At 74.4% G+C, this 47,219-nt stretch carries 41 protein-coding genes, 4 pseudogenes and 1 riboswitch; of the genes and pseudogenes, 25 read left to right on the forward strand and 20 right to left on the reverse strand.

Going from position 1 to position 47,219, the window contains the following annotated elements; all coding sequences use genetic code 11:
* Positions 1-249 (forward strand): annotated as a pseudogene (locus tag EAO71_RS39960) (enoyl-CoA hydratase/isomerase family protein); the annotation flags it as partial.
* Between the two features lie 15 nt (positions 250-264).
* On the opposite strand, the gene EAO71_RS10080 reads toward EAO71_RS39960, so the two are convergent.
* The 3 genes from EAO71_RS10080 to EAO71_RS10090 all read right to left on the reverse strand — a co-directional run bounded on the left by EAO71_RS10080 (position 265) and on the right by EAO71_RS10090 (position 3,433).
* The gene (locus EAO71_RS10080) at positions 265-1,062 is read right to left on the reverse strand and encodes an enoyl-CoA hydratase/isomerase family protein (protein ID WP_147977414.1); all 798 of its coding nucleotides are present in this window, start codon (positions 1,060-1,062) and stop codon (positions 265-267) included.
* 150 nt (positions 1,063-1,212) lie between these two features.
* On the reverse strand, positions 1,213-1,434 hold the full coding sequence (locus EAO71_RS10085; RefSeq protein WP_005477683.1) for a helix-turn-helix domain-containing protein: 222 nt from the start codon (positions 1,432-1,434) through the stop codon (positions 1,213-1,215).
* A 400-nt stretch (positions 1,435-1,834) separates the two neighbouring features.
* Positions 1,835-3,433 carry an ABC-F family ATP-binding cassette domain-containing protein gene (locus tag EAO71_RS10090; RefSeq protein WP_147977415.1) on the reverse strand — a complete coding sequence of 533 codons (1,599 nt, stop codon included), beginning with the start codon at positions 3,431-3,433 and terminating at the stop codon, positions 1,835-1,837.
* Between the two features lie 254 nt (positions 3,434-3,687).
* Here EAO71_RS10090 and ypfJ point away from each other — a divergent pair, with 254 nt between their 5' ends.
* Positions 3,688-4,578 carry a KPN_02809 family neutral zinc metallopeptidase gene (gene ypfJ, locus EAO71_RS10095; protein WP_147977416.1) on the forward strand — a complete coding sequence of 297 codons (891 nt, stop codon included), beginning with the start codon at positions 3,688-3,690 and terminating at the stop codon, positions 4,576-4,578.
* A gap of 66 nt (positions 4,579-4,644) precedes the next feature.
* On the forward strand, positions 4,645-5,046 hold the full coding sequence (locus EAO71_RS10100) for a VOC family protein (protein WP_147977417.1): 402 nt from the start codon (positions 4,645-4,647) through the stop codon (positions 5,044-5,046).
* Between the two features lie 45 nt (positions 5,047-5,091).
* On the opposite strand, the gene EAO71_RS10105 is transcribed toward EAO71_RS10100, so the two are convergent.
* Both EAO71_RS10105 and EAO71_RS10110 read right to left on the reverse strand, forming a co-directional pair.
* Positions 5,092-6,411, reverse strand: a complete 1,320-nt coding sequence (locus EAO71_RS10105; RefSeq protein WP_147977418.1) for a hypothetical protein — start codon at positions 6,409-6,411, stop codon at positions 5,092-5,094.
* Positions 6,412-6,750: 339 nt separating this feature from the next.
* Positions 6,751-7,878, reverse strand: a complete 1,128-nt coding sequence (locus EAO71_RS10110; RefSeq protein WP_147977419.1) for an alpha/beta hydrolase — start codon at positions 7,876-7,878, stop codon at positions 6,751-6,753.
* 405 nt (positions 7,879-8,283) lie between these two features.
* Here EAO71_RS10110 and EAO71_RS10115 point away from each other — a divergent pair, with 405 nt between their 5' ends.
* From EAO71_RS10115 to cobC, 8 genes are all read left to right on the forward strand, one after another.
* Complete coding sequence (locus tag EAO71_RS10115; RefSeq protein ID WP_147977420.1) at positions 8,284-9,549, forward strand: inorganic phosphate transporter; 1,266 nt, start codon at positions 8,284-8,286, stop codon at positions 9,547-9,549.
* Between the two features lie 21 nt (positions 9,550-9,570).
* Positions 9,571-9,792, forward strand: a complete 222-nt coding sequence (locus EAO71_RS10120; protein WP_147977421.1) for a hypothetical protein — start codon at positions 9,571-9,573, stop codon at positions 9,790-9,792.
* 121 nt (positions 9,793-9,913) lie between these two features.
* Positions 9,914-10,047, forward strand: a riboswitch (cobalamin riboswitch).
* Between the two features lie 33 nt (positions 10,048-10,080).
* Positions 10,081-11,043, forward strand: a complete 963-nt coding sequence (locus EAO71_RS10125; protein ID WP_147977422.1) for a cobalamin biosynthesis protein — start codon at positions 10,081-10,083, stop codon at positions 11,041-11,043.
* Positions 11,040-12,545: a cobyric acid synthase gene (locus EAO71_RS10130; protein ID WP_147977423.1), complete on the forward strand. Its 1,506-nt coding sequence runs from the start codon at positions 11,040-11,042 to the stop codon at positions 12,543-12,545. The genes EAO71_RS10125 and EAO71_RS10130 overlap by 4 nt, the downstream gene beginning before the upstream one ends.
* A 142-nt stretch (positions 12,546-12,687) precedes the next feature.
* Complete coding sequence (locus EAO71_RS10135; protein ID WP_147977424.1) at positions 12,688-14,703, forward strand: putative cobaltochelatase; 2,016 nt, start codon at positions 12,688-12,690, stop codon at positions 14,701-14,703.
* Complete coding sequence (gene cobO / locus EAO71_RS10140) at positions 14,703-15,311, forward strand: cob(I)yrinic acid a,c-diamide adenosyltransferase (RefSeq protein WP_147977425.1); 609 nt, start codon at positions 14,703-14,705, stop codon at positions 15,309-15,311. Before EAO71_RS10135 ends, cobO begins: the two co-directional genes overlap by 1 nt.
* Positions 15,305-16,609 carry a cobyrinate a,c-diamide synthase gene (locus EAO71_RS10145; RefSeq protein WP_261992080.1) on the forward strand — a complete coding sequence of 435 codons (1,305 nt, stop codon included), beginning with the start codon at positions 15,305-15,307 and terminating at the stop codon, positions 16,607-16,609. Before cobO ends, EAO71_RS10145 begins: the two co-directional genes overlap by 7 nt.
* Positions 16,606-17,664: an Rv2231c family pyridoxal phosphate-dependent protein CobC gene (cobC, locus tag EAO71_RS10150; RefSeq protein WP_147979206.1), complete on the forward strand. Its 1,059-nt coding sequence runs from the start codon at positions 16,606-16,608 to the stop codon at positions 17,662-17,664. The genes EAO71_RS10145 and cobC overlap by 4 nt, the downstream gene beginning before the upstream one ends.
* Positions 17,665-17,943: 279 nt before the next feature.
* On the opposite strand, the pseudogene EAO71_RS10155 reads toward cobC, so the two are convergent.
* Both EAO71_RS10155 and EAO71_RS10160 read right to left on the reverse strand, forming a co-directional pair.
* Positions 17,944-18,867, reverse strand: a pseudogene (locus tag EAO71_RS10155) (SCO1860 family LAETG-anchored protein); the annotation flags it as partial.
* 325 nt (positions 18,868-19,192) lie between these two features.
* A complete protein-coding gene (locus EAO71_RS10160) occupies positions 19,193-19,912 on the reverse strand; it encodes a siderophore-interacting protein (RefSeq protein WP_147977426.1) in 720 nt (239 codons plus the stop codon).
* A gap of 90 nt (positions 19,913-20,002) precedes the next feature.
* On the opposite strand from EAO71_RS10160, the gene EAO71_RS10165 reads away from it, so the two are divergent.
* Positions 20,003-22,135 (forward strand): penicillin acylase family protein, encoded by a 2,133-nt coding sequence (locus EAO71_RS10165; RefSeq protein ID WP_147977427.1) that lies wholly within the window; start codon positions 20,003-20,005, stop codon positions 22,133-22,135.
* Positions 22,122-22,688 (forward strand): GNAT family N-acetyltransferase, encoded by a 567-nt coding sequence (locus EAO71_RS10170; RefSeq protein WP_147977428.1) that lies wholly within the window; start codon positions 22,122-22,124, stop codon positions 22,686-22,688. Before EAO71_RS10165 ends, EAO71_RS10170 begins: the two co-directional genes overlap by 14 nt.
* Positions 22,689-22,751: 63 nt before the next feature.
* Here the strand turns inward: EAO71_RS10170 and EAO71_RS10175 are convergent, their stop codons facing one another.
* Both EAO71_RS10175 and EAO71_RS10180 read right to left on the reverse strand, forming a co-directional pair.
* Positions 22,752-23,837, reverse strand: a complete 1,086-nt coding sequence (locus EAO71_RS10175; protein WP_147977429.1) for an amidohydrolase family protein — start codon at positions 23,835-23,837, stop codon at positions 22,752-22,754.
* An 85-nt stretch (positions 23,838-23,922) separates the two neighbouring features.
* Positions 23,923-25,434 (reverse strand): FG-GAP-like repeat-containing protein, encoded by a 1,512-nt coding sequence (locus EAO71_RS10180; protein WP_147977430.1) that lies wholly within the window; start codon positions 25,432-25,434, stop codon positions 23,923-23,925.
* Between the two features lie 279 nt (positions 25,435-25,713).
* Here EAO71_RS10180 and EAO71_RS10185 point away from each other — a divergent pair, with 279 nt between their 5' ends.
* Positions 25,714-26,823, forward strand: coding sequence for a pyridoxal-phosphate-dependent aminotransferase family protein (locus tag EAO71_RS10185; RefSeq protein ID WP_147977431.1), 1,110 nt, complete (start codon positions 25,714-25,716; stop codon positions 26,821-26,823).
* Between the two features lie 398 nt (positions 26,824-27,221).
* On the opposite strand, the gene EAO71_RS10190 is transcribed toward EAO71_RS10185, so the two are convergent.
* Positions 27,222-28,289 carry an alkene reductase gene (locus EAO71_RS10190; protein ID WP_147977432.1) on the reverse strand — a complete coding sequence of 356 codons (1,068 nt, stop codon included), beginning with the start codon at positions 28,287-28,289 and terminating at the stop codon, positions 27,222-27,224.
* A gap of 114 nt (positions 28,290-28,403) precedes the next feature.
* Here EAO71_RS10190 and EAO71_RS10195 point away from each other — a divergent pair, with 114 nt between their 5' ends.
* On the forward strand, positions 28,404-28,937 hold the full coding sequence (locus EAO71_RS10195; protein ID WP_147977433.1) for a MarR family winged helix-turn-helix transcriptional regulator: 534 nt from the start codon (positions 28,404-28,406) through the stop codon (positions 28,935-28,937).
* Positions 28,938-29,030: 93 nt separating this feature from the next.
* On the opposite strand, the gene EAO71_RS10200 is transcribed toward EAO71_RS10195, so the two are convergent.
* The 4 genes from EAO71_RS10200 to EAO71_RS10215 form a co-directional block, all read right to left on the reverse strand.
* Positions 29,031-30,077 carry an aminotransferase class V-fold PLP-dependent enzyme gene (locus EAO71_RS10200; protein WP_147979207.1) on the reverse strand — a complete coding sequence of 349 codons (1,047 nt, stop codon included), beginning with the start codon at positions 30,075-30,077 and terminating at the stop codon, positions 29,031-29,033.
* 78 nt (positions 30,078-30,155) lie between these two features.
* Entirely contained in the window at positions 30,156-30,866 is a 711-nt protein-coding gene (locus EAO71_RS10205) for a DsbA family oxidoreductase (protein WP_147977434.1), read from the reverse strand.
* A 64-nt stretch (positions 30,867-30,930) separates the two neighbouring features.
* On the reverse strand, positions 30,931-31,407 hold the full coding sequence (locus EAO71_RS10210; protein ID WP_147977435.1) for a GNAT family N-acetyltransferase: 477 nt from the start codon (positions 31,405-31,407) through the stop codon (positions 30,931-30,933).
* Between the two features lie 265 nt (positions 31,408-31,672).
* A complete protein-coding gene (locus EAO71_RS10215) occupies positions 31,673-33,166 on the reverse strand; it encodes an aldehyde dehydrogenase family protein (RefSeq protein ID WP_147977436.1) in 1,494 nt (497 codons plus the stop codon).
* Positions 33,167-33,284: 118 nt separating this feature from the next.
* On the opposite strand from EAO71_RS10215, the gene EAO71_RS10220 reads away from it, so the two are divergent.
* Positions 33,285-34,055, forward strand: coding sequence for an IclR family transcriptional regulator (locus EAO71_RS10220; RefSeq protein ID WP_147977437.1), 771 nt, complete (start codon positions 33,285-33,287; stop codon positions 34,053-34,055).
* A gap of 96 nt (positions 34,056-34,151) precedes the next feature.
* Here the strand turns inward: EAO71_RS10220 and EAO71_RS10225 are convergent, their stop codons facing one another.
* Positions 34,152-34,658: a cupin domain-containing protein gene (locus EAO71_RS10225; protein ID WP_147977438.1), complete on the reverse strand. Its 507-nt coding sequence runs from the start codon at positions 34,656-34,658 to the stop codon at positions 34,152-34,154.
* 164 nt (positions 34,659-34,822) lie between these two features.
* On the opposite strand from EAO71_RS10225, the gene EAO71_RS10230 reads away from it, so the two are divergent.
* The 4 genes from EAO71_RS10230 to EAO71_RS10245 all read left to right on the forward strand — a co-directional run bounded on the left by EAO71_RS10230 (position 34,823) and on the right by EAO71_RS10245 (position 39,301).
* On the forward strand, positions 34,823-35,809 hold the full coding sequence (locus EAO71_RS10230; protein ID WP_147977439.1) for a hypothetical protein: 987 nt from the start codon (positions 34,823-34,825) through the stop codon (positions 35,807-35,809).
* A complete protein-coding gene (locus tag EAO71_RS10235) occupies positions 35,806-37,080 on the forward strand; it encodes a sensor histidine kinase (protein WP_261992082.1) in 1,275 nt (424 codons plus the stop codon). The genes EAO71_RS10230 and EAO71_RS10235 overlap by 4 nt, the downstream gene beginning before the upstream one ends.
* Positions 37,080-37,727 carry a response regulator transcription factor gene (locus EAO71_RS10240; protein WP_147979208.1) on the forward strand — a complete coding sequence of 216 codons (648 nt, stop codon included), beginning with the start codon at positions 37,080-37,082 and terminating at the stop codon, positions 37,725-37,727. The genes EAO71_RS10235 and EAO71_RS10240 overlap by 1 nt, the downstream gene beginning before the upstream one ends.
* 125 nt (positions 37,728-37,852) lie before the next feature.
* Positions 37,853-39,301: a peptidoglycan D,D-transpeptidase FtsI family protein gene (locus tag EAO71_RS10245; protein ID WP_147977440.1), complete on the forward strand. Its 1,449-nt coding sequence runs from the start codon at positions 37,853-37,855 to the stop codon at positions 39,299-39,301.
* A gap of 148 nt (positions 39,302-39,449) precedes the next feature.
* Here EAO71_RS10245 and EAO71_RS10250 read toward each other — a convergent pair whose 3' ends face one another.
* Positions 39,450-40,058, reverse strand: a complete 609-nt coding sequence (locus EAO71_RS10250; RefSeq protein ID WP_147977441.1) for a GNAT family N-acetyltransferase — start codon at positions 40,056-40,058, stop codon at positions 39,450-39,452.
* A 69-nt stretch (positions 40,059-40,127) separates the two neighbouring features.
* On the opposite strand from EAO71_RS10250, the gene EAO71_RS10255 reads away from it, so the two are divergent.
* Complete coding sequence (locus EAO71_RS10255; protein WP_147979210.1) at positions 40,128-40,520, forward strand: hypothetical protein; 393 nt, start codon at positions 40,128-40,130, stop codon at positions 40,518-40,520.
* A gap of 72 nt (positions 40,521-40,592) precedes the next feature.
* Positions 40,593-41,807, forward strand: a complete 1,215-nt coding sequence (locus tag EAO71_RS10260) for an MFS transporter (RefSeq protein ID WP_147977442.1) — start codon at positions 40,593-40,595, stop codon at positions 41,805-41,807.
* A gap of 15 nt (positions 41,808-41,822) precedes the next feature.
* On the opposite strand, the gene EAO71_RS10265 is transcribed toward EAO71_RS10260, so the two are convergent.
* Entirely contained in the window at positions 41,823-42,956 is a 1,134-nt protein-coding gene (locus EAO71_RS10265) for a hypothetical protein (RefSeq protein ID WP_147977443.1), read from the reverse strand.
* Positions 42,953-43,882 carry a 5-dehydro-4-deoxyglucarate dehydratase gene (locus tag EAO71_RS10270; RefSeq protein WP_147977444.1) on the reverse strand — a complete coding sequence of 310 codons (930 nt, stop codon included), beginning with the start codon at positions 43,880-43,882 and terminating at the stop codon, positions 42,953-42,955. The genes EAO71_RS10265 and EAO71_RS10270 overlap by 4 nt, the downstream gene beginning before the upstream one ends.
* A gap of 203 nt (positions 43,883-44,085) precedes the next feature.
* Here EAO71_RS10270 and EAO71_RS10275 point away from each other — a divergent pair, with 203 nt between their 5' ends.
* A complete protein-coding gene (locus EAO71_RS10275; RefSeq protein ID WP_147977445.1) occupies positions 44,086-44,943 on the forward strand; it encodes an NAD-dependent epimerase/dehydratase family protein in 858 nt (285 codons plus the stop codon).
* A gap of 239 nt (positions 44,944-45,182) precedes the next feature.
* Here EAO71_RS10275 and EAO71_RS10280 read toward each other — a convergent pair whose 3' ends face one another.
* Positions 45,183-46,151: an AraC family transcriptional regulator gene (locus tag EAO71_RS10280; protein ID WP_261992083.1), complete on the reverse strand. Its 969-nt coding sequence runs from the start codon at positions 46,149-46,151 to the stop codon at positions 45,183-45,185.
* Between the two features lie 52 nt (positions 46,152-46,203).
* Here EAO71_RS10280 and EAO71_RS10285 point away from each other — a divergent pair, with 52 nt between their 5' ends.
* Both EAO71_RS10285 and EAO71_RS10290 read left to right on the forward strand, forming a co-directional pair.
* The gene (locus EAO71_RS10285) at positions 46,204-46,434 is read left to right on the forward strand and encodes a hypothetical protein (protein ID WP_147977447.1); all 231 of its coding nucleotides are present in this window, start codon (positions 46,204-46,206) and stop codon (positions 46,432-46,434) included.
* A 45-nt stretch (positions 46,435-46,479) separates the two neighbouring features.
* Positions 46,480-46,959: pseudogene (locus EAO71_RS10290) on the forward strand (TerD family protein); the annotation flags it as partial.
* Between the two features lie 60 nt (positions 46,960-47,019).
* Here EAO71_RS10290 and EAO71_RS38680 read toward each other — a convergent pair.
* Positions 47,020-47,091: pseudogene (locus EAO71_RS38680) on the reverse strand (hypothetical protein); the annotation flags it as partial.
* Positions 47,092-47,219: the final 128 nt, after the last annotated feature.

Here is a 47,219-nt window from a genome sequence, read left to right on the forward strand (position 1 = left end):
GACGTGCAGTTCGCCATGCGCGAGACCAGCCTGGGCCTCGTCCCGGACCTCACCGGGACGCACCCGCTCGTCTCGCTGGTCGGCTACGCCCGCGCGCTCGAGATCTGCGCCACGGGCCGGCTGCGGGTGGAGGTGGCGGTGACCGCCGGCCGCCGCCCGCTGGACGTGGCCAGGGCGGTGCGCGCGACCGTGACCGCGGTGGCCCCGGAGGGGACCGCGGTCACGGTGCTGGTGTCGGATCTGCGCTGACGGCGCGGTCGCGCGTCAGTCGCCGAGGCCCGCAAGGTCGCGGAGACGGCGGGCCTGCGCGGCCCGCTCGGCGACGCGCTGCTCCTCGTAGGAACGGCCGGAGACGCCCTGGAGCAGCGCCTTGGTCTCGATCACGGCGTCCCGCGGGGCGCCCAGCAGGGCGGCGCTCAGGTCCCGTACGGCCGCGTCGAGTTCGGCGGCGGGCACGGCGATGTTGGCGAGGCCGATGCGCTCGGCCTCGTCGGCGTGGACGAAGCGGCCCGTGGCGCAGATCTCGAGCGCGCGGGCGTAGCCGACCAGCGAGACGAGCGGGTGCGTCCCGGTGAGGTCCGGGACGAGGCCCAGGCTGGTCTCGCGCATGGCGAACTGCACGTCCTCGGCGACGACCCGCAGGTCGCAGGCGAGGGCGAGCTGGAACCCGGCGCCGATGGCGTGCCCCTGGACTGCCGCGATCGACACGATGTCGCTGCGGCGCCACCAGGTGAACGCCTCCTGGTACTCGGCGATGACCGCGTCGAGGTCCGCGTCGGACCCGCGCGCCAGGTCGAGGAAGGACGGCTCCCCGTCGAAGCCCTCGGGCGTGAACGCCTGCCGGTCGAGGCCCGCGGAGAAGGACTGGCCCTCACCGCGCAGGACCACCACCCGCACGCTGCCCGGCAACGACCGGCCGGCTTCCACCAACGCCCGCCACAGAGCGGGAGACTGGGCGTTGCGCTTCGCCGGATTGGTCAGGGTCACCGTGGCAACGGCGTCCTCGACGGTGAGCCGTACACCGTCCTTGTCGAACACGAGCACAGAGTCGAGCGAAGTCATGGGGCGCCTCCGGTTCCGGTGCAGCACTGCAGCGATCGCTCAGTGACCTCTTCGGCCACTAAGTGACTGCACAGTAACCACCCGGTCGACCGCTCGGCCGACCGGGTGGCCACCCCAAGAACCGGTGGACCCGACGAACCGCGCCCCGAGTCAGGCCGAGGCCGTCTTCTTGCCTCGTGTCGCTCCGCCGCGTCCACGCAGCGTGACTCCGGATTCACTGAGCATCCGATGGACGAATCCGTAGGAGCGGCCGGTTTCCTCGGCCAGCGCCCGGATGCTCGCACCGGAGTCGTACTTCTTCTTCAGGTCTGCCGCGAGCTTGTCGCGCGCGGCGCCGGTCACCCGGCTGCCCTTCTTCAGAGTCTCGGCCACCCGTGCCTCCTCATGGGAAGTGCGCTCTGGACTTCTCATGATCACCCCTTCCGGACGTCCTGGCCACCCATTCGACAAGGTCCGTGCCGCCGGGTTCGCTCCCGGACAAGGTGCCGCCACGACCGGAATACTCCATTCCGCTGGGTGCCGGACCCGCCGGAGAGCCGCCGCGGAAGGGAAGTACCAGGTCAGCGGCATCCTGCCGGTACGAGGACGGCGCGGCCCTGACGGAAGGATTCCGCAGGGTGCCGCGCCGGGGGGATGAGACGCACTCACTCAGATGAAGGATCACCCATGAGCCGAATGATCCATACGGGGATGATCAGAGGCCGGGCCGGCGGGCTGGTACGGACGCCGTGCCCGCCGTCCGGCCACCCGGCCCGTCCGCCTCGCCCGCTGGTCAGGCCAGGGCCACGAGGTCCTTGTAGTCCGGCCCCCACAGGTCCTCGACGCCGTCCGGCAGCAGGATGATCCGCTCCGGCTCCAGGGCGTCGACGGCGCCCTCGTCGTGGGTGACCAGCACGACCGCGCCCTTGTAGGTGCGCAGCGCGCCGAGGATCTCCTCGCGGCTGGCCGGGTCCAGGTTGTTGGTCGGCTCGTCCAGGAGCAGCACGTTCGCGGACGAGACGACGAGGGTGGCCAGCGCCAGACGGGTCTTCTCGCCGCCGGAGAGCACCCCGGCCGGCTTGTCGACGTCGTCACCGGAGAACAGGAAGGAGCCGAGCGTCTTGCGCACCTCGACGAGGTCGAGGTCGGGCGCGGAGGAGCGCATGTTCTCCAGGACCGTGCGCTCCGGGTCGAGGGTCTCGTGCTCCTGGGCGTAGTAGCCGAGCTTGAGACCGTGGCCCGGGGTGACCTCGCCGGTGTCCGCCGTCTCGGCGCCCGCGAGCAGGCGCAGCAGCGTGGTCTTGCCCGCGCCGTTGAGGCCGAGGATGACGACGCGCGAGCCCTTGTCGATGGCCAGGTTCACATCGGTGAAGATTTCGAGGGAGCCGTAGGACTTGGACAGACCCTCGGCCGTGAGCGGGGTCTTGCCGCACGGGGCGGGCTCCGGGAAGCGCAGCTTGGCGACCTTGTCGGAGACGCGGACCGCCTCCAGACCCGACAGCAGCCGCTCGGCGCGCTTGGCCATGTTCTGCGCGGCGACGGTCTTGGTGGCCTTGGCGCGCATCTTGTCGGCCTGCGAGTTGAGGGCGGCGGCCTTCTTCTCGGCGTTCTGGCGCTCGCGCTTGCGGCGCTTCTCGTCGGCCTCGCGCTGCTGCTGGTAGAGCTTCCAGCCCATGTTGTAGACGTCGATCGTCGAGCGGTTGGCGTCCAGGTAGAAGACCTTGTTCACGACGGTCTCGACCAGGTCGACGTCGTGGGAGATGACGATGAAGCCGCCGCGGTAGGTCTTGAGGTAGTCGCGCAGCCAGACGATGGAGTCGGCGTCGAGGTGGTTCGTGGGCTCGTCGAGGAGCAGGGTGTCGGCGTCCGAGAAGAGGATCCGGGCGAGCTCCACGCGGCGGCGCTGACCACCGGAGAGGGTGTGCAGCGGCTGGCCGAGCACCCGGTCGGGCAGCCCGAGGGCCGCCGCGATGGTGGAGGCCTCGGCCTCGGCGGCGTAGCCGCCCTTGGTGAGGAACTCGGTCTCCTGGCGCTCGTACTGCTTCATCGCCTTGTCACGGGTGGCGCCGGTGCCGTTGGCGATGCGCTCCTCGTTCATGCGCATCTTGCGGATCAGCACGTCCAGGCCGCGGGCGGACAGGATGCGGTCGCGGGCCAGGACGTCGAGGTCGCCGGTGCGCGGGTCCTGCGGGAGGTAGCCGACCTCGCCGGAGCGGGCGATGGTGCCGCCGGCGGGCTGACCCTCGCCCGCGAGGCACTTGGTGAGGGTGGTCTTGCCCGCTCCGTTGCGGCCGACCAGGCCGATGCGGTCGCCCTTGGCGATGCGGAAGGAAGCGGACTCGATGAGGATGCGGGCGCCGGCGCGCAGCTCGATGCCGGAAGCGGTGATCACGGACAGACTCCAGTGCGGGGGTGGACGGCGGAAGGGCTCTGGCGGGTTCGACGCCTCTACGCGTACGCAAGGAGAATGGCCATGCGGCCAGTCTAACGGGCGCTTGCAACTGCTTTTCGGACATGCTGCCGCGGGGTGACATACCTCTCCTTCCGCCTGTTGTCCGGCAAAAGGGGCGACTCATGGCGGAGTGATCGATACTCGGCCGGGAGGCGGCGGCCCCTGCCGCGGCACGACGCGGAGGGCGGTGGCCCATGCAGTTCGACGACGACGCCGACCTGGACACCTCGGAGGTGCGCGACGTCCGCGGCAGCCGCATCCCGGGTGGCAGGGCCACCGTCGGCGGCGGCATCGTCGGCCTCATCGCCCTGGTCCTGGGTGTCCTCTTCGGGGTGGGCCCCGAGCAGCTGGGGCTGTCGTCCGGCGGCGAGGATCCGGCCGCGTCCGCCTCGTCCGCGACCCAGGTGCAGCAGACCTGCCGGACCGGCGCCGACGCGAACGCCCGGCAGGACTGCCGGATCGTGGCGGTGGTCAACAGCCTGCAGGACTTCTGGCGGGCGGAGTACGCCCGGCGGGGCGGCCGGTACGGGGACGCGCGCACGGTGATGTTCACCGACCGGGTCGGGACGGCCTGCGGCTCGGCCACCTCGGCGGTCGGCCCGTTCTACTGCCCCGGCGACCGCCAGGTCTACCTGGACCTGGGCTTCTTCGACGAGCTGCGGACCAGGTTCGGGTCGACCGGGGGCCCCTTCGCGCAGGCCTACGTGGTGGCCCACGAGTACGGCCACCACGTCCAGAACCAGATGGGCACGCTCGCCCGCGCCCAGGACGGGCGCACCGGTGCCGCGTCCAACACCGTGCGGGTCGAGCTCCAGGCGGACTGCTACGCGGGCGTGTGGGCCCGCCACGCGACGTCCACGCCGGACGAGCGGACGGGACGGCCGCTGATCACGCGGCTGACGGAGGCGGACATCCGGGACGGCATGGACGCGGCGGCCGCGGTGGGCGACGACCGGATCCAGGAGAGGTTCCAGGGCCGGGTGACGCCGGAGAACTGGACGCACGGCTCGGCGGCGCAGCGTCGGCAGTGGTTCTCCACGGGCTTCAGGACCGGCGACATGGCCCGGTGCGACACCTTCCGCTGATCGTCGGCGGCGACTGCGAGACTGAGACCCGGGTCACATCCGACCGAGCGAGAAGGAGCGAGCGCGATGGGCGAGTCACCCGACATCTGTCCGACCCTCACCTACGAGGACGCGAAGGCCGCGATCAAGCTGCTCACCGAGGCGTTCGGCTTCACCGGGACGGTCGTGTACGAGGACGAGGACGGCAAGGTCGCGCACGCCGAGCTCTCGCACGGCAACGGCATGGTGATGCTGGGCAGCAAGGGCACCGGCAGCGAGTTCGACAAGCTGATGGCCGGCGGGGGCCCGGTCGGGGTGTACGTCCGCGTGGACGACGTGGACGCGCACCACGCCCGGGCCGTGGAGCACGGCGTCGAGATCCTGATGCCGCCCACCGACCAGGACTACGGCTCGCGGGACTACATGGCCCGCGACGCCGAGGGCAACGTCTGGTCCTTCGGCACGTACGCGCCGGGGGCCGCCCCCTAGGGGCCGTCCCGTCGGGGTGCCCCGGGCGCGTGGCCCGGGGCGGGCTCAGGAGCCCCCGGTGTGGACCTGGAAGGCCGCCCGGCGCACGGCCTTGGCGAGGGCCGGATCGGGGTGCGCGGCGGCGAGTGCGACGAGGACCTGGACCGTGCGCGGGTGCCCGACGGCCCGGACCTCGTCGAGCAGGGCCGGGACGGTCCCCTGGACCGCGGAGTCGAGGTGGCGGACGAGCAGCGTGCTCTCGCCGTGGTCGGCGACGGCCGCGGCGGTGTCGACCCAGAGCCAGGTCGCCTCCTCGCGGGTGAGCACCTCCTGGGCGTCGTCGGGGTCGGCGCCGTCGTACTCGGCGAGCCAGAGCAGCGCGTACGGGCGGAGCGGGGCCTCCTGGGCCGCGGCCCGGACCTCGGCCTCGGCCGGGGCGCCGACGACCCGCAGGGCCTCGAACGCGAGGCCGCGCAGCAGGGCGTCCTCGCCCCGGGCGACCGCCAGCAGTTCGGTGACAGCGCTGGACAGGGTGCGGGCGGCGAGCCAGGCGCGGTACTCGTCGCGGGCCGGGCCGGGGGTGAGCCGGGCGCAGCCGCGGAGCATGTCCTCGGCGGACTGCTCGATGTTCCCCGCCGGGCTCTGGGCCGCGACGCAGATCTGCTCCAGCTTGACCCACACCGCCCAGTTGCCGAGCGGGGTCAGGGTGGCCTGGCCCGGGCCGAGCGTGAGGGCGCCGACGGCCGCGAGACCCTCCAGGGCCCAGTCGAGCAGCGCGGAGAGCCCGTCCGTGTCGGCCGCCCGGGGGGAGCTCGCGGCGGCCTCCGGCTCGGCCTGCGGGTCGGGGACCTCGCAGCGCTCCTCGCGCAGTTCCTCGACCCGCTGACCGAGCAGGTCGAGGAGCGACGGGACCACGACGGGGCCGGCGGACAGCTGGAGGAGCGAGAGCACCTGGGGAAGGGCCTCGACGACCTCGGCGACGGCGCCGGGCGCCACGCCCTCGGGGGCCGGGTGGACCAGGGACCAGGCGTCGAAGAGGGCGACCCAGCCGCGCAGGACCGCGGAGTCGTCGCGGTCCCAGGCGTGCAGGCGCCAGCCCGGGCGGGCGGTGTCCCCGTGGATCTCGACGAGTCCGGCGAGGCGCGCCCGGTCCCAGCCGGCCCGGATCTGGCCGGGGGTCAGGTCCAGCGCCGCGGCGGCCCTTTCCTGGGCGGAGGCCGCGTCGGGGCCGGTCGACGGACCGAGTTCGGCCGCGCGGTCGACGGCGGCCCAGCGGGCGATCCGCACGGCGTCGGCCAGGACGATCCGTGCCTGGCGGGCCAGTTCCGCGCGGGGCGGAGTGCCCTCCGGCGGACGCGGCGCCGGCCGCGTACGACGGGTCGTCACGGCCCGTCGGGCGGTCGCAAGTGCCCGCGGACGGACGAGTCGGAGTCTGGAGTTGCGCGCCAAATGCTCATCAGGCTGTCGAGACGTCACGGGGGCAGTCTTCCCGCTGACGGCCCGAAAGCCCAATCGGAATCCGGATCGCCGTCGAAAGACGCCGGGAACGGCCCCGAACCGGGCCCCGGACCGGCTCCGGAAGGAGGGCGGACGGAGCCCGGAACGGAGCCGTGCGGCGGGGCGCCTCGAAGATCGCCGGGCCGGCACCCCTGGGGCGCGTTGCGAAAGGAGCGCCGTCCGCACGGAGGGCGGGCCGCGGGGCAGGCGGGACTTTCGCCACACGCCCTAGAGCAGTGGGGTCAGGAAGCGGCGCAGTGCTTCCTCGTAGCGGACCGGGTCGGCGTTCCACATCGAGGCGTGCGGGGCCTGCCGGACCGTCTGCAGCGTGACGAGTTCCGGGCGGCGGGCGGCCAGCCGGAGGGACGGTTCCCAGGGCGCGAGCGTGTCGTCCGGGCCGTGGAAGACCAGGGTCGGGATCCGCAGGGCGGCCGGATCGGCGGCGTCCTGGAGCCGGGCGCCGTCCAGCGCGGCCCGGGTCGTCGCGGCGCGGACGGCGAGCGGGAGCAGCGGGGCCGGGACGTGGCGGGCCGCGACGAGGGCGCGCAGGGTGGCCTCCCGGTCGAGTACCGGGCTGTCGAGGACGAGACCGCGGACCGCGTCCCGGACGCCGGAGTCGGCCGCGACGTGCAGGGCCATGGTCGCGCCGGTCCCCCAGCCGTACAGGACGACGTGCTGGGCCCCTCGGCGCACGGCGTAGCGGACGGCGGCGTCGGCGTCGCGCCATTCGGACTCGCCGAGGTGGCTCAGGCCGTCCGGGGACGGCGGCGCGCCCTCGTCGCCGCGGTACGCGGGGATGAGGACGGGGATCTGGCGGCGGCTGAGGAAGGGGACGACGTTGAGCGGCTGCAGCCGGGTGGTGCCGATGCCGTGCAGCGCGACGACCCAGGTGGGCCGGGGGCCGGGGACGAGCCAGCCGGGCAGGGGGCCGAGTTCGCCGGGGATCTCGACGTCCTCGTGGTCGACGCCGAGGGCCGACAGCGGGGTGCCGGTGTGCAGCACGGGGGTGAGGCGGACGCGGGTGCCCGGTTCGAGGGTGCCGTGCTCGACCCGTTCGAGACGGCGGACGACGGTGTCGGCGGAGTGCGGGACCCGGTCCAGCACGGGTCCGACGACAGCGTGCACGTCGGGGCCGTCCAGACCGTAGGTGCCGGGACGCAGTGAGGCGAGGCTCCGGGTGAGGGTGACCCGGCCGTGTTCCGTGGCGTGCACGGTGAGCCGTGGGTCGCCGGGCAGCGGTCGTCCGGACGGCGCCCGGAGGGCGACGTCGCTGGCGTACCGGCCGGCCGCGATCGCGGCCGCGCCGACACCGATCAGAGTGGTGACGGCCGCTGCCGTCGCTGTAGCCGGGCGCACGTTCCCAGTGTCGGCAGGGTGCGGACGGGGTGCCACCGGACCGCGGCCCTTCGGGCGCCCGCCGGTCCGCCCCGGTGGTCCTCGGCGCCTCCCCCGCGCCGTCTCCGCGCACTCGACCGAGTGACCTGGGTCACTTCACGGGGGTCCCTCGGCCGGGTGATCTTGTCCGTGAGACGAGAGTGACTGGCGGGGCGGAAGTCAACGGAAGTCTGTTCCGTCCCGCTACGGCACGGCTTACCCGGGGTTGCACGGGGACCACATCGTGGACGGTTCGACGTCCGGAGCGCTAAGCGGAATGACCGGACACCGATTCGGGACACCACACCGCCCGGCCCAGTTCACCTTCCGTTCACCCAGGTTGCTTACGTTCGTCGAGCCACTGACGTCAAACGATTGCCTGGGTAAATGGAACACATCACGCTGCTGCTCGCCATTGTGGTCGTGACAGCTCTCGTGTTCGATTTCACGAACGGTTTCCACGACACCGCCAACGCGATGGCGACGACCATCTCGACCGGTGCCCTCAAGCCCAAGACCGCGGTGGCCATGTCCGCCGCGCTCAACCTGGTCGGTGCGTTCCTGTCCGTGGAGGTCGCCAAGACGATCTCCGGCGGGATCATCAACGAACAGGGCATTCGTACCGAAGTGATCTTCGCGGCGCTCGTCGGCGCCATCCTCTGGAATCTGCTGACCTGGCTGCTCGGACTCCCGTCCAGCTCCTCCCACGCCCTCTTCGGCGGCCTCATCGGTGCGGCGGTCATGTCCGCCGGCTGGTCGGCGGTCAACGGCGGCACCATCGTCACCAAGGTCCTGCTCCCCGCGATCGCCGCYCCGATCGTCGCCGGCCTCGCCGCCACGGTGGCCACCAGGCTCACCTACCGGATCGGCGCCAAGACCGACGAGAAGTCCACGGCCAAGGGCTACCGGGCCGGACAGATCGCCTCCGCCGGTCTGGTCTCCCTCGCCCACGGCACCAACGACGCCCAGAAGACGATGGGTGTCATCACCCTCGCCCTGGTCACCGGTGGCGTCCTCGCCCCCGGCTCCAACCCTCCGATGTGGGTCATCGTCTCGGCCGGTCTGGCCATCGCGATGGGCACCTACCTCGGCGGCTGGCGCATCATCCGCACGATGGGCAAGGGCCTGACCGACCTGCGCCCGCCGCAGGGCTTCGCGGCCCAGACGAGCGCGGCCACGGTCATCCTGGCCTCCTCGCACCTCGGCTTCTCCCTCTCCACCACCCAGTCCTGCTCCGGCGCCGTGATGGGCGCGGGCCTCGGCCGCAAGGGCGGCGTCGTCCGCTGGTCGACCGCGACCCGGATGTTCGTCGCCTGGGGCCTGACCCTGCCCGCCGCGGGCCTGGTCGGCGCCGGCGCCGAGTTCCTCACCAAGCAGGGCACCTGGGGCATCGTCGCCGTCGCGATCCTGCTGGTCGCCGGTTCCGGTGTCATCTGGGCCCTGTCGCGCCGCAAGCCGGTCGACCACCACAACGTCACCTCGGACGACCTCGACGCCGAGCCCGCGGGCGTCGTGACCACCGCGATCGCGGCCGTCAGCCCGCCGCCCGCCGGGACCGTCGCCGCCGTCGCGGACGAGGACCTCAAGACCACCATCCCCTCGCCGGCCCCCACGGACCCGGCAGCCCCCGCGGCCCCGGCCGCGGCGGTCTAAGGAACCAAGGGACACGCACGCATGAAGATCGACTGGGCAGCTCTCGGCTCCGTCTTCGGAGTCAGCCTCGTGGCGACCGTCGCCCTCGTGGGCCTGTTCACCCTCGGCATCGTCGGCCTCTCCAAGCAGGAGCAGGCCACGGCCCAGGGAGGCTCCGCCACCCTCGCGCGCACCGGCGCGTACGCCTGCTTCGCCCTGTGCGCGGCGGCCGTCGCGTACGGGATCTATCTGATCGTCGTCTGACGCGGGACGACCCCACCGGCCGGGCGGGCCGCACCCTCGGGTGCGGCCCGCCCGGCCGTCGTGGTGTGGGGCTCCGCACACTGTCCCACCGCAGGTCAAGGGTGAGTTGACGGGTGTTCGCACAGCGTGGTGCACTTCCGGGGCCATTACGGCGGCAGAAGAGGAAGCCCGGTGCGATTCCGGCGCGGTCCCGCCACTGTGACCGGGGAGAGCCTCCCCGGGAGTCAGGAACTCTCACCGCCGGTCACGTCGAGCCAGGGCGCGGACCCTGAGTGAGGACACAGCGCCATGCCCGGCCGCAGTGCAGCCACAGGTGTATTCGCGTACGGCGCCGCCGCCGGTCTGGCGGCGGACCTGCTCGTCGGCGACCCCCGCCGCGGCCATCCGGTCGCCGCGTTCGGGCGGGCCGCGGGCGCCGTCGAACGGCTTCTCTGGCACGACCACCGCGGCTGGGGCGCCCTGCACACCGCCGTCTGCGCCGGTGGCGCGACCGCGGCCGGCGCACTGGCCGCGCGGGCCGTACGGGACCGGCGCCCCGCCTCCGTCGCCCTGACCGCCGCCGCCGTGTGGGCCGTCGTCGGCGGCACCACCCTGGGCCGGGAGGCCCGTGCCATCGGCGGGGCGCTGGCCGCCGGGGACCTGGACGTGGCCCGCGAGCGGCTGCCCCATCTGTGCGGGCGGGACCCGCAGTCCCTCGACGGCCCCGCGATGGCCCGCGCCGTCGTCGAGTCGGTCGCCGAGAACACCTCCGACGCGGTCGTGGGAGCGCTCGTCTGGGGCGCCGTCGCCGGGGTGCCGGGACTGGTCGGCTTCCGCGCGGTGAACACGCTCGACGCCATGGTCGGCCACAAGTCCCCGCGCCACCGGCGCTTCGGCTGGGCCTCGGCCCGGCTCGACGACCTGGCGGGCTGGCCGGGCGCCCGGCTGACCGCCGCGCTGGCCACGGTGGCGGGCGGTGACCCGCGCGGCGCCGCCCGCGCCTGGAGGGCCGACGCCGGCCGCCACCCGAGCCCCAACGCGGGCCCGGTGGAGGCCTCGTTCGCCGGCGCCCTCGGCGTCCGGCTCGGCGGGACGCTCTCGTACGGCGGCCGGGTCGAACACCGGCCGGTGCTCAACGGGGCGGGGCGGGACGTGGAGGTCGCGGACATCGAGCGGGCCGTGCGGCTCTCGCGGCGCGTGACGGGACTGACGCTGGCGGCCTGCGTGGGCGGCCGGCTGATCATGGGTGCGATCAAGCGGAGGCGGATATGAGGGGCGGACTGCTGGTCGCCGGGACCACGTCCGACGCGGGGAAGAGCGTCGTCACGGCCGGCATCTGCCGCTGGCTGGTCCGCCAGGGGGTGAAGGTGGCCCCGTTCAAGGGCCAGAACATGTCCCTGAACTCCTTCGTGACCCGCGAGGGCGCGGAGATCGGCCGGGCTCAGGCCATGCAGGCGCAGGCGGCCAGGGTGGAGCCGACCGCCCTGATGAACCCGGTGCTGCTGAAGCCGGGCAGCGACCGCTCCAGCCAGGTCGTCCTGATGGGCCGGCCGGTGGGCGAGCTGAGCGCGCGCGGCTACCACGGAGGGCGGCAGCGGGAGCTCTTCGAGCCGGTGCTGGCGTGCCTGGAGGAGTTGCGGGGCACGTATGACGCCGTGATCTGCGAGGGGGCGGGCAGTCCGGCCGAGATCAACCTGCGGCGCACGGACATCGTGAACATGGGCATCGCGCGGGCCGCACGGCTGCCGGTGCTCGTGGTCGGCGACATCGACCGGGGCGGGGTCTTCGCCCAGTTCTTCGGGACGACGGCGCTGCTCGCCCCGGAGGACCAGGAGCTGATCGCGGGCTATCTCGTGAACAAGTTCCGCGGCGACGTGACGCTGCTGGAGCCCGGTCTCGACATGCTGCACGGGCTGACCGGCCGGCGGACCTTCGGCGTCCTGCCGTACGCCCACGGGCTCGGCATCGACGAGGAGGACGGGCTGCGGGTCTCGATGCGCGGCGCGGTCCGGGAGTCGGTCGTGGCGCCGCCGGTCGGCGAGGACGTGCTGCGGGTCGCGGTCTGCGCGGTGCCGCTGATGTCCAACTTCACGGACGTGGACGCGCTGGCGGCCGAGCCGGGCGTGGTGGTGCGCTTCGTGGACCGTGCGGAGGAGCTCGTCGACGCGGACCTCGTCATCGTGCCGGGCACCCGCGGGACGGTGAAGGCGCTCGCCTGGCTGCGCGAGCGCGGCCTGGCCGACGCGCTCGCGCGCCGGGCCGCGGAGGGCCGTCCGGTCCTCGGCGTCTGCGGTGGTTTCCAGGCGCTCGGGATGCGGATCGAGGACGAGGTCGAGTCGAAGGCCGGGACCGTGGACGGGCTCGGCCTGCTGCCGGTCCGGGTCCGGTTCGCGGCCGACAAGACGCTGGCCCGGCCGGTCGGCGAGGCGCTCGGCGAGCGCGTGGAGGGCTACGAGATCCACCACGGCGTCGCCGAGGTGCTGGGCGGGGAGCCGTTCCTGGACGGCTGCCGGGTCGGCGCCGTCTGGGGAACGCACTGGCACGGCTCGTTGGAGAGCGACGGCTTCCGCCGGGCGTTCCTGCGCGAGGTGGCGGCGGCGGCCGGGCGGCGGTTCGTCCCCGCGCCGGACACGTCGTTCGGCGCTCTGCGCGAGGAGCAGCTGGACCGGCTGGGCGACCTGATCGAGGAGCACGCGGACACGGACGCGCTGCTGCGGCTGATCGAGAGCGGTCCGCCGGCCGGGCTGCCGTTCATCCCGCCGGGCGCCCCGTGAGCGCCGCCGGCACCCGGACCGGCACCACCCGCGGACCCGCCGGCGCCCACGCGCGCACCCCCGTCGGCACGCGCCGCCCGCCCACGCGCGAGACGCGTGCGCCCCGGGACACCCACAGCGAACGCGAAGGAAGGATCGACCGATGAGCACCCGGTACCCGTTCACCGCCGTCGTCGGCATGGACGACCTGCGACTGGCGCTGTTGCTGAACGCCGTCAGCCCGGCGGTGGGCGGTGTCCTCGTCCGCGGCGAGAAGGGCACCGCCAAGAGCACGGCCGTCCGCGCGCTCGCGGACCTGCTGCCGGAGGTCCCGGTGGTGGCGGGCTGCCGGTTCAGCTGCGACCCGGCCACCCCCGATCCGGCGTGCCCGGACGGGCCGCACGAGGCCGGCGCGCCGGCCGCCCGCGCCGCGCGCATGGTGGAACTGCCGGTCGGTGCCTCCGAGGACCGGCTGGTCGGCGCCCTCGACATCGAGCGGGCCCTCGCCGAGGGCGTGAAGGCCTTCGAGCCGGGGCTCCTCGCCGACGCGCACCGCGGGATCCTCTACGTGGACGAGGTCAACCTCCTCCACGACCACCTGATCGACCTGCTGCTCGACGCCGCCGCCATGGGCTCCTCGTACGTGGAGCGCGAGGGCGTCTCGGTACGGCACGCGGCCCGCTTCCTGCTGGTCGGGACGATGAACCCCGAAGAGGGCGAGCTGCGGCCGCAGTTGCTGGACCGTTTCGGGCTGACCGTCGAGGTCGCCGCGTCCCGGGAGCCCGAGCAGCGGGTCGAGGTCGTGCGGCGCCGCTTGGCGTACGACGACGATCCGGCGGCCTTCGCGGCACGCTGGGCCGACGAGGAGCGCACGCTGCGGGACCGGATCGTGGCGGCCCGGGCGCTGCTGCCCGCCGTGGTCCTCGGCGACACCGCACTGCTCCGGATCGCCGCGACCTGCGCCGCGTTCGAGGTCGACGGCATGCGCGCGGACATCGTGATGGCCCGCACCGCCACCGCGCTGGCCGCGTGGGACGGGCGGACGGACGTCACCGCCGAGGACGTGCGGCAGGCTGCCCTGCTCGCGCTCCCGCACCGCAGGCGGCGCAATCCCTTCGACGCGCCCGGCCTCGACGAGGACAAGCTCGACGAGACGCTGGACCGGTTCCGGGACACGGACGACGACGATCCGGATCCGGGCCCGGGCGACGGCGGCCCCGGCGGAGGCGGGGGCGTACCGCCGCAGGGCGAGGGGCCGGAGGCGGCTCCGGAGAGCACCGGTACGGACGAGGGTCCGGCGCCCGCACCCGCGCCGGGCGGGCCGGGGGCGGGCGAGCGAGCGGCCGTCAAGGCCGCCGAGCCCTTCCGGACGAAGATGCTCAGCGTGCCCGGGCTCGGCGAGGGCGCGGCCGGGCGCCGCTCCCGCGCGCGTACCGAGCACGGCAGGACGACCGGCGCCGTGCGCCCCCGGGGCGCGTTGACGAAGCTGCACCTGTCGGCGACCGTGCGGGCCGCCGCGCCGCACCAGAAGGCCCGCGGGCGCACCGGCGCCGGGCTGGTCGTCCGCCGGGACGACCTGCGGCAGGCGACCCGCGAGGGCCGCGAGGGCAACCTGGTGCTGTTCGCCGTGGACGCGTCCGGTTCGATGGCGGCCCGGCAGCGGATGAGCGCCGTCAAGGGGGCCGTGCTCTCCCTGCTCCTGGACGCCTACCAGCGGCGCGACAAGGTCGGTCTGATCACCTTCCGCGGCCGGGACGCCGAGGTGGCGCTGCCGCCGACCTCGTCGGTGGACGCGGCGGCCGCACGTCTCGAACAGCTGCCGACCGGCGGCCGTACGCCGCTGTCGGCCGGGCTCCTCAAGGCGCACGACGTGCTGCGCGTCGAGCGGCTGCGCGACCCCTCGCGCCGTCCGCTGCTCGTCGTCGTCACCGACGGCCGGGCGACCGGTGGCCAGGACCCGGTCGCGCTGGCCGCCCGGGCCGCGCGGCTGCACGCCGCGGAGGGCACGGCGGCCGTCGTCGTGGACTGCGAGACGGGGCCGGTGCGCCTCGGGCTCGCCGGGGACCTCGCCCGTGAACTGGGCGGCAGCGCAGTGACCCTGGACGAGCTGCGCGCCGACTCGATCGCCGGACTCGTCAGGGACGTACAAGCCGGACACGCGACCAGGAGGGCCGCTTGATGCCACAGGGACAGCCGACCGTCGTTCCCGACGACGGTCTGACCACCCGCCAGCGCCGCAACCGTGCGCTGGTGATGGTGCACACCGGCGTCGGCAAGGGGAAGTCGACCGCCGCCTTCGGCATGGCGCTGCGCGCCTGGAACCAGGGCTGGCCGATCGGGGTGTTCCAGTTCGTCAAGTCCGCCAAGTGGCGGGTCGGCGAGGAGAACGCCCTCAAGGCGCTCGGTGAGACGGGCAAGGGCGGCACCGTCACCTGGAACAAGATGGGTGAGGGCTGGTCCTGGATCCAGCGCGAGGTCGCCGAGGGCGAGCAGTCGCACGAGGACAAGGCCCGCGAGGGCTGGGAGCAGGTCAAGCGGGACCTGGCCGCCGAGGCGTACAAGTTCTACGTCCTCGACGAGTTCGCCTACCTGCTGCACTGGGGCTGGATCGACACCGCCGAGGTGGTCGAGGTGCTGCGCGACCGGCCGGGGCAGCAGCACGTGGTGATCACCGGCCGCAACGCGCCCCAGGAACTGCTGGACTTCGCGGACCTCGTCACCGACATGTCGAAGGTGAAGCACCCGATGGACGCGGGTCAGAAGGGCCAGCGGGGCATCGAGTGGTAGCACGTCTCGTCATCGCCGCGCCGTCCTCCGGCGCGGGCAAGACCACGGTCGCGACCGGTCTGATGGCCGCGTTCGCGGGACGTGGTCTGGCGGTGTCCCCGCACAAGGTGGGCCCGGACTACATCGATCCGGGCTACCACGCCCTGGCCACCGGCCGGCCGGGCCGCAACCTCGACGCGTACATGTGCGGTACGGGCCTGGTCGCGCCGCTCTTCGCGCACGGGTCGCGCGGCTGCGACCTGGCGGTGGTCGAAGGGGTGATGGGGCTGTACGACGGCGCCGCCGACCAGGGCGAGCTGGCCTCGACCGCGCAGGTCTCGAAGCTGCTGAAGGCACCCGTGGTGCTGGTCGTGGACGCCTCGTCCCAGTCGCGGTCGGTGGCCGCCCTGGTGCACGGCTTCGCGTCCTGGGACCCGGAGGTGCGGATCGGCGGGGTGATCCTCAACAAGGTCGCCACCGACCGGCACGAACACCTGCTGCGCGAGGCGCTCGGGGAGTCGGGCGTGCCGGTGCTCGGCGTCCTGCGCCGGGCTCCGGCGGTCGCGACGCCGTCGCGGCACCTGGGCCTGGTGCCGGTCGCGGAGCGGCAGGCGGCCGCCGTGGAGGCGGTGGCGGCGCAGGCGGAGCAGGTGCGCGCGGGCTGCGACCTGGACGCGCTGCTGGCGCTCGCGCGCAGCGCCCCCGACCTCCGCACCGAGGCGTGGGACCCGAACGGTCCGTGGGCCGGGACTCCGGGCCGGACGGCCGAGCCGTCGCGGCGGCCGGTCGTGGCCGTCGCCGGCGGGGCCGCGTTCACCTTCTCGTACGCCGAGCACGCCGAGCTGCTGACGGCCGCCGGCGCCGAGGTCGTCACCTTCGACCCGCTGCGGGACGAGAGCCTGCCCGAGGGGACGTCCGGGCTCGTCATAGGCGGCGGCTTCCCGGAGATGTACGGCCCGGAGCTGTCCGCCAACGAGCCGCTGCGCAAGGCCGTGGCGGAACTGGCGCGCTCCGGCGCCCCGGTCGCCGCGGAGTGCGCGGGGCTGCTCTACCTCGCGCGGTCCCTCGACGGGACGCCCATGTGCGGGGTCCTGGACGCCGACGCGCGGATGTCGGAGCGGCTCACCCTCGGGTACCGGGACGCCGTGGCCGTGAGCGACAGTCCGCTCGCCGCCGCCGGCGCCCGGGGGTGCCGGGCGGGCAGCGCGCGGGCGAGGAGGACGAACGCCTCCGCCGCGCCCGCCGTGAGCAGCACCCGCCGGGCCGGCAGGTCGTGCCGCTCGGCGACGGCCGCCCGGGCGGAGCGGCCGTCCGGATAGGCCGCGAGCCCGGTCAGCGAGTCCGCGATCTGCGGCACCACGGTGACGCGGAGGTACGGGACGAGAAGCTGATCGACCTCGCGGTGAACGTCCGGACGAACACTCCCCCGGACTGGCTGCGGGAGCGGATCGCGGACTCGCTGACCGGGCTCGCGGCCTATCCGGACGGCCGCTCCGCCCGGGCGGCCGTCGCCGAGCGGCACGACCTGCCGGCCCGGCGGGTGCTGCTCACGGCGGGCGCGGCGGAGGCGTTCGTCCTCCTCGCCCGCGCGCTGCCCGCCCGGCACCCGGTGGTGGTGCACCCGCAGTTCACCGAGCCCGAGGCGGCGCTGCGCGACGCCGGGCACGAGGTGGGGCGGGTGCTGCTGCGCGCGGAGGACGGCTTCCGGCTGGATCCGGGGCTGGTTCCCGAGGACGCGGACCTGGTGGTGATCGGGAACCCGACGAACCCGACGTCCGTGCTGCACCCGGCGGAGACGATCGTGTCGCTGGCGCGGCCGGGACGGACGCTGGTGGTGGACGAGGCGTTCATGGACGCGGTGCCGGGCGAGCGTGAGTCGCTGGCCGGGCGGACGGACGTGCCGGGTCTGGTGGTGTTGCGGAGCCTGACGAAGACCTGGGGGCTCGCGGGGCTGCGGATCGGCTACGTCCTCGCGGACCAGGAGACGATCGCCACGCTGGAGCGGGCCCAGCCGCTGTGGCCGGTGTCCACGCCGGCGCTGGTCGCCGCGGAGGCGTGCATGTCCCGGGCGGCGCTCGCGGAGGCGGAGCACGCGGCGTACCGGATCGGGGTCGAGCGGGCCCATCTGCTCGCCGGGCTGGCGGAGTTCGACGAGGTTCGGGCGGTGGCCGCGGCGGAGGGTCCGTTCGTGCTGGTGCGGATCGACCGGGCGGACGCGGTACGCGAGCGGCTGCGGGCCCTGGGCTTCGCGGCGCGCCGCGGCGACACCTTCCCGGGCCTCGACCGGAACTGGCTGCGGCTCGCGGTGCGGGACCGGGTGACGACGAACCGTTTCCTGCAGGCCCTGGACCAGGCGCTGCTCATCGCGGGCTGACGACGGCGCGCGGCCGGCGGCACCCGGGTGCGCCGCGGGGAGGGCGGTGCCGTCGGCCTCGCCCTCCCCGCGGTGTGCCACGGGCCCGACACGCCTCGGTCCGCGGCGGGCGGCACGGACCCCCCGGCGCTCCCCGGCACCGATCCGCGCGCCCTCGCTCGTGTCGGCCGGGACCTCGGAGTCCCCCCTCGACCCCTTCGGTCCCGGTCCGACGTCCCCGACGAACACCCGACCCTCCGCCGCGGCCACCGCCCGAACCTCGTCGAACTCCGCCAGCCCGGCGAGCAGCACGACGGCGCCGCCCGCCAGGTACGGGGTCATGGAGCCGCCGCCGGTCTCGGCGAGGTTCTGGCCGGTCGGGTTCGAGCCGCCGTTCTGGGTGGTCACACCGCTCCCGCCGGTCTGCTCGGCGGACGGCTGCCCGGTGGGCTGTTCGGTCGGCTGCTCGGTCGGCTGCCGCGTCGGCTCCTCGGTGGGACGCGTGCCCTTCGGCGTCGCGCAGGTCGCCTCGGCCAGCGTCACCACGCCCTTGACCCTGGCCACTCCGAGTTCCAGCGGGTTGACCTCCACCTTGAGCTCCAGGGCGGTGGCGGCGGCCGTGCGCGAGGTCGTCGAGGTACGGGACAGGTCGAGGGTCACCTTGCCGACGCCCGGCACGACGACCTTGGTCTGCCCGCCCGTCGACAGGGTCGTCTTCTTGCCGAAGACGGTCACGTGCCCGAGGACGTTGGCCTCGGCGACCGGCCGCTCGCCCGTCTCGCACAGCGCCTTGGCGGTGACCTTCTCGATCTCGATCAGGGACAGCAGGGGCAGACCCGGCACGTGCACCCGGGCCTTGACCAGGTTCACGTACCCCTCGGCCTTCTTCTCGTCCACGGTCGCCCTGGACGTGGCGACATCGGCCCGCAGGATGTCGATCGGCCGGCCCTTCTCGGCCCCCTTGACCTTGACCGTGAGGGCCGTCCTGTTCTCCGTCTCGGGCGCCTTGACCTCGTTGAGGGAGGTGCGCAGCGGCACGTCCACGGTCTTGTCGAGCAGGGAGACGTCGAGTCCGGTCCGCAGGACGACGGCGGTGGCACGCCCTTCGCCGCCCGTGGCGTGCGCCGCGGGGGCCGCCAGGACCACGGGGCCGACGGCCAGCGCGGCGACGGTCGCGGCAGCGGCGGTACGGCGTACGGGCAGACGGAAGGTGTTGCTGTTCACGGTGGCGGAACCCCCACGGAAGACGAAAGGCGTCGCCGGCCGCACACCGCGGGGACACGCGGCCCGTGCGGCGTCGGCGACTTGGGACACCGGAATCTTTACGCACGGAGAGTGAACCGGCAGACACCTGACGTGAGTTCACTCCAAAGGGGGGTTTCCGTGTCCATATTCGATTCTTTCGGCACACCCGTTCCCGCGAGTCCCGCGCGTCGCATGCCGCGCGGGCGCACGCGGAAAGGATTCAACGACGCGCGCCCGCTCCGGGTAACGGAAAGTCAACCCGACGCCGCAGGTGGCGGCTTCGGGCCGGCCGGCCGCGACGCGCTCAGGAGGCGCGCCAGTAGCCGAGGGCGTGCACCCGCTCCTTGGGCAGCGACAGGTCCTTGCGCAGGTACGCGCCGAGGGTGCGGGTCGTGGCCGTGTCGCAGGCGACCCAGACGTACGGGTCCTCGCCGGCCAGGTCCGGAAGCTCGGCCCTCACGCGCTCGACGAGGGCGGCGCCGCCGTCCGCGCGCGGGACGCGGCGCAGGTCGTGCCGGTCCGGGTCGAGCCGTACGGGGAGCTGCTCGTCGGAGTCGTGCACGGTCTCGAACCACAGCGTGGCCGGCACGCCGGGCATCGCGTCGAGCAGCGAGTTGACCGCGGGCAGGGACGCGGCGTCGCCGATCACGAACAGGCGCTCGGGGCGCGGCTCGGGGACGGTGAAGCCGGTTCCCTGGAGGGTGGCCGCCACGGTGTCGCCGGGCTTGCAGGTGCGGGCCCAGTGGCTGGCGAGCCCGTCGTGCAGGGCGAACTCCAGGCTGAAGGTGCCGGCCTCCGGGTCCGGGTCGACCAGGGTGTAGGCGCGCTGGTGCGGCTTGCCGCCGCCCTCGAACCAGATCCTGACCCACATCGTCGGGTGGACTCCCGCGGCGGCGAGCAGCCCTCCGTCCGTGACGTGCACGCGGCGGTAGTGCTCGGTGACCTGCTCGGCCCCGGTCACCGTGAACGTGAAGTCCTTGCCGCGCATCAGCTTGAGGACCACCCCCTCCCAGCCGTGCCCCATCGCGCTCTCCTCCCCTTGGGCCCGGGATTGCTTCCCGGACGACCGTCACATAGGTTAGGGCAGCCTAACCTAAGAGAGATCGGGAACAGAGTGACATTCGAGGTCTTCCGGGACGCCTGGGGGATTCCGCATCTGCGGGCCGCCGGTCCGCGCGAACTCGCCTTCGCGCAGGGGCGCGTGACCGCCGCGGACCGGGCCTGGCAACTGGAGGTCGAACGCCACCGGGCGCAGGGCACGACGGCGGCGTTCCTCGGAGCCGGCGAGATCACCTGGGACACCTTCGCACGGCGGGCGCGGCTCGCCGACACCGCCCGCCGCTGCTTCGACCGGCTCGACGCCGAGACGGCCTCCTGGGTACGCGCGTACGTGGACGGGGTCAACGACGGCCTGCCGGAAGGGGCCGGACGGGCACCGGAGTTCGCCGCGACCGGCCTCGTCGCCGGCCGGTGGGAGCCGTGGACGCCGCTGGCGGTCTGGCTGACCACCCACATCCTGTTCGCCGGCTTCCCGACCAAGCTCTGGCGCGAGGAGGTCGCCGCCCGGCTCGGTGAGGAGTGGACCGAGCTGTTCGCCACCGACGGGCCGGGCACCGCGGGCTCCAACGGCTGGGTCGTGTCCGGCGGGCGGACCGCGAGCGGCGCCGCGATCGTGGCCGGCGACCCGCACCGCTTCATCGAGGCGCCCGGTGTCTACCAGCAGATCCGGCTCGCCTGCCCCGCCTACGACGTGGTGGGCCTCGCGGTCCCGGGCGTCCCCGGCCTGCCGCACTTCGGCCACACCGGACACGTGGCCTGGGCGATCACCAACGCGATGGCGGACTACCAGGACCTGTACCGGGAACGGCTGCGCCGCGACCCGGCCGGAGACGTGCGGGCGCTCGGCCCCGACGGCTGGCGTCCGGCGGCCGTCCACACGGAGACGATCGAGGTCGCGGACGCCGATCCGGTCGAGGTCGAGGTCGTCGAGACGGACCGCGGTCCGGTGATCACCGGACCGCTGCCGCCGGCGGCGGAGGCGGGCGCCGCCTCCGGCCAGGCCGCCGCGGCGGCCTGGGAGGCCGTCAGCCTGCGGTACCTGCCCCGGGTGACCGGCGAGCTGGGCTTCGGCGTGCTGGGCGAGCTGCTCGCCGCCCGTACGGTCGCGGACGTGGACCGCGCCGTCGACGGATGGATCGAGCCGGTCAACGTCGTCCAGGCCGCCGACGTCGAGGGCGGCCTGCTGCACCGGGTCGCCGGGCGGGTGCCCGTCCGGGACCGGGTCAACTCCCTGCGGGTGGTACCCGCCTGGGAGGCGCGCCACGCCTGGCAGGACGCCGCCGCTCCGCTGCCGCGGGCCGACGTCGAGGGCCACGCGGTCATGGCCAACGCCCGGGGTCTCGCGGCCCCGCTCGGCGTGGAGTTCGCGCCGGCCCACCGGGCCGCCCGGATCGACACCCTGCTCGCCGCGTCGACCGCCTGGACCCCCGGGGCGATGACCTCGGTCCACACGGACACCGACAACCCGTCCGCCGCGCGCCTCCTGGCGGCCGTACGGGCGACGGACCCGGCCCCGGGGCACGAGGCCGACGCGGCCCTCTCCCCCGCCGCCGCGCGGGTGCGGGAACGCCTCCTCGCCTGGGACCGGCGGATGGAGGCCGACAGCACCGAGGCCGGGCTGTACGCCGCCGTCCGCGGCGCCGTGGTGCGCCGGCTCGCCGGGCACGCCGTCTTCGCGCCGCTGCGCGAACGCGCGCCGTACCCCGACGTCTTCCAGCCCTGGCTCGCGCTCGGACCTCGGGTGGCCTACGCCCTGGAGACGCTGCTCGTCACCGGTCCCGTACCCGCGGCCGAGGTGGCGCGGATCGTCCGCGAGGCACTCGAGGAGGTCGCCGCCGGGCCCGAGCCCCTGGCCTGGGGCGCGACGCACCGGCTCGCCCCCTGGCAGGCGCTGGCGGACGCCGACGACGCGCAGTGGCCCGGTCTCGCCGGGGACCACGACTGCGTGCTGTCCACGTCCAGCGTCCCCGGCTACACCGACCGCAGCGCCCGGAGCTCGGCCGCCCGGTACGTGTGGGACCTCGCGGACCGCGACGCCAGCCTCTGGGTCGTGCCGTTCGGGGCCTCGGGCGTCGCCGGCGACCCGCACCACCGCGACCAGCTGCCGCTCTGGCTGCGCGGGGACCTCGCCCCCGTCACCACCGACTGGAACCACCTCTCCAAGGAGCTCCCCCATGACGACCACTGAGCCCGCGCACCTGCAGACCGTCGAGGGGTTCGGCACCGTGCGCGTCGACCGCATCGACCCCGACGCCGACGCGGCCCTCATCCACGGCTGGGTCAACGAGGAGCGGGCCCGGTTCTGGGGCATGGGAGGCACCACCGTCGAGCAGGTGCGGGACATCTACGCGCACCTCGACTCCCTCACCACCCACCACGGCTACCTGGCCCGCCGCGACGGTGAGCCGGTGGCGATCTTCCAGACCTACGACCCCGCCGCCGACCGCGTCGGCGAGTGCTACGACGTACGGCCCGGCGACATCGGGGTGCACCTCTTCCTTGCACCGGCCTCGCGCCCCGAGCCCGGCTTCTCCGGCGGCCTGCTCAAGGCGCTGACCGACTTCGCGCTGACCGGCCGCACCCGCGCCGTCGCCGAGCCGGACGCCGACAACGAGAAGGCGATCGCCCGGCTGGTGCGCGCCGGCTTCGTCATGGGCCCGGAGGTCGTCCTGCCGGAGGTGGACCTTCCGGAGGTCTTCATCCCGGAGAAGAAGGCCCGCCTGGCGTTCATGACCCGCTGACCGGCCGTCCGCGAGACCCCTGGGGCGCCGGGACCCCAGGGATGCCCGGCCGATCGGGGCGGATCAGCCGATCACCCGTCCGTCGACGACGACCCGCCGCGGCGCCGCGAGAGCGCGGACGTCCGCGCGCGGGTCCTCGTCGTAGACGACGAGGTCCGCCGGGGCCCCTTCCTCCAGGGCGGGCCGGCCCAGCCAGGAGCGCGCTCCCCAGGTCGTCGCCGAGAGCGCCTCGACCGGCGGGATGCCCGCCTTGACCAGCTCCTCGACCTCCGCCGCGACCAGGCCGTGGGCGAGCGAGCCGCCCGCGTCGGTGCCGACGAAGACCGGGACACCGGCGTCGTAGGCGGACCGGACGGTGTCGTAGCGGCGCTCGTACAGCCTCCGCATGTGCGCCGACCAGCGCGGGAACTTGCTCTCGCCACCGTCCGCGAGCCGCGGGAAGGTCGCGATGTTCACGAGCGTCGGCACGATGGCGACACCCCGCTCGGCGAAGAGCGGGATCGTGTCCTCGGTCAGGCCGGTGGCGTGCTCGACGCAGTCGATCCCGGCCTCCACCAGGTCCCGCAGCGAGTCCTCGGCGAAGCAGTGCGCGGTGACCCGGGCCCCGAGCCGGTGGGCCTCCGCGATCGCCGCCTCGACCTCCGCCCGCGGCCAGCAGGCAGTCAGGTCCCCCGCCTCCCGGTCGATCCAGTCGCCGACGAGCTTGACCCAGCCGTCGCCCCGTCGCGCCTCCCGCGCCACGTACTCCACCAGCTCCGGCGGCTCGATCTCGTGGGCGTAGTTGCGGATGTAGCGGCGGGTCCGGGCGATGTGGCGACCGGCGCGGATGATCTTCGGCAGGTCCTCACGGTCGTCGATCCAGCGGGTGTCCGAGGGAGAGCCGGCGTCGCGGATCAGCAGCGTGCCCGCGTCGCGGTCGGTCAGCGCCTGCTTCTCGCTCGTGGCGTCGTCGACGGGCCCGTGCCCGTCGAGGCCGACGTGGCAGTGCGCGTCGACCAGGCCGGGCAGGACCCAGCCCCGCACCTCCAGGGCCTCACCGGACGGCCGGGTGAAGGTGATCCGCCCGTCGACGCACCACAGTTCGTCCCGTACGTCCTCCGGGCCGACGAGCACCCGCCCCTTCACATGCACCACCACGTGATCGCTCATGTCTGCACTGTACGAGGGACGGCCGCCCGGCCGGACCCCCGGKCGCCGGGGCGGGCGTCCGGGGGTCCGGGGGTCCGGACAGGGCCTACTCGTCGATCGCCGCCCCGAAGCGGGCGTCCGCGGCGGGCGCCCCGAACGTCGCGGCCGAGAACGTCCGCGAACCCACGGGCGTCACCCCGCCCGCCGGGGCCGGGAACAGCCAGACGCAACCGTCCGCGGTGTCCTCGCCCGGTGCCGAGACGAGCAGCTCGAAGCGGCCGTCGGCGTTCGGGTCGACGAAGCGGACCTGGCCGCCGAAGGCGTCACCCTTCTCGATCACGCCCGGTACGGAGGTCGTGCTCTGCGTCCAGGACACGGCGCGGGCGGCCGTCGGCCCCCGGGGCGAGCCGCGCAGCACCGTGATCATGCCCGCGTCGGCGGCCGTACCGATGTCCTCGCCGGGTGCGCCGATCGCGAGGTCCGCGTACCCGTCGCCGTCGGTGTCGCCGACGGACAGGTCGGCGCCCCAGCCGTCGCCGCGCTCCGAGGTGCCGGGGACGCCGGTGGTGTTCTGGGTCCACCACTGGGGCGGGGTGCCGACGCCCGAGGCCCCCTCGGGTCCCTGCGGGCCGCCGCGGTAGACGCCGACCATGCCGCCGGTCGTGCTCTCGCCGCCGTCGTCGGGGCTGTGCGGCTCGCCGGTGACCAGATCGTCGTAACCGTCTCCGTCGAGGTCGCCGGAGGCGGCGACCGGCCCGCCGCGCAGGGAGCGTTCGAAGACGAGGGCGTCGCTGCCGCCCGCGAGGTACCAGGACCAGCCGTGGCCGGGCTCGGCGCCGGTGCTCACTCCGCTGACCACCACGTCGGCGAAGCCGTTGCGGTCGTAGTCGCCGGTGGTGACGGACCGGGCGACGATGTCGCGCAGGGGCTCGTCCGCCCTGGCGGCGGTCCGCGGGCGCGGCACGGCGCGGACGTCGTGCCGGCGCGTCGCCTCCGCCGCGGGGGCGGACCCGAAGACGTGCCACTCGACCCGGCCGCGGTCGAGGGCGATGAGCTGGTCGCCGGTGGTCTCCGCGGTGAACCGGCCGGCGGCGAAGGCCGAGCCGAAACGTGCCCCGGCGGTGGCCCCGAGCAGGCTGCCGAGCCACTCGCTCCCGCTGCCCAGCAGGCCGTACCGGCTGCCCCACAGGACGACGGCGCCACCCGCGTCCGCGGTACGGCCGATGTCCTCGCCGGGGGCGCCGACCACGGCGTCGTCGTAGCCGTCGCCGTCGAGGTCCCCGGTGGCCACGGCGGTCCCGAAGCCGTCGCCGGCCTCGGCCGTGCCGGGCACCCCGGCGGTGTCCTGGCTGAGGACGGTGGCGCGGGCGGTGTCCAGGCCGCGGGCCGTGCCGTACTGGACGGTGACGAGGCCGGCGCCACGCCTGCCGCCGACGCTCGCGCCCGGGGCGCCGATGAGGACGTCGTCACGGCCGTCGCCGTTGAAGTCGGTGTTGCGGTCGTCCGCGCGGGTCCCGCCGGGGACTCCGGCGTGGGCGGCGGGTGCGGCCACGAGCCCCGCGCCCGTGACGAGGAGAAGGGTGGCCGCGGCGAGGGCGGCGGAACGGTGCTTGCGCATGGAGCGGCTCCTGGAATCGGAACGATCCGGGCTGCGTCGGGGGTGTGGCCGGACGGGCCCGTCCCGTCTCCGGCACAGGGTTCGACTCGGAGGGGGCGGCGAGGGTTGTACGGCGGCCGGGAGTTCGGGCGGCGGGTGCCGTACGGGCGGTCCGCGGGGGTGTGCGCCGCGGCGCGGACGGCGGTCGGCGCCCGGGCGCTTGCACGGGCCGCGGATGCCGTCTCGGTACCCTGAACCGGAGCTCCACCCGCACCGAACCGAGTCGAAGAAGGCACCGCCGTGACCGTCACACACCCGCTCCTGGACCTGGCCCCGCTGACCGCCGCGCAGTTCGCGTCGATCGAGCGCCGGGTGGCCGCGCTGCTCAGCACCGAGCAGGACGTGGTGATCACGCAGGGCGAGGCGCTGCTGCCTCTGGAGGGGTGCATCCGCAGCGGGGCGCGGCCGGGCTCGACCGCGCTGAACATCGTCACCGGCCCGTACGGGCAGACCTTCGGCAACTGGCTGCGGGACTGCGGCGCGACGGTGGTGGACCTGGAGGTGCCCTTCCACACCGCGGTGACGGCCGCTCAGGTCGAGCGGGCGCTGGCCGAGCACCCGGCGATCGACTTCGTGTCGCTGGTCCACGCGGAGGCGGCGACCGGCAACACCAACCCGGTGGCGGAGATCGGCGAGGTCGTGCGGGCGCACGGCGCGCTGTTCTACCTCGACGCGGTGGCGTCGATCGGCGCCGAGCCGGTGCTGCCGGACGCGTGGGGCGTGGACATGTGCATCATCGGCGCGCAGAAGGCGATGGGCGGACCTGCCGGCGTCTCGGCGGTGTCGGTCAGCGCGCGGGCCTGGGAGCGGTTCGCCGCCAACCCGGCCGCGCCGCGGCGTTCGTACCTCTCGCTGCTGGACTGGAAGGAGCGCTGGATCGACGGGGGGCGCAAGACGCTGCTGCACGCGCCGGCGCAGCTGGAGATGCTGGCCCTGGAGGCGTGCGTGGAGCGGATCGAGGCGGAGGGCCTGGACGCGGTGATGGCCCGTCACGCCTCGGCGGCCGCCGCGACCCGGGCGGGCGTGCTGGCGCTGGGCGGTGGTCTGGAACCGTACGTGCACGAGGCGCGGGACGCGGCCCCGGTCGCGACGACGCTGCGCTCCCCGGCGGGCGTGGACGCCTCCGAACTGGTCGCGCGGGCCCTGGCGGCCGACCCGTCGCTGCCGCTGATCGCGGGCGGCGGCGTGCTGGCCAAGGAGATGATCCGGGTCAACCACTACGGGGTGGACGCCACGCCGGGCACGGTGCGGTCCTCGCTGGCGGCGCTGGGCGCGGCGCTCGGCGAGTCGGGCCGGACGGTGGACCTCGAAGCCGCGCGGCGCGCGGTCACCGAGGCCTGGGGCAGCTAGGTCCTGACCGGGCGGGTTTCGAAAGCAGCGCCGTCCGCCCGGTCCAGCGCGAGCCGTCGTCGTCGGCGCGCAGCACCGCGTCGTACGACGGCCGGTGCGGTGTCGGCGCCTCGCGCGACGCCCCGGCGGCCGGGCGCCGGGAGGGGGCTCTCGGACGGCGCCGGCCGGGCGGCGGCCACGAGGTCGGCCGGGGCCGCCGGGCCGGCGTGGGACCGCGCCGCGGCCGCCTGCGGGACGAGCGGCAGGACGGCCGCGAGGGCCGGCGACGACACCCGTCCGTACCCGTACCTGAGAGAGGTCATGACAGGCACGCCGGAACGCGCGTGCGCGGACGGGCGGGTTCCGGCGCGTCTCCGTCCCCCCTCACCGGCGGAGGCCGCCGCCGGCCGGGCAGGCGGTCACAGCGCGGGGTAGTCGGTGTATCCGCGGTGGTCGCCGCCGTAGAAGGAGGCGCGATCCGGGGTGTTGTACGGGCCGTCGGCGCGCAGCCGGGCCGGCAGGTCCGGGTTGGCGATGAAGAGGGTGCCGTACGCGACGATGTCGGCGGTCCCGTCCTCGATCAGGGCCAGCGAGGAGGCGGCGGTCGGGCCCTCCGTCGCCGGGTTGAGGACGAGGGTGCCGGTGAACTGCTTGCGCAGGGCGAGGGTCAGTTCGCGGACGGCCGGCGTGGCCTCCAGGACGTGCAGGTACGCGAGGCCGAGCGGCTCGACCGCGGCGACGAGGGCCGCGTAGGTCTCCTCGGACTCGGTCTCGACGATGTCGTTGTAGGGGTTGGCCGGGGAGATCCGCAGGGCGGTGCGCTCGGCGCCGATCTCGGCGGCGACGGCCCGGACGACCTCGACGGCGAAGCGGATCCGGTTCTCCACGGAGCCGCCCCACTCGTCGGTGCGCCGGTTGGAGCCGGTGGCGAGGAACTGGTGGACCAGGTAGCCGTTCGCGCCGTGGATCTCGACACCGTCGAAGCCGGCGTCCACGGCGTTGCGCGCCGCGGCGGCGAACTCGGCGATGGTGGACCGCACTTCGTCGCCGGTCAGCTCGCGGGGGGTGACGAAGTCCTTGGGCCCTTCGAAGGTGAAGACCTGGCCGGCGGCGGCGACGGCGGAGGGGCCGACCGGGTGGAGGTCGCCGTCGAGGAGGTCGGGGTGGCCGATCCGGCCGGTGTGCATCAGCTGGACGAAGATCGTGCCGCCGCGCGCGTGGACGGCGTCGGTGACCTCGCGCCAGGCGGCGGTCTGCTCGGCGCTGTGCAGCCCGGGGGTGCCGGGGTAGCCCTGGCCGACGGCGCTGGGCTGGGTGCCTTCGGTGATGATCAGGCCGGCCGTGGCCCGCTGGGCGTAGTACTCGGCGACGAGCGGAGTGGGCGTGCGCTCCTGGGCGTCGGCGCGGCTGCGGGTCATCGGGGCCATGGCGATGCGGTTGGAGAGCCGCGCGCCGGCCAGGTCGATCGGGTCGAAAGCGGTGGTCATGGCTGTCCTCCAAAATTTATGTGGTCGGCCAAATATGTGGCCCGTCGCCACTGTAACGCATTACTTGGCCGGCCAAGGTAATCTGGGGACATCACCCCCGCGAGGAGCAGAGCGATGTCCGAGAGCACCACCGCACCCCCGTCCGAGCCCGTCTGTACCGAGCCGCTGCCCTCCGCGGCTCAGGGTGGGCCGGTGAGCCACGGGCTGTCCCGGGTCGCCCGGCTGCATCGGATCGCGGCGGGCCGGCTGCTGAAGGACGTCGGGCTCTTCCCGGGCCAGGAGTTCCTGATGATGTGCCTGTGGGACTGCGGACCGGTCCGGCAGTCGGAGCTGATCAAGGCGATGGGGCTGGACCCCTCGACGGTCACGAAGATGCTCCAGCGCCTGGAACAGAGCGGCCATGTGCGCCGCAGCCCGGACCCCGCCGACCGGCGCGCGGTGCTGGTCGAGGCGACGGAGGAGGCGCGCGGACTGCGCGCGGACGTGGCGGAGGTCTGGACGGGCCTGGAGCGGTACACGCTGGCCGGCCTCACGCCGGACGAGCGCGGTGAACTGGCCCGCCTGCTGGCCAAGGTCGAACGGAACCTCTGCGTCGAGATGGCGGACTGCCCCGAACTCCGGGCACCCCGCCCCGCCGGCGCGAGCTGAACCGGCACCCCGGCTGCCGCGGCCGGCCCCCGGTGTCCGCAGCGGCCGGCCCCGAAGCCCCCGGACTCCGGGGCCGGCCGCGACGGAGGACGGTCAGCCGCCCAGGACGGCCAACGCGTGGTCCACGTCCGCGGCGGAGTTGTACAGGTGGAAGGACGCGCGCAGGTTGCCCGCGCGAGCCGAGAGCAGGATGCCGGCCTCCCGCAGGTCGGCCTGGCGCCCGCCGAGGCCGGGGACGCCGACGATGCCCGAGACGTCCGGCACCGGCGCGTACCCCAGCGCGGTGAGCCCCTCCCGGAAACGCGCCGCGAGCGCCTTGTTGTGCGCCTCGATCCGCTCGATGCCGACCTCCTCCAGGAGGGCCAGCGAGCGGGCCGCGCCGTGGTACGAGAGGAAGGCCGGCGGCTCGTCGAACCGCCGCGCGGAACGGGCGAGTTCACGCACCGGGCCGTAGCTGTTGACCCACAGGTCCTCGCCCGTGACCCAGCCCGCGTGGATCGGGAGCAGCGAGTCCTGCGCCTCCTCCGTGACGGTGAGGAAGGAGGCGCCGCGCGGGCAGAGCAGGAACTTGTAGCCGCCGGCCACCGTGTAGTCCCACTCCCCCGCCCGCAGCGGCAGCCAGCCGGCCGACTGCGTGGCGTCCAGGAGCGTCCGGGCCCCGTGCGCCGCCGCCGCGGCCCGCACCGCCGCGAAGTCCGCGGTCCGGCCGTCCGCCGACTGGACGCCGGAGAAGGCGACGAGCGCGGTCTCGGGCCGGACGGACTCGGCGAGGAGTTCCAGCGGGACGAAGCGGGTCTTGAGGTCGCCGCGGACGGTGAACGGGGTGATGACCGAGCTGAAGTCCCCCTCGGGGAAGAGGATCTCGGACCCCGCGGGCATCGACTGGGCGATCATGCCGATGTGGACGGAGACCGAGCTGCCGACGGCGACCCGGTCCGGGTGGACGTCGACGAGCCGGGCGTACGTCGCGCGGGCCTCGGCCACGATGTCGAAGCTGCCGGCACCCTCCGGCCGGCCGTCCGCCGTCTCCTCGGCGAGGAGCGTGACCGCCTCGATGGTCCGGCGGGGCAGCAACCCGCAGGCGGAGGTGTTGAGGTAGGTGTACCGGGGCGCGAACTCGGCTCCGCCGAGGGGGTCCATGACATCCATGTCCCCAGGTTGGATTCCCCCCGACCATACGTCAATTGCGTATGATCACGGGGAATCCCCAAGCAGGACTTATACGTCGCAGGTGCCGTCCACGTCACAGGCGCCCGCGCCGCCGTCCGCGGCCACGGCGACCGGCTGGAGCGTCCGGCTCTCCCACGCCTGCTCCAGTGCCTGCGTGAAGACCTCGGCGGGCTGGCCGCCGGAGATCCCGTAGCGGCGGTCCAGGACGAAGAACGGCACGCCGTTCGCGCCCAGCTCGGCCGCCTCGCGCTCATCGGCGCGGACGGCCTCGGCGTACGCCGTCTCGTCGGCGAGCACCGTCCGGACCTCGGTCTCGTCCAGGCCCGCCTCCACAGCCAGCGTCACGAGCGTCTCGGCGTCGAAGACGGAGCGCTCCTCGGCGAAGTTGGCCCGGTAGGCGAGGTCGAGGAGCTGGTCCTGCCGGCCGCGCTCCTTCGCCAGGTGCAGCAGCCGGTGGATGTCGAAGGTGTTGCCGTGGTCGCGGCCCTCGGTGCGGTAACCCAGACCCTCGGAGTGCGCGTTGGAGGCGACGTGGGCCTCCATGGAGCGGGCCTCGTCGAGGGTGCGGCCGTACTTGCGGGCCAGCATCTCGATCACCGGGGCGGTGTCGCCCTTGGCGCGGTTCGGGTCGAGCTCGAAGGAGCGGTGGACGACCTCGATCTCGTCGCGGTGACCGAAGGCCGCGAGCCCCTTCTCGAAGCGCGCCTTCCCGATGTAGCACCAGGGGCAGGCGATGTCGCTCCAGATCTCGACGCGCATGTTCTCGGCTTCTCTCCGGTCTCGGGGGTGGGTCCGTGGTCGGGAACACCCCCGGACGCCGGATTCATTCCGCCGGGGACCTCACTGTGAGACGAAGCACGAGGTGGGAGCCGTCGCGGGGCTGGTCGGGGTCGGGGATCCAGCCGTGCGCGGCGTAGAAGGCCCGGGCCCGCTCGTTCTTGTCGAAGACCTCCAGACGGGCGGTGGTCACGCCCGCGGCCCGCCAGGCGTCGAGACAGGCGGCGTGCAGCTCGCCGCCGACCCCGAGGCGCCAGCGGTCCGGCCGGACGTGGAGCTGGGTGAGCGTCATGATCCCGTCGATCACGCGGGAGGCGGCGATGCCCGCGAGCTCGCCGCCGCGCTCGGCGCACAGCACGGCGCCGCCCTCCACGGCCCGGGCCCAGGCGGCCCGCGTACGGGACAGCTCCTCGGGGCCCTCGAACTCGACGTCGGGTATGTGTCCGCGGTAGTAGGTGGCCCGGGCCGCGAGGTGCAGGGCGGCGATGGCGTCGAGGTCGTCGGCGTTCGCGGTTCTGATCATGGAGGAGGGGACGCGGACCGCCGCGTCCGCGGTTGCGGTCCGGGTGGAGGGGAATCGGCCCGCGAGGTGACACGGACGACCACGCCGGTCCCGCCCGGTGTTCCGTGCCGTCGAGGCCGCCGATCGCGGCGGCGTCCAGCGGGGCCGGTGCGGCCGCGATCCGGGCCGCGTCGCGGACCGGCGCTGTCGCGCGCGCTCCCCGGCGGGCGGCGGGTGCCGGCCCGCCGGGGGAGACGGGATCGGGACCCCCCGGCCCCGGCCCGGTTCAGCGCCTCGGCAGCCCCAGCGGGTTGCCGTCCTGCAGCTCCGGCGGCAGGAGCCGGCCGGGCGTCGACTGGTACGTGACCGGGCGCAGCCAGCGCTCGATCGCGGTGGCGCCGACCGAGGTGGACGTGGACGTGGTGGCCGGGTAGGGCCCGCCGTGGTGCTGGGCGCCCGCCACGGCCACGCCGGTCGGCCAGCCGTTGACGAGGACGCGGCCCGCCAGCGGGGTGAGCTCGGCCAGGATCCCGGGGGCCTGCGGGTCCTCGTCGGCGAGGTGGAGGGTGGCGGTGAGGTTGCCGGGGAGCAGCGCGAGGAGCCTGCTGATCTCGTCCCGGGAGCCGTAGCGCACGACCACCGTCACCGGCCCGAAGCACTCCTCCAGGAGGAGTTCGTGCCCGCCCTTCAGCAGGGTCGCGGCGTCGACGGTCAGGAAGCCGGCGCTGACGGTGTGCTCGCCGCCCGCCCCCGGGGTGACCGGCGCGGACACACCGGGCAGTGCGGCGCGCTCCGTGACACCCGAGACGAAGGCCGCCCGCATCCGGTGGTCGAGCATGACACCGGGCTCGGTCTGGCTGACGGCGGTGGTCAGGGCGGCCACGAAGCGGTCGCCCGGCTCTCCGGCCGGCGCGAGGACGAAACCGGGCTTGGTGCAGAACTGCCCCTCGCCCAGGGTCATCGAGCCGGCGAGGCCGGTGCCGATCTCGGCGGCCCGCTCCGCGGCGGCGGCGGCGGTGATCACGACCGGGTTGAGCGAGCCGAGTTCGCCGTGGAAGGGGATCGGGGCCGGGCGGGCGGCCGCCGCGTCGAAGAGCGCGCGCCCGCCGCGTACCGACCCGGTGAAGCCGGCGGCGGCGACCAGCGGGTGACGGACCAGCGCGACGCCCGCGTCGAATCCGTGGACCAGGACGACCACGTCCTCGGGGAGGCCCGCCTTCGCCGCGGCCCGGCGCAGCAGGGAGGCACAGAGCTCGGAGGTGGCCGGGTGGTCCGGATGCGCCTTGACCACGACCGGGCAGCCGGCGGCGAGCGCGCTGGCGGTGTCGCCGCCGGGAACGGAGAAGGCGAGCGGGAAGTTGCTGGCCGCGTAGACGGCGACGACGCCGAGCGGGATCTTCCAGCGGCGCAGGTCCGGGGTGGGCGGCGTGGTCGTCGGGTCGGGCAGGTCGATCCGCACGTCGAGGAAGGCGCCCTCGTCGACGACGTCGGCGAAGGACCGCAACTGCGCGGTGGTACGCGCGAGTTCACCGGTGAGCCGGACCGGGCCGAGCGCGGTCTCGGCGTCGGCGGCCTCGATGACGTGCGCGGCGGCCTCGTCGAGCAGGTCGGCCGCGGTGCGCAGCAGGGCGGCCCGCGCCGTGCGGTCGGCGAGCGCGTCACGGGTGGCGTGCGCGGCCCGTACGGCCTGGTCGATCTCCTCGGCTGTGGCCTCCACCGCAACCTGCTCCCGCGGCTTCCCCGTCCTGGGGTCCACACTCCACACTGGTTCAGCTGCCACCGCCACGCCCCTCTTCACGCCATGTTCGCTATTCTGAACATGGTTCCTGTAGGTGAACAGGACTCTATTGACGGGCGCGCCGTCTCCACAAGGGGCGGCGGCAAGAGGGGCGAGGGCGATGTCGACTGCCGACACGGGTGGGGCACAGGTCAAGTCCGCTGTGCGCACGGTGGAACTGCTGGAGTACTTCGCCGGACGCCCCGGCATGCACTCGCTCGCCGCCGTCCAGGAGGCCGTCGGCTACCCCAAGTCCAGCCTCTACATGCTGCTGCGCACCCTGGTGGAGCTCGGCTGGGTCGAGACCGACGCGACGGGCACCCGGTACGGCATCGGCGTCCGCGCCCTGCTGGTCGGCACCTCGTACATCGACGGCGACGAGGTGGTGGCCGCCGCCCGGCCCACGCTCGACCGGCTCTCCGACGACACCACGGAGACGATCCACCTGGCGCGGCTCGACGGCACCAACGTGGTCTACCTGGCGACCCGTCAGTCCCAGCACTATCTGCGGCCGTTCACCCGGGTCGGCCGCCGCCTGCCGGCCCACTCGACGTCGCTGGGCAAGGCCCTGCTCGCCACCCACAGCGACGAGCAGGTCCGCAAGCTGCTCCCGGAGACGCTGCCGGCGCTGACCGAGCACACGATCACGGACCGCGAGCGGCTCATCGAGGAACTGCACGCGATCCGCGAGCAGGGGTACGCCGTGGACCGCGAGGAGAACACCCTCGGGCTCCGCTGCTTCGGCATCGCGATCCCCTACCGGACCCCGGCCCGGGACGCGATCAGCTGCTCGGTGCCGGTGGCCCGGCTCACCCCCGGGCACGAGCAGATGATCAAGGACGCGCTGTTCGACGCGCGCGACCGGCTGACCCTGGCGACCCGCAGGCTCTGAGGCCCTGAGAGGCGGTCTGAAGTCCCCCACGACGCGGGGGACTTCCGCCCGCCTTTCGAGGCCCCGCGGCGGCCCCGCCGGAGGGCCGGGTCCGGATCAGCCCCGCTCGGCGAGCACCTGCTGCCAGACCGGGCTGTCGACGTAGTGGTTGTCGAAGCGCTCGGAGGACTCCTTGATCTCCGCGAAACTCGCCTCTCCCCGCATGACCCGGCCGAGCAGCCGCAGGTAGTCGAAGCGCGCCATGCCCGGCGTGAAGACGAAGAGCACGTCGGCCTCGGCGCCCGGGGCGGCGGCGAAGGCGTGCGGGGTGTGCGGCGGGACGAGCAGGAAGTCGCCCTCCTCCAGCACCGTGAGCTCCTCGCCGACCAGCACCTGGAGCGAGCCGCCGAGCACGAAGAACATCTCCGACGCCTTGGTGTGGAAGTGCGCCGGGGCGCCGACCGCGCCCTTCGCGAAGGACGAGCGGTAACTGGTCAGCAGCCCGCCGGTGGTGTCCGAGTCGGCGAGGAGGGTCATCACGCTGCTGGGGTCTGCGGTCGTCTCGGCGTCGGCGGCACGGGTGAGGAGCGGAGCGAAGGTCTTCGGCGCGGTGATCTCGTTCATGAAGATCACCCTAGGCGTCCGGGTGACCGGCCATCAGGTGCATTTCACCAGCAAAATCATGGGTCAATTCTCCTTCGCGGAGGACTCCTCCTCCGCCGCCCGGCGGAGACGGTCCGCCCTCGGGAGGGACGTGCGACGGGCCTCCCGGGCGAAAGCGTGGGGCCATGACACGGACCCTGGCCCGCCCCACGCCGACACCCCCGCCCGCCGACCGCACCCGCCGGGTGCTGCGCACCCTCGTCGAGATCGCCTGCCTGCCCTACATCGGCCTCAAGGTCGCCTGGGTGGCCGGCAGCGACCTCGGCATCCCGGCCGGCAGCCCGCTCCTGGAACACCGGACCCTGCTGATCGTCGCCAACTCGGTCTCCGTGGTGGCGGACGCCCTGGTCGTGGTCCTCGCGCTGCTGCTCACCCAGCCGTGGGGGCTGCGCGTCCGGCCCTGGCTGCTGGCGTTCCCGATGTGGGCCGCGACCGGCCTGCTCGCCCCGATCATGATCGGGTTCCCGGCCCAGCTCGTGACCGCCCTGTTCACCGGACCGAGCAAACCGACCAGCGAGGGCGAGCCGTTCCTCGACTCGTGGGTGTTCGGCGTCGTCTACGGCGGCTTCATCGTCCAGGGCCTCACCCTGGGCACGCTCTTCGTGCTCTACACCCGGGACCGCTGGGGCCACCTCTGGCGCGGCACGGTCGGCGACGTCCCCGCCCGCCTCCTCGGCACCGGCGCGCGCGCCACGGCGGTCGTCGCCTCGCTGCTGGCCCTGGCCCCCGCCGCCGTCCGGCTGGCCTGGGCCCTCGGTGCGGACCGGGGCCTGTCGGCCGGGCAGATCGGCGACCGCACGGCCGACTTCCACGTCCTCCAGTGGGCGCAGCTGCTCCTGATCGGCGCCGCCGTCACCGGTGTCCTGCTGCTCGCGTTCCGCCGCTGCCGTGCGCTGCCGGTCCGCTCCGTCATGGCCGTGGCCTGGGTCGGCTCGGGCGCGGTCGGCTGCTGGGGCGCGTACATGAGCCTGGTGGCGGCCCTGCCGGACGGTGATCCGGCCAGAACCTTCACCGACGTCGCGCGGCTGACCTACGCTGGCGAGATGATCACGGGGGTGCTGCTCGCCGCTGTCACGGCCGTCTTCCTGCGACGCCGGAACGCGAGCGCGTGAGACGGGCGGGCGTCCTGCTGCTGGGACAGCGGGCCAGACTGCGCTGGGTCCATCTCATCCTGGGCGGCGCCCTGTTCATGCCGTTCTGGCTGGTCGGCACGGTCCTCGTGGCGCCTTTCGACGAGGGGCGGTCGGCGTTCGGGGGCGACCTGGGCGCGCAGTTCGCCGCGTACGCCGTCGGACTGCCGCTCGCCGCGGTCGTCTCGCTCTTCCCGCTCACCCGGCCGATGTCGGTGGCGGCGGCACGGGCGCTGTGCGGGGTCGCGGCGGACCGGTTCGCCGAGGGTCCGGCCCGCGGCCGGTCCGACCGGGCCAGGACGGCGGGCTGGTTCGTCCTGCACCTCGGGGCCGGGACGCTGGTGAGCGGGGCGACGCTGGCGCTCCCGCCGTTCGCGGTCTCGCTGCTGCTCCTGCCCTTCTGGGCCGGGTTGCGCACCTCGGCCGCGGCCCGGTTCTGGGCGCTGGACCGGCCGTGGGTGCAGTGGGCCTGCCTTCCGGCGGGACTGCTCCTGCTGCTGGGCCTCGCGGCCGTGGCAGCGGCGACGGGCGCCTTCCTGGCCGGCCGGGCACCGGCGCTGCTCGGACCGAGTCCGGCGGACCGGCTCGTGGCGGCCGAACGGCGCGCCGCCGAACTGGCCGTGCGCAACCGGCTCGCCCGTGAACTGCACGACTCGGTGGGCCACGCGCTGAGCGCCGTCACCCTCCAGGCGAGCGCCGCCCGCAGGGTGCTGGACAGCGGCTCGGCGCGCGACCGGGAGTTCGTACGGGAGGCGCTCGCCGCGATCGAGGAGACGACCCGGCGCACGGTCGGCGAGCTGGACTCGGTCCTCGGCCTGCTGCGCCGGGGCGACGACGAGGCGGAGCTCGCGGGCCCGGGGCTCGGCGCACTGGACGCCCTCGTGCGGGGCGCGGGGCCGCGGGTGGCGCTCACGGTCACCGGAGACCCCGAGCGGGTGCCGGAGGCGGTGTCCCGGGAGGCGTACCGGATCGTCCAGGAGGGACTGACGAACGCGGCACGGTACGCCGGCGGGGCCCGCGTCACCGCACGGCTCGCGCTGCACGAAGAGGAACTGGAGATCACCATGGAGAACCCGCTGACCGGCGGTGCGCCGGTGGCACGGCCGGACGGAGGCCGCGGTCTGCTCGGCATGGGCGAACGCGCGCGGCTGCTGGGCGGCACGGTCCAGGCCGGCCCCGCCGGGGACGTCTGGCGGCTCGCCGTCCGGCTGCCCCTGGCGGGCGGCCCGGCCCGGAAGGGGGGCGCCCGGTGATCCGGATCGTCCTCGCCGACGACGAGCGGATGGTGCGCACCGCCCTGCGGGTCATCCTGGACGCCGAGCCGGACCTGGAGGTCGTCGGCGAGGCCTCGACCGGCGCGGAGGCGGTGTCGGTGGTGCGCGACCTGCGGCCGGACGTGGTGCTGATGGACGTACGGATGCCGCTTCTCGACGGGATCCGGGCGACCGGGCGGATCCTCGCGGACCTGGCCGAGCCGCCCCGGATCGTGGTGGTCACCACCTTCGAGAACGACTCCTACGTGTACGACGCGCTCCGGGCCGGCGCGGCCGGTTTCCTGCTGAAGCGGGTCGCCGCCGACGAGCTGGTGGGCGCGGTCCGGCTGGTGGCCCGCAGCGACTCGCTGCTGTACCCGGCCGCGGTGCGGGCCCTGGCGGCCGAGCACGCCCGCCGAGGTCCTGCGCAGGCACCGCCGTGGGTGGCCCGGCTGACCGAGCGGGAGGCCGAGGTCCTGCGGCTGATGGCGTCGGGGCTGACCAACGCGGAGATAGCCGGCCGGATCGGGGTGGGCCCGGCGACGGCCAAGACCCACGTGGCGGCGGTCCTGTCGAAGACCGGCACCAGGGACCGCACCCAGGCGGTGGTCGCGGCGTACGAGTCGGGGTTCGTCACGCCCGGCTGAGCGGCGCGGCCCCCGCCGGCGAGGGTGTGACCGCGCTCTCACCTCCCCCTCGCGCGGATGAGGGTTCCCTGAGAAACCGGACACATCCGGAACGACCGCCCCCGTTCCGTTCGTCCCTCCATGGGATGAACAAGACGATCAGGCGCGCTTCGGTCTTCTCGCTGCTCCTGGTCCTCGCCCTGCTGGGGCGGGCGACCTGGGTGCAGGCGTACGAAGGCAAGGCGCTCGCGGACGACAAGACCAACCGGCGGAAGATCATGGCGCAGTACGCGCAGCCGCTCGGGAACATCGTCGTGGCCGGAGAATCGGTCACGGGTTCGAAGAGGACGGAGGGTGGCGATCTCGCCTACAAGCGCAGCTACACCGACGGCGAGCTCTACGCCGCGGTCACCGGCTACAGCTCCCAGGCCTACGGCGCCACGCAGCTGGAGGGCATCTACTCCGACGTCCTGGACGGTACCGACACCCGCCTGAAGAACCCGCTGGACGCCCTCACGGGCAAGCAGCAGGAGCCCGGCGACGTGCTCACCACCATCGACCCGGACGTGCAGAAGGCCGGCTACCGGGCCCTCGGCGACAAGAAGGGAGCGGCCGTCGCCATCGACCCGAAGACCGGCCGGATCCTCGGCATGGTGTCCACCCCCTCGTACGATCCCTCGAAGATCGCCGGGCTCACGGACGGCTCCGCGTGGCAGGATCTGACCACCGACGAGGACAAGCCGCTGGTCAACCGGGCGCTGCGGCAGCCGCTGCCGCCGGGCTCGACCTTCAAGCTGGTCGTCGCGGCGGCGGCCCTGGAGGACGGCAGGTACGCCTCGGTGGACACGCCGACCGACAGCCCGAACCCGTACACGCTGCCGAACACCCGGACCGTGCTGAAGAACGAGAACGCCTCGGCGCCCTGCGAGGACGCCAGCCTGCGCACCGCGCTGCGCTACTCCTGCAACAACGTCTTCGCCAAGCTGGCCGTCGACCTCGGCCAGGACAAGGTCAAGGTCATGGCGGAGAAGTTCGGCTTCGACGACACCGAGCGTGACGTCCCGGTCCGCGCCTACCCGAGCGTGTACCCGTCCGGCATGGACAAGGCGCAGACGGCGCTGAGCGGTATCGGCCAGTTCGACGTGACGGCCACCCCGCTGCAGATGGCGATGGTGTCCGCGGCGATCGCGAACGACGGACTCCTCGCCTCCCCGCACATGGTCTCGAAGGTGGTCGACTCCGACGGGGACGCCCTCCGGTCCTACGACGACGGGGACACCCGGCGGGTCGTCTCGTCCGAGACGGCGCGGCAGCTGCGCAGCGCGATGGTGACGGTGGTCGAGCAGGGCACCGGCACCAACGCGGCGATCGGCGGTGCCGAGGTCGGCGGCAAGACCGGAACGGCCCAGCACGGCGAGAACAACAGCAAGACGCCGTACGCCTGGTTCACGTCCTACGCCAAGGACGCGGACACCGGGAAGGAGGTCGCGGTCGCCGTCATGATCGAGGACTCGGGCGCGGCCCGCTCGGAGGTCAGCGGCAACGGGCTGGCGGCTCCGGTGGCCCAGAAGATGATGAAGGCGGCGCTGAGGTGACACCGGGGCCCGGACGGCCGGGACGCCGCGCGGACGCGGCCCCGGACCGGGCTCAGGGGACGTCCGGGGCACGGCTCGGAAGCCGTGTACGGGCCGCGGCTCAGGGGACGTCCGGGGCACGGCTCGGAAGCCGTGTACGGGCCGCGGCTCAGGTGAGGGGCCTGGCCATGAAGAGGGCGGTCTCGCCCTCGGACGCGGTGCCGGTGTAGAGGGTGGTGTCCAGGCCGCAGAGCCGGAAGCCCATGCGCCGGTAGGCCCGGACCGCCGGCACGTTGACGCTGGTGACCTCCAGCCAGGCGGTACGGGCGCCCACCGCCCGCCCGTGGGCCAGCGCCCGGCGCATCAGCTCGCCTCCGATGCCGCGGCCGCGGTGGGCGGAGTCGACCGTGATCCGCCGGATGACCAGGCGCCGGTTCCACCGCTCGTGGGCGACCGCGACGAAACCGCGGAGCGCGCCGTCGGAGTCCACCGCGACGATCTCGTGCGCACCTGACCCGTCCGGCCCGGTGCCGGTGTCGTACGCGGCCCCGGCTTTCCCGACGCTCCCGGCGTCGTCCGCACCGGTCGCGGCATCCCCCGCGTCCCCGTCGTCGGGGTAGACCTTGACCAGCGGCGGGTCGACGGGGACGAGCCGGAGCCCGAACCCGATGTCGCCCGCGGCGACTTCGTAGACGTAGTCCGTCGTGAAGGAGTCGTCGAGCCCGGCGAGGGCGGATTGGTCGGAAGGCCCCGCGACACGGTATGCAAGGTCACTCATGATCCGAGCATAGATTCGATCTCGTGGAGGACCGCCGTGCGGCTGCCCCGTTCCCTCTCCGGCTGGACCATGGCGGTGTTCGGGCTGCTCGCCGCGACCATGGGGGTGGTGGGGCTGGTCGCCCCGGACCTCCTGCTCACGGCGATGGGCTTCGATCCGGTGCCCGACGCCGCCCGGGCCGACGGCGACCACACCCCGGTCTTCCTGACCGCCTCCTCCATGGCCGCGCTCAACATGGGCGTCTACTACGTGCTGGCCGCCCTGGCCGACTGGAAGGCCTTCTTCCGCTGGACGGTGCCCTTCCGGCTGCTGACCTGCGCCGTGTTCACCCTCGCGGTCGTCACGGGCCGCGCCCCCGCCGGGTTCCTCGGCGTAGGGCTGTGGGAGGGCGTGGGCGCGGTGGTGACGGGCGCCGCGCTGCGCCACGAGGGCCGGGCGGCCCGGAGGAACGCCGTGGCGTGACCCCCGCCCGCCCGGGGGCATAGGGCGGATGACCGATCCGCGGGGCCCACCTCAGACGCCACGCTGAGCGGCATGAGACGAACCGCGGGCCTCTATCTGGCCGGTGTCCTGGTGTCGGGCTTCGGGTCCACCGCGTTGTGGCTGGTCTCGGGGATCTGGGTCAAGTCCCTCACCGGCTCGGACGCGCTGGCGGCCCTGACCGCCTTCGCCCTGTGGGCGCCGGCCCTGTGCGGCCCGCTGCTCGGCACCCTGGCGGACCGGGTGCGGCGGCGACCGCTGATGGTGGGCGCGGACCTGGCGATGGCGGCGCTGCTGCCGGTGCTGCTCCGGGTGGACTCCGCGGACCGGATCTGGCTGCTGTTCGCGGTGCTGGTGGTGTACGGGGTCCAAGGCGTCGTCCACGAGGCGGCGGAGGTCGCGCTGGCCGCGAGCGTGCTCGACCGGCGGCTGCTCGGGGAGTTCAACGGGCTGCGGACCACGGTGGGCGAGGGCATGAAGCTGGTCGCCCCGCTCGTGGCGGCCGGTCTCTTCGCGCGCTACGGCGGCGGGCCGGTGGCACTGCTCGACGCGGCGACGTTCGCCCTGGCGGCGGGGGCGTTCGCGCTGCTGCGGGTGCGGGAGGAGCCGCCGCCGCGCCGGGAGTCGGCCCACTGGCTGCGGGACACGGCCGAGGGGCTGCGGGTGATCCGCTCCTCGGCGACGCTGCGGCCGCTGGTCCTCGGCGGCTCCTTCACGATGCTGCTGGCGGGTCTGAACGGCGCCGCGGTCTACGCGGTGGTGGACCGGGGACTCGGCCACGCCCCGGCGTACGCGGGCGTGCTGTACGCGGCGCAGGGGGTGGGTTCGGTCGTCGCCGGGCTCGTGGCGGGACGCCTGCTGCGCCGGGTGCCGGAGCGGCTGTTCGCCGCGGCGGGGCTCGGGCTCTTCGCTCTGGCGGTGGCCGCCCGCGCCCTGCCGTACGACGCGGCGGCGCTGGCGGCCGGTGCGGCGATCGGCCTCGGTCTGCCCGCGGTGCTGATCGCCGCGGTGACGGCCGTCCAGCGGGAGGCCCCCGCGGAGGCGGTCGGCCGTGTGGCGGCCACCGCCCACACACTGGTCTTCGTCCCGAACGCGCTCGCCCTGGCGCTCGGCGCGGGCCTGGTCGCCGTCCTCGACGTCCGCGTCCTGCTGCCGGTCGTGGGCGCGGCGGGGCTGGCCGGGGCGGGTGTGCTGGCGGCGCCGCCGTGGGCGGGCTTCCGCCGCGGCCGGAAGCCGCGGCCCGTGCCGGAGCCACGGGCCGCGCGCTGAGCCGGGACGGGCGGGTCAGCTCAGCGTCCGCAGGGCCTCCCGGACCGCCGCCAGGTCGGCGTCCGAGGCCAGACCCGCGTGGTAGAGCCGGAGTTCGCCCGCACCGGCCTCGGCCGCCCGCTTCGCGTCGTCGGCCAGGGTGCGCGGGGAGCCCCCCATGCCCGCGACCACGGGGAGGTTGGCGGCCAGGACGGTCGCGGCCCCCGCGTGCGCCGCGAAGGGGGCCACGGAGGCGGCCGGCGTGACGACGCCGTCCGCCAGCCCGAGGACGTGCGCCGGATCCACGCCCGCGTTGGCGCCGCAGCGAGCGGGGTCCGGGTCGGCGTGGAGCAGGACGCGGAAGCCGGGCGGGGCGGCCGCCCGGACCGCCCGCACGACGTCCTCCTGGAGGCTCCGCGCGGTCCGGGTGCGCCAGGACAGGACGGCGTCCTCGAAGCGGTCGAGGGGCCGCGCGGACCCGCCGCCGGACCAGACCGGCGCCAGCGCGCCGCGTACCGACGCCGCCAGCTCGTCGGGGTCGGCGCCCTCGGCCGCGTACCCCTCGCGGCAGGACGGGCAGAAGCACAGGGACATCAGGTACTGCTCGCGGTCCCCGAGCGGCACGCCCGCCGTCTTGTCGTGCGCGTGGAGGTGGGCCAGGCCGTACCAGCCGCAGGACTCCAGCTCGGTGCCGGCCGCGCCCGGCCGGACCGCCGCCTCGGCCGCGAGCTCCACGAGGTGGGCGCGCACGGCGGGCCGGGCGATGCAGGGCGCCCAGGGGTAGCGGTCGCCGTAGGCGTTGACGACGGAGGTCGCCGGGTGCTCGCCGCCGAGGCGGGAGCTGTGGGCGAGGACGACCCAGCTGTGCACCTCCAGGCCCGCGTCGGCGAGGGCCCGCGCGGCCTCGCCGTAGCTGTCGCCCGGCGCCCACTCCCCCGCCGGGTACGGCCGCAGGGTGTGGCCGGACCAGCGGTCCGGGTCCGGCGGGTAGAGCACGGCGGCGTGCTCGGCGGTGACGATCCGGTGCGCCGGGTGCCGGGGGGTCAGCGCGCGCGTGGAGTGGTACGCGGACGCCAGTGTGACGGTCTCGACGCCGAGGCCGGCGAGCAGCCCGGGCGCCGCCGGGTCGCCCACGACGTCCCAGGGGTAGACGAAGGTCCCGGCCCTCATGCGCCGGCCGCCAGCAGTGCGCGGCCGCGCTCGATGATCGCGAGGAGTTCCTTCAGGTGCTCGGGCGCGGGTTCGCTCAGCGGCGGGCGGACCTCGCCGACGTCCCGGCCCGCGCTGCGCACGGCCGCCTTGACGAGCGAGACGGCGTATCCCCGGCCCTGTGCGCGCAGTTCGACCAGCGGGCGGTAGAAGCCGTCGATGAGCAGGTTCACGGTCGCGTCGTCGCCGGAGGCGAGGGCGGCGTGGAAGGCGAGGGCGATGTCGGGGGCGAAGCAGAAGACGGCGGAGGAGTAGAGGGTGACGCCGATGCCGCGGTAGGCGAGTCCGGTGAGTTCGGCGGTGGGCAGGCCGTTGAAGTAGAGCAGGTCGAGGCCCTCGGCGCGGACGGCGCTGACGATCCGCTGCATGAGGTCGAGGTCGCCGAGGCCGTCCTTCAGGCCGATGACGCCTTCGACGCGGGCCAGGGCGACGACGGTCTCGGGGGTGAGGACGGCGTTGTCGCGCTGGTAGACGATGACGTCGAGGGCGGTCGCGGCGGCGAGTTCGGTGTAGTGGCGCAGCAGCCCCGCCTGGTCGGCGACGACGAGGTAGGGAGGCATGGCGAGGAGGCCGTCGGCGCCGGCGTCCTCGGCGAGCTTCGCGTAGTGGACGGCGAGCGCGGTGCCGTATCCGGCGCCGGCCACCACGGGCACGCGGCCGGCGGCCTCCTCGACGGCTGCGCGGACGCAGGCGTGGAACTCCTCGGGGGTGAGTGCGTGGAACTCACCGGTGCCGCAGCAGGCGAACACGGCGGCGGCGCCCGCGTCGATGCCGTCGCGCACGTGGGCGCGGAAGGTGTCGAGGTCGACGGCGCCGTCCGGGCCGAAGGCGGTGACGGGAAAGAACAGCAGGCCGTCGAGCCGGTCGGCGAGCGAGGCTGAGGTCACGGGCGCTCCCAGGGAAGTCCGTCGTGCAGCAGCGTGCACAATTCTGATTGCCGTCCATATTCTTGAACATCTTCACGCTAGAACAGCCGTGAAGCGCCGGTCAAGGCGCAAACAACCCTCCGACCCGCACTCTTGACGGCCTCTACACCACTCCCTAGCGTGTCCACGTTTGTGAACCTGATCTACGGACGGAGATCCTGGCTATGTCTTCAGCGGCTTCTGCGGCTTCAGCGGCTTCAGCCGCCCCGGCGGCCTCGGCGCCCCGCACCGTCCTGCTCACCGGCGCGGCCGGTGGCGTCGGCACCCTGATGCGGGACCTGCTGCCCGCGTACGGCTACCGGCTGCGGCTCCTCGACGTCGTCCCCGTCGACGGCGCGCCGGACGCGATCGTCGCCGACCTCGCCGACCGGGAGGCGCTGCGGGAGGCCGTCCGCGGCGTCGACGCCGTCGTCCATCTCGCCGGGATCTCCCTGGAGTCCACCTTCGAGAAGGTGATGGCCGCCAACGTCACGGGCCTGCACCACCTGTACGAGGCGGCCCGCGAGGAGGGGGTGGGGCGGGTCGTCCTCGCCTCCAGCAACCACGCGGTCGGCTTCACCCCGCGCCCCCGCGCGGGCGACCCGGTGATCCCCGTCGACACCCCGCACCGGCCGGACACCTTCTACGGCCTCTCCAAGTGCTTCGGCGAGGACATGGCGCAGTTCTACTGGGACAAGCACGGGCTGGAGACGGTCTCCGTGCGGATCGGCTCCTGCTTCCCCGAGCCGACCTCGGTCCGGATGCTGTCCATGTGGCTGAGCCCGGCCGACTGCGCCCGGCTGCTGCACGCCGCCCTCACCGCGCGGGGTGTGGGCCACACCGTCGTCTACGGCTCCTCGGCCAACACCAGGCTCTGGTGGGACCTCGCCTCGGCCCGGGCCCTGGGCTACGAGCCGCAGGACGACTCGGAGCCCTACGCGGAGAAGCTCCTCGCCGCACAGGGGGAGCCGGCCGACGACGACCCGGCGAACGCGCACCTGGGCGGCCACTTCTGCACCTCGCCGCCGCGCTGGCCGCACTGACACGGCCCCGACGGAGGGGATGCACGGGCCCGGCCGGACTGATGCGGGGGAGCGCCGGCCGGGGCCCGGGTCACGGCATGCGCTGGCACACGCGACACCCGAACACTAGGCCGGGGCGGGCCGGCACCGCGATCCGCCGAACGCGGCCGCTGTCCGGATAACGCGGCGGGACCGGACACCGGCGTCCCCGTACCGGACGGGCCCGGGGCGGGGCCCGGCCGCACCCGCGCAGTGCGTGCTCAGCCCGCCCCGCGCAGTGTCTGCGAGGGCGACTCGCCGAACCGTGCCCGGTACTGCGCGGCGAACCGGCCCTGATGGGTGAAGCCCCACCGCCAGGCCGCCTCGCTCACCCCGAGCTCGCCGGGCTCGGCGGCCCGCAGCTCCTCGTGGACCCGGTCGAGGCGGACCTCCCGGACGAACGCCATCGGCGCCATCCCCACGTACTCGCGGAACGACTCCTGGAGCCGTCGCACGCTGACCTTGGCCAGCGCGGCGAGCTCGGTGGTGGTGAAGGGGTGCTCCGGCCGGGCCCGTACGGCGTCCATCGCCCGCTTCACCGGCGCTGGGCGCAGCGGCTCCCCGGGGTGCGCGAGCTCCTCGCGCCAGGGGTGCTCGGCGGCCAGCAGCAACCCGTTGAGCAGGGCTTCCTGGAGCGGGCGGGCGACCAGCTCGTGGTGGGCCAGGCTCTCCCCCGCGAGCGCCTCCGCCGCCACCCGCCGGGCCAGCCGCACCCAGGCGAGCCCCGGCCCGCGGGAGATGTCCAGACGCGGTTCGAAGCCGAGCCGGCCACGGGGCGGGCGTCCGAGCAACCGGGTGAGCTGGTCGTGCAGGGCCGTCGCGTCGATCTTGACGGAGAGCGCCCGGCAGTCCCCGCTCCAGCGGTCCAGGGAGGTGTCGCCGAAGGGGTCGAGCAGCAGTGCCTCGGCCGCGGTCGCCAGCATCGGGGACCCGCCGCCCTGCCGCAGCTCCATCGTGCCGCTCATCGGCGCGTTCACGTGGAACGCGCCCAGCTCGCCGAAGCGCATCCGCACGTCGGCACCGCAGGACAGATCGCCGATGACCAGCGGCCCGAGCGCGAAGGTGTCGAACCGGGCGGCGAAGGGACGTTCCTGCCGCTCGATGACGTCCATGAAGTTCGCGTAGTACCGCGCGTCTATCTCAAGCCGCGCCTCGTCGACGTCCCGCGTACGGAAGCTGCTCCCACCCACACCCGAAGAATATTCACATGACGGGCCCCTCCCCGACCGCGAGGATGTCGCCATGCCTCGCCCTCATGGATTCAGCTACGACCGACGCGCGGACGGCACCGTGGTCCTCACCCACCAGGGGCGCCCCGCGGGCACCCTGCGCGGGAGCCGCGCGGAGAAGTTCCTGGCGGAGGTGGTGTCGGGGGACGCCCAGCTGGTGATGGCCCGCTGGACCGGCTCGTACAAGTTCGGCAACGAGCGCACGGCCCGCAGCCACCCGCGTCACCAGGGTGGCCGAAGGTAAGGGAACGGCAAAGCCGCCTCGCTCGTTACCCCTGGCATGACCGCTATGACCCCCGGCTCGAACATCCCTCTCTCCGTCGCGCGCGTGGCGGTGGACGTCGCCGCCCCGGTGCGGCTCGACGTCTCGGGCCTCCTGCTCAACGCCGACGGCAAGGTGCGCTCCGACGACGACTTCATCTTCTACAACCAGCCGGCCGGCCCCGGTGTGACCTACCGCTCCGGCGGCGGCACGGCGCCGGACGCGATCGTCGTGGACACCGGGGCGCTGCCCGCCGGCATCGAGAAGATCGTCGTCACGGCCAGCCCCGACGCGGCGGGCCAGACCTTCCAGGGCGTCGAGCCCACGGCGACCATCCGGAGTGCCGACGACGGCAGCGTGCTCGCCACCTTCACCCCGCCGCAGCTCGGCACGGAGACGGCGCTGGTGGTCGTGGAGATCTACCTCCGCAACGGCGCGTGGAAGGCCCGCGCGGTGGGCCAGGGGTACGCGAACGGGCTGGCCGGCATCGCCACCGACTTCGGCGTCCGTCGTGGTCGGCGACTCGCCCGTCGTGCCGCTGAGGACGAGGCCGTCGCAGCCCTCGGAGACGAGACGGACGGCGAGGTCGCCGGCCCGGTCGAGATCGAGGGCGCCGGCGGGGGTGAAAGGAGTGATCATCGCGCACAGCGCGCGGCCGAAGGGGCGGAGACGAGACGGACGGCGAGGTCGCCGGCCCGGTCGAGATCGAGGGCGCCGGCGGGGGTGAAAGGAGTGATCATCGCGCACAGCGCGCGGCCGAAGGGGCG

The organism is Streptomyces sp. MS191, from assembly GCF_008042125.1.
Classification (GTDB): Bacteria; Actinomycetota; Actinomycetes; order Streptomycetales; family Streptomycetaceae; genus Streptomyces.

Excerpts from the sequence above, each read along its gene's own strand:
- EAO71_RS10080 (WP_147977414.1), bottom strand. The coding sequence starts at position 1,062 with ATGACTTCGCTCGACTCTGTGCTCGTGTTCGACAAGGACGGTGTACGG.
- ypfJ (WP_147977416.1), top strand. The coding sequence starts at position 3,688 with ATGCAGTTCGACGACGACGCCGACCTGGACACCTCGGAGGTGCGCGAC.
- EAO71_RS10100 (WP_147977417.1), top strand. The coding sequence starts at position 4,645 with ATGGGCGAGTCACCCGACATCTGTCCGACCCTCACCTACGAGGACGCG.
- EAO71_RS10120 (WP_147977421.1), top strand. The coding sequence starts at position 9,571 with ATGAAGATCGACTGGGCAGCTCTCGGCTCCGTCTTCGGAGTCAGCCTC.
- EAO71_RS10125 (WP_147977422.1), top strand. The coding sequence starts at position 10,081 with ATGCCCGGCCGCAGTGCAGCCACAGGTGTATTCGCGTACGGCGCCGCC.
- EAO71_RS10130 (WP_147977423.1), top strand. The coding sequence starts at position 11,040 with ATGAGGGGCGGACTGCTGGTCGCCGGGACCACGTCCGACGCGGGGAAG.
- EAO71_RS10135 (WP_147977424.1), top strand. The coding sequence starts at position 12,688 with ATGAGCACCCGGTACCCGTTCACCGCCGTCGTCGGCATGGACGACCTG.
- cobO (WP_147977425.1), top strand. The coding sequence starts at position 14,703 with ATGCCACAGGGACAGCCGACCGTCGTTCCCGACGACGGTCTGACCACC.
- EAO71_RS10160 (WP_147977426.1), bottom strand. The coding sequence starts at position 19,912 with ATGGGGCACGGCTGGGAGGGGGTGGTCCTCAAGCTGATGCGCGGCAAG.
- EAO71_RS10170 (WP_147977428.1), top strand. The coding sequence starts at position 22,122 with ATGACGACCACTGAGCCCGCGCACCTGCAGACCGTCGAGGGGTTCGGC.
- EAO71_RS10175 (WP_147977429.1), bottom strand. The coding sequence starts at position 23,837 with ATGAGCGATCACGTGGTGGTGCATGTGAAGGGGCGGGTGCTCGTCGGC.
- EAO71_RS10180 (WP_147977430.1), bottom strand. The coding sequence starts at position 25,434 with ATGCGCAAGCACCGTTCCGCCGCCCTCGCCGCGGCCACCCTTCTCCTC.
- EAO71_RS10190 (WP_147977432.1), bottom strand. The coding sequence starts at position 28,289 with ATGACCACCGCTTTCGACCCGATCGACCTGGCCGGCGCGCGGCTCTCC.
- EAO71_RS10195 (WP_147977433.1), top strand. The coding sequence starts at position 28,404 with ATGTCCGAGAGCACCACCGCACCCCCGTCCGAGCCCGTCTGTACCGAG.
- EAO71_RS10200 (WP_147979207.1), bottom strand. The coding sequence starts at position 30,077 with ATGGACCCCCTCGGCGGAGCCGAGTTCGCGCCCCGGTACACCTACCTC.
- EAO71_RS10205 (WP_147977434.1), bottom strand. The coding sequence starts at position 30,866 with ATGCGCGTCGAGATCTGGAGCGACATCGCCTGCCCCTGGTGCTACATC.
- EAO71_RS10210 (WP_147977435.1), bottom strand. The coding sequence starts at position 31,407 with ATGATCAGAACCGCGAACGCCGACGACCTCGACGCCATCGCCGCCCTG.
- EAO71_RS10220 (WP_147977437.1), top strand. The coding sequence starts at position 33,285 with ATGTCGACTGCCGACACGGGTGGGGCACAGGTCAAGTCCGCTGTGCGC.
- EAO71_RS10225 (WP_147977438.1), bottom strand. The coding sequence starts at position 34,658 with ATGAACGAGATCACCGCGCCGAAGACCTTCGCTCCGCTCCTCACCCGT.
- EAO71_RS10230 (WP_147977439.1), top strand. The coding sequence starts at position 34,823 with ATGACACGGACCCTGGCCCGCCCCACGCCGACACCCCCGCCCGCCGAC.
- EAO71_RS10245 (WP_147977440.1), top strand. The coding sequence starts at position 37,853 with ATGAACAAGACGATCAGGCGCGCTTCGGTCTTCTCGCTGCTCCTGGTC.
- EAO71_RS10250 (WP_147977441.1), bottom strand. The coding sequence starts at position 40,058 with ATGAGTGACCTTGCATACCGTGTCGCGGGGCCTTCCGACCAATCCGCC.
- EAO71_RS10255 (WP_147979210.1), top strand. The coding sequence starts at position 40,128 with ATGGCGGTGTTCGGGCTGCTCGCCGCGACCATGGGGGTGGTGGGGCTG.
- EAO71_RS10260 (WP_147977442.1), top strand. The coding sequence starts at position 40,593 with ATGAGACGAACCGCGGGCCTCTATCTGGCCGGTGTCCTGGTGTCGGGC.
- EAO71_RS10265 (WP_147977443.1), bottom strand. The coding sequence starts at position 42,956 with ATGAGGGCCGGGACCTTCGTCTACCCCTGGGACGTCGTGGGCGACCCG.
- EAO71_RS10275 (WP_147977445.1), top strand. The coding sequence starts at position 44,086 with ATGTCTTCAGCGGCTTCTGCGGCTTCAGCGGCTTCAGCCGCCCCGGCG.
- EAO71_RS10285 (WP_147977447.1), top strand. The coding sequence starts at position 46,204 with ATGCCTCGCCCTCATGGATTCAGCTACGACCGACGCGCGGACGGCACC.